This is a genomic window from uncultured Helicobacter sp., from assembly GCF_937893305.1.
GTDB lineage: Bacteria > Campylobacterota > Campylobacteria > Campylobacterales > Helicobacteraceae > Helicobacter_D.
In genome coordinates, this window is the sequence record NZ_CALBGN010000012.1 from 57,672 (window position 1) to 115,342 (window position 57,671).

Here is a 57,671-nt window from a genome sequence, read left to right on the forward strand (position 1 = left end):
ACATATTATCTAGGATTTCTCCGCCTTTGCGGAATCCTAAAGCGCAAGCTTCATAGGCATAAAAGACATTGGGTTGATAAAATACGCCATTATGGCTATTTTGTAGGGTAAATTCTTGATAGATTTCTGGATAGTTTCCATAATCGCCACTTTGTGTGTGAATAGGGTTACCCTGTGCATCAAGAATGCTTACGCTCTCTCCCTCTCTGCCAAAAGCGTGCTTTTTAACTTGTTTTTTGCTTAAAGGTTGATAGGAGGTCTCAAGCAATAAAGGGTGATTTGGAAATAAATCCCAAAGAATTTTTAATATTCTTTTACTTTGAAATAAAAGCGTGTAAGCAGGGTTTAGAAAAATCGTATTTTTATTTGCAATCATTGCAGTGATAAGCTGTGCTAACTCCGGTTCATCAATGGCTATGCTCTCCCAAGGGATTAATTTAAACCAAAATTCATAATTTTCATTGTTAAAGCTTAATCCATTGTGTTCATCTAAATGCGCTTCGTGTGCATAGCAAAAACCTGTGTTAAACCCCATTTCTTTTGCAATAATTTCTAGGAGTTTTACCGTGCGCTCTTCTTCAAGACTTCCTGCAATGCTTGAAAATAGAATTTTCCAACCTTCATAAATGTTGTCAAATTGTGAAATATCGTCACCTAGCGTAATCATTCTTTTAAAATTATCACCCAATGCTTCATAAAGACTATTAAACTGCATTGTGTCATTAAAACCATTTTTTTTAAGTAACGCCCATTGAATAATAGAGCTTTCATAAACCATTGTTGGTGTATCGGCATTAAATTCTAAAAGCTTAATAGGATTTCCATCTAAGCCACCTGCAAAATCAAATCTTCCATACAAATGCCAATGCACTTCTTCTTCCCAGCTTTGCTTAATTGCTTCTACAAGATTAAAAGGTATCCCTAAATCAAAAAATAAATTCTTATCAATAACATATTGACCTGCTTCTACATACATATCATAAAGTGTGTTTGCAGCATCATAGAATTTTTGCGCCTCTTGTTCGCTAATTTCTACAATTTCATTGCTAATATAGGGAGTTTCATCAGTATCTGTATGCCAAGAAAGACCTAATTCTTCTAAATCTGTATTACTTAAAGGTTGTGCGTTTAAAATTTGCATTTTTATCCTCCAAAATTACTTGTAGCACCACCTATATTGCGGTTTTGTGTGCTTGTGTTATTTGGAGAATAAAATCCACTGCGTCCCGCACTTGAACCTGTATTTTGTCGATTAAAGGAGTTTTGAGAACGCTCATAAGCTTGTGGAGATTTATATGTGGTGCGTTGTTGGCTTTGAAAGTTTTGGTTATTAAAAAGCTTACTTCCAATCCAGCTTCCAAGAATTGCTCCAGCAGCACTTGCTAAAATTGTTTCCCCCAAAGAAAGTCCGCCACCTGTTGGATTTGTAAGTTGTGAAGTGCCACTATCAATCTTTTTGGCTTCTTCTGCAATAATTTTATCAATCTCTTCTTGACTTAAAATTCTTTCACTTCCATCTTTTTGTCGCAAAATTACGCGTGTTTGTGCACTTGGAACTTCATCTAGTATTTTATAGCTTCCATCAGCTTGTTGTTCTATGGTAACTGTTGCGCCTTTTTTGGTGGCTTCTGTGATTCCACTTTGCGCTTGGTTTTGCTCATTTGAATTGCAACCTGTGATGAGCAAAATTGCTGCTAATCCTAAGCCACTTTTACTAAAAACTCCTGCAATCTTAGGATCTGAAATCTTCTTTAAATACTTTTGCATTGTGTTCTCCTATGAAAATTTAGAAAATTATACCTAAATTCTATTAGGTAATTTCTATATAAGGCGTTGCAATGGCAATTAAATCGCTTAAAAATTGTCCTTTAAACTTTAACCAATAGCTTTTATCACAAACAATAATGATCCCTTTCTTTGCGCGTGAGATAGCGACATTTAAAGCAAAAAGTGCGCTTTGATTTGTAGAATCATTAAGATGATAATGTAATATTACGGGTGAAAAGATTACATAATCAAACTCTTGACCTTGTGCGGTGTGAATTGTTAGCACGCATTCTTTGTGGCGAAGGCTTGGCATTGTTTCTAAAATCAATCGCCTTTGATTGACAAAGGGGGTTAGGATTGCAAAGTCTAGGTTTTTTGCTATAAAATCCTTTGCAAGATTACAGCAAAAAGAAGCTTCAAGGGGATTTGTGCGTTCCATTTTGGAATCTATTTTTTTAAAATTTGCAAGATTAAGGCAATATAAATGTGTGTATTTTCCACGCCCTTGCAAGTGATTTTTGTAGATATAAGAATCTAAAAGTTTTGCAAGATTATCTCCATAGCGGTAAGTTTGTGTGAGCATAAAACAATGTGAAATTTGTGGTGTATCGTTTGGGTTTTTAGCATTTAATGTATCTTTGAGTGCAAAAAAAGATTCCAAGAATAATGCAGAAAAACTCCAAAATTTAGAGAGACTCCATTGCTGATCTTTAGAATTTAAAACATTAATGGGCTGAAGTTGTTTATGATCTCCTAATAGTGTAATAGGTTTGTTAAATGCACATAAAGGCAAAACTTTAATTAAAGGTGCAAAGCCGGCTTCATCAACAAAAAAATGCTTAAAATCTATAGTTTGTAAATCTGCGCGATGCAAGAAAGCATCTAGTGTCATTGCAACAATCTGAGCTTTTTGAAGGTTTATTTTTTGAAAATGATTTTGTGTTTCTCCAAAGGTTTGTTCGCAATTTTTAGGGAAACTTTCTAAAAAACTTTGCGTGGGAGTTCCTAAACGCAAGATCCCATCCGTATTGATTTGTATGGCATTTAGACTAGTTAATAAGGTTTTTAAACATTGCTCTAAAGCATTATTAGTAGGAGCTAGGATTGCAACTTTTAGCCCCTTTTTTAAGTAAAAAGCTAAGGAGTGAAGTAGCACAACTTTTGTTTTTCCGCTGCCTGCTGGTCCCCAAATATAGCAAAAAGGTTTAGAAAAGATTCCATAAAGTGCATCTAATTGTTCAGTAGATGGCTGGGTTTTTAATTGTCTTAAAGATGTAATATCTGGGAGAAAACTTGGTGTTTTTGTTGGCAAAGCAAGATGTGGTTCTCCGGTATAAAAATTTATAACATTTTGCACTAAAAAGCGCAAATCTGAAAGAAGTGCAATAGAATTCCTGTTTTCAAAGAGTAAATGGCGCAAATTAGATTCCACATTAAGATATAAAATTTTTGCACGCTCATCATAAGCAGCAATGTTAATTTCACTAGTTTCATTATCTAAAAGATATTCTCCGCAAGATGTTCGCAACACCAATGCTTCAAGGCTTTTGAGTTTGGAATCTAATTTAAGTTGCAAGCCAAAAATATCCATTGTGATATTTTCAATCTTAATAATCTCGTGTCCTTTATCGGTTTGTGTAAGATATTGGAGATAATTTTTAGCGCAATTTGTTAAAAAGGGATACATTAAGAAGCACTAACTCCTTGATATTTATAATATGCCGCACAAGCTCCCTCGCTACTTACCATACAGCTTCCTAATGGATTTTGTGGGTTACAAGCTTTGCCAAAGAGTTTGCAATCATAAGGTTTTTTATTGCCCTTTAGGATTTCGCCACACAGGCAGTTCTTATGATCTTCTTTTGCAATTCCTCCTAAATATTCTTTAAAAATTACGCTAGCATCATAACTTGCAAATTCATCTTTAAGACGCAAAGAAGAATATGGGATTTCTCCTAAGCCACGCCAAAAAAAGTTGGAATCTAAAATAAAGTATTTTTCAATCAACTCTTGAGCCTTACGATTTCCTTCTCTTGTTACTGTGCGTGCGTATTGTGTTTCAACTTTTGGTGTGTTATTTATAACTTGTCTAAGAATGCTTAGTAAGCTTTCTGCTACATCTAAAGGCTCAAAACCACACACAACAATAGGGATTTGATATTGCTCTAAAATGGGTTCATAGATTTTAGAGCCTGTTATAACGCTCACATGTGAAGGAGCTAAAAGTGCGTTAATTTGGCAGTCTTTAGCACTTAAAATTGCGTGAAGTGGAGGTGGGACTAAAATGTGATTAATATGAAAAAAGACATTCTCTAGTTTTTGATAAATCACACGCTCTAAAAGTGCAGCAGTCATTGGCGTTGTTGTTTCAAAACCAATCGCAAAATACACAATGCGTTTATTAGGGTTCTCTTTAGCAATATTTAGCACATCTAATGGAGAATAGACAAAACGCACATCAAGTCCGCTAGCACGAGCATTTTGCAGGCTGCCATAGCTACCTGGGACTTTTATCATATCTCCTAATGTTACTAAAATTACATCTTTAACTTTTGCAATTTTGTAAGCACAATCAATGCGATCTTTTGGCATTACGCACACAGGACAACCCGGTCCATGAACAAATTCAATATTTTCTGGGAGCAAAGAAGGTAGGGCGTATTTCATAATTGTATGTGTGTGCCCGCCACAAACCTCCATAATTTTTAAAGGTTTTTTAAAAGATTTACTAAGTTTTGAAATTGCATTAAAAGTGCGTTTAATGCTTGTGCTATCTCTATAAATATTAATATAAGGATTTTCTTGCATTGTTGCCCTTTAATTAAGACTTTATTAATCTTTCACAAAAGGGAAAAGTTGCAATAGATTAGGATAACTTTGGATAAAAAATGTTAAGATTTCATCTTGTGTTACATTTCTTTGCATTAAATCCCTTTAATTTGAAAAATTAAATTCTAACAAAATTATTAAAGCAAAAAGATTAAGGATGAAAAACTTGGATAGAATTTTTGTCGCAAAAAAACCACTTTTTATAACTTCCAATCAGTATTTAGGGAAAATAAAACGCAAATACAATGTCAAAAAAGCAGGTTTTAGTGGAATCTTAGATCCTTTTGCTTGCGGTGCTTTAATAGTAGCTTTTGGACAATATACAAGACTTTTTCAATTCATAGAAAAATCTCCAAAAGTTTATAAAGCTACGCTTTGGCTGGGGCTTTGTAGTGATTCATTAGATTTAGAAAATGTGCGTAGTGTGCAACAAACTGCTCCTTTAGAGCTAGCTAGGGTTAAGGGAGTTTTGCAAAGCTTTTTAGGACAAGTGCGTTTTACTCCACCAAATTTTAGTGCGAAAAAAATTCAAGGAAAAAAGGCTTATGAACTTGCAAGAAATGGAGAATTAGAAATCTTAAAAAAGGGTTTAAAAGAGCAAACAATGCAGGTGTTTAAGATAGAATTTTTAAACTACACACATCCCTTTATTAGCTTTCAAGTTAGTGTAAGTGAAGGGGCATATATCCGCTCGCTTGGCGCATTAATCGCAAAAAAATTAGATTGCATAGGTGGGCTTAGTTATTTAGAGAGAGTAAGTGAGGGAGGGTTATGTTTTGAAAATGAAAAAGCATTAAATCCATTAGAAATTTTGCCATTTTCAAAAATAGATTTGCGCGGAGATTATGAAATGCAAGAGTTGGTTAAAAATGGTAAAAAATTCAATCCAAAATTGCTTAAAATTTCTGAAAATACAAAATATATAGTGCAATTTGAGAATTTTTTCTCTATAATTTCAAATAAAGATAAAAATATACAATATTTAGCAAATAGGATTCCTTTATGTTGATATTATCCAGAAAAGAAAATGAAAGTATTGCCATTGGCGATTCTATAAAAATTAAAGTGATTGGCATTGATAAGGGTAGCGTAAAATTAGGGTTTGAAGCACCTCCTGAAATGTTGATTTTGCGTGAAGAGTTGAAAATTGCCGTTCAAGAAGAAAATAAAAAATCCTTACAGCATAGCAAAACTGCACTCAATCAACTCTCTTTTATTAAAAAGAAAGTTTAATGCCACTAAATACTGCATTAAAAGATTCTTGTGTTGTGGCTAAGGCGTATGCGAAAATCAATATCTTTTTAAAAATTGTTGGAAAAGCACAGATTAATCACACTTTCTATCATCTTTTACAATCGCGTTTTATGCGTGTTTCTACACTTTTTGATACCTTAGAATTTTCTTTTAATGCAAAAAATTTTAATGTGATAGGGAATTTTGATTGCACTTTGGAGCAAAACACTATATATAAGGCTTTTATGACTCTTTTGCCTTATCTTAACGCTACACAAAAAGAGCAATTAAAACATACGCAAATTCGTGTGCAAAAACAGATCCCAAGTGGTGGTGGATTAGGTGGCGGAAGTTCTAATGCAGCGTGTTTTTTGCAAGTTGTTAATAAAGAGCTAGATTTAGGATTAGAATGCGAAGAGCTTATGGAGATTGGCGCGAGCGTTGGAAGTGATGTACCTTTTTTTTTGAGTGATTTAGAAATTGCAAATGTAGAGGGTAGGGGAGAGATTATAACACCTTGTGAGTTGGAATCTAAATTTGATGTAGAAATCATTTATCCTAGCTTGTATTGTAGTACAAAGGAAGTTTTTAAAAAGTATGCAACAGAATTTTATGATGAAAATATGATTTTAAAAACCAAAGCACAAGCTTGGCTTACAAAAAGTAATGCAGAGATTCTTAAAAATGACGCCTTTAGCAATAATGATTTGTTAAAACCTCTTTTGAAAATGTATCCAGAGTTGGAATCCTATTTACAAAAAGGCGTGTTTTTAAGTGGTAGTGGGAGTTGCTTTTGGTCTTGCAAAGAAACACGAGGCATAGCAAAAGGGAGTGAGCAATGAAAATCATTGCAACAAATAAAAAAGCAACTTTTGATTTTTTTATCTTAGAGAAACTAGAAGCTGGAATTGCCCTAAAAGGTAGTGAAGTTAAGGCAATCCGTGCAGGAAAGGTAAATTTAAAAGACAGCTTTGTAAAAATTGTTAATGGTGAGGCATTTTTGTTTCAAGCACATATTGCAACAATTGCGACAACAAATTTGCACTACAAACCTGATGAAAAGCGTCCCCGTAAGCTTTTATTGCACAGAAGAGAAATTGATAAACTCTTTGGAAAAAGTCAAGTTTCTGGAATGAGTATTGTTGCTTTAAAGCTTTATTTTAATGCGCGCAATAAAGCAAAGCTTGAAATTGCTCTTGCTAAAGGAAAGAATCTTCACGATAAACGCGAGAGTTTAAAAGAAAAAATCCAAAAACGCGAAATTGCACAGAGCTTAAAAGAAATGCAAAAATTAAGATAAGGAATAAAAGTGCCATTAAAAGAAATTGTTGAATACGGAGTGATTGGAGTCTTGGTGTTGATGAGTATTATTGCGCTTTGGGCTGGTATTGAAAGAATTTTGTTTTATCGCCAAATTGAACTTGAAAAATACACTAACAAAATCGAACTTGAAATTGACTTATCTAAAAATTTAACACTTATTGCCACAATTGGTTCTAATGCGCCTTATGTTGGGCTTTTAGGAACTGTGTTTGGGATTATTTTAACCTTTGTTCAGCTTGGACAATCTGGAATGGTAGATACTGCTAGTATTATGACAGGACTTGCGTTAGCCTTACAAGCAACAGCTGGTGGGCTGCTAGTAGCAATCCCTAGTATTGTTTTTTATAATCTTTTAATGCGTAAAAGTGAAGTGTTAGTTGCACAATGGGAAGTTTTAGAAGAAGATTTAAAAGGTAAAAAATGAAACGCTTTAAGCGTATGGATACTATCAATATTGTCCCTTTTATTGATATTATGCTTGTTTTATTAGTGATTGTGCTAACAAGTGCGACTTTTATCGCACAAGGTAAAATTCCCGTTGCAATCCCTCAAGCACAAGGCTCACAAGAAATTCCAAAACATCAAAAAAGTATTGAAATTTCTATTGATGAGCAAGGGCATTATTACTTTGATGGTAAAGGAATGGGATTGGATGGGATAGAAGAGGCACTTTTAAAGCTACCAAAAGATACTCCTATTCTTTTGCGTGGAGATCAAAAGAGTTATTTTGAGCAGTTTGTAAAATTAGTTGGAATCCTAAATCAAACAGGACATAGCAATGTTGATGTAGAAGTGCAACGCAGTAAATAAGGAGAAAATGTGTTAAGGGAAAGTTATGATTTAGGCACACTAATTTCAGCAGTAATTACTTTTATGGTTATTGTGCTTGCAATTCGCTTTGCATTGTATTTTGCAAACCGCAAAGGTTCACAAATCCAAAAGCCAAATTGGCTAGATGATAACAGATTTGAAACAAAAAAGAACAAGAAAAAATAAAGCATAAGGAAGGCTATGGAAAATTTGCTAATTAATGGAATCTTTACACTATTTATGCTAGCCCTTGCATTTTGGGATTATCGTAGTTATGGTAAGCAAAAGCACAGAGACTTTAAATCTATTATTATGAGTGCTGGGGTTTTAGGGACATTTGTTGGAATCTTTGTAGGATTGCAAGATTTTGATGTAAGCAATGTTGAAAACTCTGTGCCCTCACTTCTGGCGGGCTTGCAAACGGCTTTTTATACTTCTATTTTGGGAATGGCTTTGGCAATCTTGCTTTCTATCTTACAAAAAAGCAAGGCTGTTAAGAGTGATTTTGAAAATATGTTGGATTATTTTTCTTTACAAGCAGGCAAGCTAGATAAATTAGAGGTTTTAAATGAGCTTAAAAATACATTAAAAGAAATTGCAATCCAAAATAAAGAGAAGTTAGAATCACAAAACAATTATCAAAGTGCGCAAATTGAAAATCTAAAAACTTTAGAAAATTCTTTTAATACCACAAATGCCACTTTAAAAGAAGCAATGCACCATTTAGCAAAAGGAGCTAGCAAAGAGCTGATTTCGGCACTTCAAGAAGTCATTAGAGATTTTAATTTACGCATTACAGATCAGTTTGGGGATAACTTTAAGGAATTAAATAATGCTGTTACACAAATGATTGCGTGGCAAAATAGTTATAAAGATTCTATTGCTGGATTAGATAGCAGTTTAAAAAATACCTTAAAGGTTTTTGATTCTACAAAAGAATCTCTAGAGCTTGTTGCAAGTCGCAATAGTGAAGTGCTAGAAGTTTATAATGCCCTAGCAAACAGCATTGAAGCATCTCGCATTGAAAATGAAAAATTATCTAAGCTTTTAAGCGGATTTGAAGAAATGCACGCAAATGCCACATTAGCTCTTAAAGGTGTTGAAGAATTGAGTAAAAATTTAGATTCTACACACGAAAAATCTCTGCATTACACAAAAGAATCCTTGCAGGGTGTGCAAGGGTTTTTAGAGCAAAGCACGCAAGAATATCAACAAAGCGTGCAAAACTCTTTAGAAAATAGCTTAAAAGCACTTGAAGAAGACTCTAGAGAACAAAAAGCATCTTTATTAGCACTTCAAGAAGCATTTAACACCTTTAATAGTGCGTATCTCACACAAAATAAAGAGCAATTAACACATCTATTAAATGCGCTAAAAGAAGAGTTGAGTGCATTTATAGATTCTTTTGTAGAAAGTGATTCTAAATTAAAACATAAAAATTTAGAAATGATTTCACAAATTCAAAGCAGTATTGAAGAGCGATTAAAAGGTGTTGGGGAAAGTTTTGAACAAAACTTAGAAGTATTAGAAAACGCACAAAAGGAATCCTTGCTACTCATAGAAGAACAAGCCAAGCGCAGTGATGATGTGTTAATGCGTCACACGCAAGAAATGGGAAGTGTGGTTGAAAAAGCAAGCCATCACTTACAAGAACTTAGCGATAAAACACAGCAAAGCTTAAGCAAAAACTCCGACACACTAGAGCAGCATATTGCAAATGCGGTGCTAAACTTTGATACATTGCTTGGAAAAACAACAAAAACTTTAGAAGAAAATTTTGAAGATTCTAAAAATACATTAATGGAGTTAAGCAAAGAGATAGAATCACAAATGGTTGTAACAACAAAATCTCTAAATTCTCTGCTAAATGATACCGCACAAATCCTAAGCACAAGCACGCAAAATATTGAAAATTCTCTCACGCAAACAAATACAGCTATAACACAAAGTTTCAAAGAAACAACAGAGTCTATTTCACAAAATTTAGAATCCACAACAAATAATATCGGACAAAGCGTAACAAGTTTATTAGAGCAAAATCAAACTTATACGCAAAACTTAAATGGGTTATTAGAAGATAGCGTTAAAGCCTTTTCTAGTAGCTTAGAACAACTTCAAAAAGATTCTTTGCAACACACACAAGAAATACAAGGACAAATGCGTGCAAACTTTGCAGAATCTTATAAAAATGCACTAGATTCTTTAAGTGCATATCTTAAAAACACTACAAACACTTATCAAAATAGACTCCAAGACTTATCAAAACTTGGATTAGAGTCCAATCAAACACTTAGTCAAAACCTACAAACACAGCTGAATACTATTATAAAAGAATTTGAAAGCAATAGTCATAAAGTTATACAAAGTAGTGCAACTCTAGCGGAAAACTTACTAAAAACTTCTGCAAACTCCCTAGATACGCACGCGCAAAAAATAATGCAAAATTATAATGCGCTGGACAATAATGTCAAAACAACATTGCAAGAAATGGCAAAAAACTACTTAGGAATGCTAGAGCTTCTTACAAAACAAAGCCTTGAAACTCCAAAAAATGCAAGTGTAGAATTGCTTAATGCCTTTAATCTCTTGCAAAAAAATCTAGGAGATGCTCTGATGCAAACTTATCTCTCTTTAGAGAGCAATCGTAAAGAAATTGACGAAATTTTAAAAATCACGCAAACAAATATTACCACTTCATTAAGTCAAACAACAGAATTAAATAGCACGCTTTGTAAGTCTTTAGGAGAATTAGATGGCGCGCTTTCTAATATTACTTTAGGATTTCGTCAAGATTATGAATGGTTTTTGCGCAGAATCCGTGAGTTAATGGGAGCTAGGGGATAATGGCAAATTCTTATAAAGGTAATGAGTGGATTAGCATTTCTGATATGATGGCAGGAGTTATGATGATTTTCTTGCTGATTGCCGTATCTTATATGGTTGTTATTAGCAAAACAGAAAAGCAGCTGGCCTTACAAAATGCAGAGCTTAAAGAACTTAATAAACAAATGAGTGATATTGCAAAAACACACGAAGATTTAAAAATTACATTGCATAAAGATTTGCTTTTGGAATTTTCTAAAAATTTAGAATCTTGGAATGCTGAAATTGACGCTGATAATACGGTGCGCTTTAGGGAACCTGAAATTTTATTTGACTCTGGTAAAAAGGAAGTTAAAACAAGATTTCAAGAAATTTTAGATGATTTTTTTCCGCGTTATATTAAAATCCTAGCACAAGAAAAATATAAAAATGACATTGAAGAAATTAGAATAGAAGGACACACCTCCACAGAATGGCAAAATGCAAAAACGCTAGAGACACGCTATCTAGGAAATGCAGAGCTTTCACAAGCTAGAGCTTTAGAAGTGTTAAAATATTGTTTTTCTAAAATAGAAATCAAGGCGGATAAGCAGTGGCTAATCAAGGTTTTACGCGCAAATGGACTCTCTTTTGCCAAACCTTTAGAAACGCCGGAATTATCAAGGCGTGTAGAGTTTAAAGCGATCACAAAAAGCAATGAAAAAATTATGAACATTTTAGATCTCAATAAAGAAAGAGAACAAATACAAAATAAGGGAGAATAATGTTAGAAAAATTAGCTTTTACAAAACAAAATCCTAGCGTTTTTGGTGGGACGATGATTATTGCGGGAACTGCTATTGGTGCTGGAATGCTAGCTTTGCCAACAATTAGTGCTGGAATGTGGCTTTGGTATTCTTTAGGGTTAATGGTTTTGACTTGGATTTTAATGCTTTTAAGTGCGCAAGCGCTCTTAGAAGTAAATCTTTACTATGCGCCCGGTTCTAGCTTTCATACACTTGTTAGAGATAATCTAGGGAAATTTTGGAATCTTGTTAATGGTTTAAGTGTAGCATTTGTGTTATATATTTTAATTTATGCTTATGTTAGTGGTGGTGGCTCAATGGTAATGCACACTTCAATGGCTGTTTTTGGCTATGAGCCACCAAAAATATTAGCGGGGTTATTTTTTGGAATCCTACTTAGTGGATGTGTATGGTGGAGCACTTATCTTGTAGATAGACTTTCTGTTGTGTTGATTGGAGGTATGGTTTTAACTTTTATTTTTGCGATGAGTGGAATGCTAGGAGAAGTCAAACTTAATCATTTGTTAAATGTTGATAGTGATGGAAGTCCTTATGGGGTTTTTGTTTTTGTTGCTCTTTCTACTTATTTAACTTCTTTTTGTTTTCACGCAAGCGTGCCTAGCCTTGTTAAATATTTTGGCAAAGAGCCTAAACGCATCAATCAATGTTTGGTGTATGGAACACTTATCACGCTTTTTGCGTATTTAGTGTGGATTATTGCCTGTGATGGTAATATTGCGCGTGTAGATTTTAAAGAAGTGATTGCGCAAGGTGGCAATGTAAGTCATTTGATAGCTGCTGCAAGTTCAAATTTAAATGGCGCATTTTTATTGAGAATTCTTGAGGCTTTTGCATTTTTAGCAGTTGTTACTTCATTTTTGGGAGCTGGGCTTGGTCTATTTGATTATATCGCAGATTTATGCGGTTTTGATGATAGTAGGCTTGGACGCACAAAAACACTTTTAGTTGCTTTTGCGCCACCAATTTTGCTTGAAATGCTGTTTCCTGATGGTTTTTTAATTGCTATTGGTTGGGCTGGGCTTGCTGCAACAATTTGGTCTGTGATTATCCCAGCTTTATTGCTTAAAGCAAATAGAAAAAGGCTTGCAAATCTCCCGCAAGAACAAGGCGCATTTCGTGTAAAGGGTGGTAATTTTACTATTTATACCTTGCTTGTTTTTGGGAGTATTGTAGGGGTTTGCCATATTTTATATGTGTTAAATTATCTACCAATGTATAAGTAAGGTTATGAAAGAATTATTGCGCGTTTTTAATTATATTCAAAAATATCACGAAGATAATTTTGATGTGTTATATCTTGTTTTGGAGTTTTTATTTTTTATCAAAAACAAAGAACAGGGAAATGCGCTTTTAATGCAAAAAGACAAAGAAAAAGCATTAGAAGATTTTAAAATCTATTTGGAGCTTAATGGGGTGGAGTATTTTGGATTCCATATTGATTTAAACTATAAAAAGATTTTAAAGGCTTTATGGGGATTTAATATAAAAACACAGACTCTTTGGGAGTTTATTCACGCAATTACAATGCAAAAACCAATCCTTAAGCTCTATGAATATGCAACACCAGCAGAGATTAATTTTTTAGTGAGCAGGATTTTGGATATAAAAAATGGGGAGAGTGTTTATAATCCTTGCTGTGGATTAGGATCTTGGATTTTACATTTAGAGATGTATTCTAAACAATGCACATTTTATGGTTTAGATATTAGTTCTAAGTCAATCCGTATTGCCAAAGCACTTGCTATTCTTTTGGATTTTAAACAATGTTATTTAAGCGTTGGAGATCTTTTTAGTGAGCCTTTTAAGATAGAATCTAAATTTGACAAAGTCTTTTGTTGTCCGCCTTTATTAAGCCATTTAAATCTTAAAGCACCCAAGGAATCCAAGCTTGCTCCTTATAATAAAACAGCATTGGAGATTCCTTTTATAGATTATTCTTTAATGCGTTTTACTAAGAAAGCAGTCTTTATTGTGCGCACTTCACTTTTAATCAGGGGAGCAGGGGAGAGATTGTGTGAATATTTGCTTAAAAAGGGATTGCTTGAGTCTATTATTGAGTTGCCAGATAATATTTTCCCACATCAAGTAGAGTCTTATTCTCTCCTTGTTATTTCTCATACAAATAAACGCTGTCTGTTTATTAATGTTAGAAGTTTTTATGTAAAAAATGGCAAATACAATAAACTTATCAACCTTGAAGAAATTTTAGATTTATATTTTTCTAAGCAAGATACAAAATATTCTAATTTTGTAGAATATTCAAAAATAAAAAACTTAAATTTACGCATACATAAAACTAAAAGTGAAACGCAAATCCACTTAGAAAGTTTTTTAAAATGCGTTTATAGGGGAGCGCGTATCGCTGCTAGAAGCGATAGCGATTTAGTATCTTGCTATGATTTTGGCATTAAAGATTTTAAGCCTTATGGGTTTAGTAATCAATTTTGCGATTCCAGATTAAAAGCAAATAGCAAACAACTTCAAACACTGAAGATTCAACCTTTTGATCTATTGTTTTCAATGCGCGGAGTGATTCCAAAAATTGCAATCATCGGTAAAGATGCAGAAGATAAAATCGCACTTGCAAATGCGGGAATCTTAGTGTTGCGTCCCAAGAATTCCAAAATTGCTAAAGCATTATATTTTTATTTTTTAAGCAAAGATGGGCAAGAGAGATTGAGAAATTTTTATTTAAATCACAACGAACGCGTGAGTGAAAAAGAGATTAAAACATTAGAAATCTCTACAGACTTTTTAGATTCCATAGAGATTTATCAAAATGATTTTAAAAAGTTATGTGAATATGGGGAAATGATTACTAAATATGAAAACGCAATCAAAGAAACGCTGGGCTTTTAAGGTTGGAATCCTTTTAGAGATTCCAACTTATTAGTATTTAGAAACAAAATTAGAAATTCTTTGAATTCCTTCCTCAATGCTTTTTAAATCTGTGGCAAAAGAAAATCTAAAATATCCATCCATTCCAAAGCCAATTCCGGGAACCGTTGCTACACCAACTTGCTCTAACATATCTTTGCAAAATTGCATAGAATCTTTAGTGATGCTACTGCAATTAATAAAAAGATAGAATGCTCCATCGGGTTTAGTTACCTTTAAGCCCTTAATGGCATTAATTTTCTCGCACGCAAAATCACGCCTTTGTTTAAAGGCAACACACATTTGTTCAATATCTTTATCCGCACTTCCATTAAGTCCAACAATTGCTGCTTTTTGTGTGATAGAGTTAATATTTGATAGAGACTGACTTTGGAATCCATTTATGAATTTGCAGAGTTTTTGATCCTTTGTTGCAAGATAGCCCATTCTCCAACCTGTCATCGCAACAGCTTTGCTAAGTCCATTTATTGTGATGGTGCGATCTAGCATATCACTGCTTACACTTCCTGCTGAAGTAAAAGTTCCATCATACACAAGCTTTTCATAAATTTCATCACTTAGTACCCAAATGTTTGTTCCTTTTAGCACTTCTCCTATTGCTTCTAATTCTTCTCTTGAATACACCATTCCTGTTGGATTTGATGGAGTTGTTAGAATTAGCATTTTAGTTTTTGAAGTGATGGCGGACTTTAGCTGTTCAGTGGTGATTTTAAAATGATTTTCTTGTGAAGTTTCAATAAAAACATTCTTACCATTACTAAAAGTTACAAGTTCTGGGTAGGTTACCCAATAAGGATTTGGGACAATTACTTCATCATCTTTATCAATCAGAGCTTGAAAAACATTAAAAAGTGCGTGTTTTGCGCCACTTGTAACAATGATTTCTTTTGCAGAATAATTAAGATTGTTATCTCTTACAAGTTTATCGCTGATTGCACTAAGTAATTCTGGTATCCCAACTGTTGCAGTGTATTTTGTAAAACCTTCGTTAATTGCTTTAATAGCGGCATCTTTTATAACTTGTGGAGTGTCAAAATCTGGTTCTCCTGCTGAAAATGAAAGAATATCCTTTCCCTGTGCTTTTAACTCTCTTGCTAGTGTGCTAATAGCAATTGTAATAGATTCTGAAAGATTTGTAATGCGATTTGCATAATGGGCTTGCATCATAGCTCCTTAAAGCGATTCAATTTCTAAATAGAGAATATAGTTTTTTTCCTTTATAACTACTGAATTTTAGGCAAACATAGGAGCATGTTGGGTGCTAGATTTGTGGGCTTTAATATTTTAAATAAGTGAGATTACATTGAAATATTAGCACTATAAACTAATTAATATTTAGTCAATAAGGCTAAAGTATTATGAATTTTTTAACTAAAAGTATTGACAAGCCAAAAAAAAATCATTATAATTGTGCGTTTTAAAAAAATATTGATTCGGAGGTAATCCTATGAATTTTAAACCACTTGGAGAAAGAGTTTTAGTAGAAAGACTCGAAGAAAATACAACGACAGCATCTGGAATTATTATCCCTGATAATGCAAAAGAGAAGCCATTAGAAGGAATAGTAAAAGCGATTGGTTCAGAAGTTAAAGAAGTTAGTGTTAATGATAAAATCGTGTTTGGTAAATATTCTGGGACAGAAGTAAAACTTGATGGCAAAGAATATTTGATTTTAAAACTTGAAGATGTTTTAGGCGTAATTGCTTAGTAAATAAAAATAAAAGGATAAAAAATGGCAAGTAAAGAAATTAATTTTTCAGATAATGCAAGAAATCGTTTATATGAAGGCGTAAAGCAACTTAGTGATGCAGTTAAAGTAACAATGGGACCACGCGGACGCAATGTTTTGATTCAAAAAAGCTTTGGTGCGCCAAGTATTACAAAAGATGGTGTTTCTGTGGCAAAAGAAATTGAGCTTGCAGATCCTATTGCAAATATGGGCGCACAACTTGTAAAAGAAGTTGCGAGCAAGACAGCAGATGCAGCAGGTGATGGAACAACAACAGCAACTGTTCTTGCATATAGTATTTTTAAAGAAGGCTTAAGAAATATTACGGCAGGGGCAAATCCAGTGCAAGTTAAACGCGGTATGGATAAAGCAGCAGAAGCTATTACAGAAGAACTCAAAAAGATTTCAAGACCAGTAAGTGGCAAAAAAGAAATTGCGCAAGTTGCTACAATCTCTGCAAACTCTGATGCTAAGGTTGGTGAGCTTATTGCTGAAGCTATGGAAAAAGTCGGCAAAGATGGCGTAATCACAGTTGAAGAAGCAAAAGGGATCAATGATGAGTTAAGTGTTGTTGAAGGAATGCAGTTTGATAGAGGTTATTTAAGTCCTTATTTTGTAACAAATAGCGATAAAATGGAAGCAGAATTAGAGAATCCTTATATTCTTCTTACAGATAAAAAAATCACTGCAATGAAAGATATTTTGCCACTTCTTGAAGCAACAATGAAGAGTGGAAAACCTCTATTAATCATTGCTGAAGATATTGAGGGAGAGGCTTTAACGACTTTAGTTGTTAATAAGTTGCGTGGTGTGTTAAATATCGCAGCAGTCAAAGCTCCGGGATTTGGAGATAGAAGAAAAGAAATGCTAAAAGACATTGCAACACTAACAGGTGGTGAAGTGATTAGCGAAGAGCTTGGTAAGACTCTTGAAGCAGCAAGCATTGAAGACTTGGGTCAGGCAGCTAGAGTTGTAATTGATAAAGACAATACAACAATCGTAGATGGTTCAGGCAGTAAAGATGCAGTAACTGCAAGAGTAGGGCAAATCAAAACACAAATTGAAGCAACAACAAGTGATTATGATAGAGAAAAACTTCAAGAAAGGCTTGCTAAACTTAGTGGCGGTGTGGCTGTTATTAAAGTTGGCGCAGCAAGTGAAGTAGAAATGAAAGAAAAAAAAGACAGAGTAGATGACGCATTAAGCGCAACAAAAGCTGCTGTTGAAGAAGGAATTATTATTGGTGGTGGTGCAGCATTAGTGCGTGCAGCAGCTAAAGTCAATTTAAGCCTAGATGGTGATGAGAAAATCGGTTATGAAATCATTAAGCGCGCAATTTCAGCACCTCTTAAGCAAATCGCAAGTAATGCTGGGTTTGATGATGGCGTTGTGGTAAATAATGTAGAAAAAGATTCTAACGCTAACAACGGCTTTGATGCAGCAAGTGGAAACTATGTAGATATGTTTGATGCTGGAATTATTGATCCATTAAAAGTTGCAAGAATTGCGCTACAAAATGCTGTGTCTGTTTCAAGTCTACTTTTAACCACAGAAGCAACAGTGCATGAAATCAAAGAAGACAAACCTGCTATGCCTGATATGAGCGGTATGGGTGGAATGGGTGGCATGGGTGGCATGATGTAATTCTCCCCTTATAAAGTTGGAATCCTTTTTGGGATTCCATTTCTCTAAGTTCTTTTTAGCTTCTAAAATCTCTTTTCAAGCATAAAATCTTTAATTAATCCATAAGGCTTTCTAGTATTTTCAAAATATTTTTTAAGCTCCTCAGTAGATAATCAAAATTAATTGCTTTGCGAGAGAGATTCACTGCCAAACACCTTCATTTCGTGCTTTATTTTTGGCAATTAAGTCAATATTCCCCTCTCTTTCACTAAGCCAAGTCCATTCTTTTACATTAAGAGTGAACCAATCACATTCAAGTAAATTGCAATGGATAAACATTCCCAAACAACCCAAATCATACTTATCTCCCTTGCAATGATAAGTTTCTTTGTTAATTTTTATCATTCCTGATTCTTTCGCATATTCATCTATTGCTTTATACATATCTTCTAAATTATATTGATCTTCCTTTAAAATCTTTTCTTCATCCAAAACTATTCTTGTGCCTAAAAGTGGGTATGCCATTTTAACTCCTTTGTTTGTGTTGATTTTAATAAAAATACTTGATTATATATAACAAAATTTAATTCGTTAATTTAACTAATATTTATAAATAAAAATTAATCATTTATTTATTTGTTTATTTTGTAAATTTTTAAAAATCTCAACAACTAAAGGAAATGTATAAAAACCATCTTGATCCATAAAATGCCCGCCATTTTCTGTGGCAACTAGTTTTGCGTTTAATGCTTTTGCGACCTCTTTGCTTAAAGAATGCGGAACGATTTTATCGTCTTTAGAAGAAATGATAATCGCCGAATGAATATGCTTTTGCAGATTTTTATAGTCTGGTTTTGTCCTTGTAAAATCATCAAGAATTGGTAAAATTTCTAAAGGTTTATCAAAAGGAGAGACTAAGATAACTCCACCTATTTTTGAATGATTTTTGAAATGTTCTTGACTTAAAAATTGTAAAAGTGCGATTCCACCTAAAGAATGTGTAATAAAATAAGTTTCAGAATTTAGCGATGAAATCTGTTCTTTGAGATGTTTTATCCATTGCTCTAGACTTGGTTTATCAGGGGTTGGCATATTAGGGGTTTTAACCATATAACCTAAATTTTGCAATTCTTTTTTTACACTTGGAATCCAAGCATATTGACTTGTGCAATTAAAGCCATGGATAATATAGACTTCTTTTGCAAACAAAGGCAGGACAAGGATTAAACAAACCATTAGTAGCGTTTTTATCATTACAATTCTCCATAAATTTAGTGTGTCCATTATAGCTTAAATTTAAGTGTTTTTATGTAGAATCAAGTTTATTTATTTAAGGAATTTTATGGCAAACACACAAGATATATGGAATCTAAAATCACTTTTTAAAGATAAAGACTCTTTGCAAAAAGCAATGCAAAGTGCTATTCTCAAAGCACAAGACTTTGAGAATAGCTATAAGGGAAATCTTAACACGCTAAATGCGGAATCCTTTTTTCAGGGTTTAAAAGAATATGAAGCACTTTGCGAAGAATTATCACGCATAATGACTTATGCGTTTTTGTGTTTTGCGTCCAACACAAAAGAGGGTGCATTTTATGCAGAATGCGAAATGGAAGTGAATAAGGCACAAGATTTTTTATTATTTTTTGACTTGGAGTTTAACGCATTAGATGAAGCCAAAAAACAAGCATTTATAGAAAGTGCGAAAGGCTATGCGTATTATTTAGAGCTGTTAAATCAACAATCCAAATATCAACTTAGTTTAAAAGAAGAAAAAATCTTACTTAAAACACAGCCTGTGGGTGTGGATAGCTTTAAACGCTTATTTGATGAGCATTTAAGCCATTTGCGTTTCTTAATCACATTAAAAGGCGAAAATAAAGAAGTTAGCGAAGAAGAAGTGCTAAGTTTGCTCTATGATAAAGATAGAGAAGTGCGTAAAATGGCGCAAGAGTCTTTGAGTAAAACACTAGAGAAAAACCTGTCACTTTTGACTTATATTTATAATGTTGTGCGTAAAGATTTGAGAATTACAGCAGAATTGCGTAGTTATGAAAGTCTAGAAGAGTCTAGGCACATTGCAAATCAAACCACGCAAAAGAGTGTAGATGCAATGGTGGACACCATTAATAAAAATGTTGGAATTGTAGAAGAATATTACACGTTAAAAGCACAATTATTAGGCTATGATTGCTTGTATGATTATGATCGCTATGCACCGATTTTTAACGATGAGGCAGATAATTTTAGTTATATGGAATCAAAATCTATTGTGCTAGAAACTTTTGCGGATTTTTCACCAAAATTTTATGAAATCGCAAAGCGCGCTTTTGATGAAGGCTGGATTGACTCACATCCTAGGGAAAATAAGCGTGGTGGAGCTTTTAGTCATAGTGCAGTGCCCAGTGCGCATCCTTATTTAATGCTAAACCATACAAATCGTAGGCGTGATGCCTTTACAATGGCACACGAATTAGGACATACAATCCATCAATATCTTTCTTACTCTGTGGGTTATCTTAACGCTGATACACCTTTGACGACAGCAGAAACGGCATCTGTCTTTGCAGAGATGTTGCTTTTTGAAAGACTACAAAAAAACTTAAGCAATAAAGACAAAATTGCGCTTTATGCAGGCAAGCTTGAAGATGTATTTGCAACACTTTTTCGTCAAAATGTTTTTACAAACTTTGAGCGCTTAGTGCATCAAAAAGACGGAGAATTAAGCGCGGAGATGTTAAACACACTTTGGCAAGAAGAGAATCAAAAAATGTTTGGCAAAAGCGTGAAATTGACAGAAAATTACAAGTTGTGGTGGTCATATATCCCACATTTTATTCATACGCCTTTTTATTGTTATGCGTATAGTTATGGGCAACTTTTGGTTTTTGCTCTTTTTGGAGTATATCGTCATCAAAAAGAAGATTTTGTGGCAAAATATGAAAAATTTTTAAGCCTTGGTGGAAGCAAATCTCCAAAGGATTTGGTGGGGATTTTTGGTTTAGATATTGAAAACCCAGATTTTTGGGAGATTGGAATCCAAGAAGTTAGAATTTTACTAGAAGGTTTAAAAGAGATTTTAAAAGAAAGGTAGTAATGGAAGTTTTATTAAGGGATAAAAAATTTCAAACAATGCAAGAGCGACATTGTTATGAGATTTTAGAATATTTAATCCGCAAGAAAATTAGTTTTTCAATTCTTTGTAGTGTGGAGCGTGTGAAGTTTGAGCCAAGCCTTCCACAAGAGATTCGCAATGCCTTTAGTGAATTAACTTTGTTTATTTTAGCGGGTTATACTTTTGAAAGTTTGGAGCTTGATGGGAAGAATTTATATTTTGAAGCAGGTTTTGGTGAAGAAAATGTGGGTAGTTTTGTAACAGCACCATTAGATAGTATTGTGCAGATTTTACTCCCAAATGATGATGGATTACAATCGGATTTTTGCATTTATGTGAATCTTTTTGCGACTTTTTCTAAGATTGCGCCAAGTCCAGCAGAAGAAGAAGGAGTAAATAGCTCAATGCAAGCTCTTTTAGCTAATCCAAAAAACAAAAGGTTTAAAAAATAATTTGCTATACTGCACGTTTTAGTGTCTTACAAATGGAGAAAAAATGGATAAAAAAATTGATTTAGAGTTGTTTCGTTTTGATGTAAAAACAGATTATCTGCCTTATTTTGCAAAACTTACACTCAAAATTGCACCTGAAAAAACTCTGTTAGATTTGTTAAAAGTTATTCAAGATTCCATAGAAGATTATGGATATGATGCCTATGGATTTAAGATTAATGGAGTGGTGGTTTTTGACTTTGAACTCCCTATTGTGGAATTATTAAAGAAATTTGGTTCTGCGTGGAAAATAGAGCCGCTTAATGCGCATTTAGTGCTAAAAGATTTAGTGATTAATGTCGAACCATTTTTAAACAAACTTGCACCGCTTAGAGAACTCGGATTAGATGAATTGGCAAGTGATGAGGCATTAAGTATTTTTAAAAATGCTAGCAAGAAAGAAATTTGCATTGAAAGATTAGAATCTCAAACACTAAGCAACACTTTTTTGCTTTCTTTTATTCCATTTGCTTATGCAACGCCTCTTAGTGTTGAAAATCCTAATTATCTAGGAGAAGCTTATTTTTTACTTGCTGGAGCATTGTATGCAAAACACAAAACAGACAATATTTTAGAGGCAGTGTGTGATTTAGAAGATGGAATCTTAAATGCAGAATCTCTAAAAACTTATCTTTATCCACAAGATGATCGGTTTGATATTTGTATTAATGAGTTAAAAACATTAATATTTGATCGTTGTGAGAATCCAAAGATTCAAAAGTTTAAAACCAAGATTTTAAAAAGCTTATAGGGGGAAAAATGGAATCTTATATTCTTTTGCAGAACAATTTTTATCCATCTTCTAAACTTCTAACGCATCACATTAAAGCACTCTTAGAAAAACTTCATATTTCTATTGCTAACACACAATCTCTTATGCTTGATGATAAATTTTTGCCCTTTATTGCACCTGTGGATTATTATGCGCCTTTAGTTAGACTTTTGGATAATGCGTATAAGGATGAGAAAAAAGTCTTAGTGTATGATTCTCAAAGCTTATTAGTTATTACAAAACTTTTAAAGAATCTTTATGAAAATGTAGATTTTAGAGAAGAGATTTCTAAGTCTTGTGCGTGCAGTATTGATATTTTGAATCTTGAAAATAGCTTTGTCTTTGCGCCTGAAGTGCTTTTTGATAAAATCAAAAATGCAGAGATTAAACACAGGCGTTGGGAGGGTTTTAAATGTGCTTTTATAATTGACAGAGAGCTTGAAGAGCGTGTTTTGGAGCTACAACTTATTTCGCGCATTGAAAATGTAACCGGACTTAAAATTCTCCCATTTTTCAAAAATAGTTATGCGTATCTATTACAGAGCAATTTGGAGTTAGCTTATAAAATGGGTGCAATGGATTATTATGAAATGGTGGATTGTGGGGTAGATTTTATTTTAAACGCTAATCTTGGCAACTTTGAACTTATGGATCAACACACAAAGGCACTACAAAACGCTTCTGGGCGTGATACAGCAGAAGTCCCATTGTTATTTGTGCCACAAGTAGTATTGGCACTTTTTATGGATGCAAATGCGGAATCTTTAAAATTTAGCACGCATAAAATTCAACCACAAATGCTTTAATATGGTTTCTGTTTTAAAAGTCGTTATTTCACTTGGTATTGCAATGGCTTGGTATCAGTTAACTTCCAATCAAGAAACTGCAATTTTCTTTTTTGTTTTAATGCTTGGAATCTTTTTTATTCGTCCTATTGCTTATCAAAACCAAACTGAACGCCAAGAATTTATAGAAAAATACAAACGCTCAAAAGAACGCCAAAGAAACCTAGAGAGAATGCGTCAAGAAGAAAAGAAAAAGGCATTTGAAGAAAAGAAAAAAAGAATGGGTGGCGAAAAATAATGCGCTTAATGTTGCTTCAAACAACAACAACGGAATCTAATGCAAAACTATTGATTAAAACTGCATTAGAATTACGCTTATGCTCCTGCATTCAGCAAACACAAATCCAAAGTAGCTATGTGTGGAAAAAGGATTCCAACTTTTCACAAATTGTTAGCGAAGAAGAAGTTCTGCTAAATTTTAAGGTGTTTAAAAAAGATTTTAAAACATTAAAGAAAACTCTTTTAAAAAATCATGCTTATGAACTTCCAGAGATTGTTGGAATCAAACTTCACAAAGTTTCTGCAGAATATAAAAAATGGTGTAAAAACGCATTTTTAGATAATTTGGAATAATTTTTGCTTGGATTTTTATGAAACTTTAAAATAAAGGAAAAGTTATGCAAGTTAGCGACAAAAATAGCCAAATGTGGGGCTTGCTAAGTCAAGCTTATGATGAGAGCAAGTCTAACAATCTAACAGGCTTTACAAACAAAAACGATTCTAATTCTGTTTTTTCTACAAAAGAAACACAAAAAACACAAGGCATTGATGCTTTATTTGAAGCACCAAGTTCTAATATTGCCTCTAATGAAGTTCAAGATGTTTTTACACTAAGTTATGATTTCACAAAATTGCGTGATTTTGCAAAAGAATTTGGTAGTAATAATGGGAATTTGAGCGAATTAGGTAATGCAATGGCGCAAAATGGAATCTTAAATCAAGAAGAAAAAATGGGATTTGATGTGATTTATAAATTTAATCCAAATTTAGATTCCACACAAACACAAAATCTCTTACAAAACGCAAATTTAAGCAAAGAAAATATGAACTTATTGAGCAATGTTGAGAGAAAAATTAACGCAGTGCGTTATTTTGGCAATTTCTAGTGCAAAGCCTTAAAAACAGATTCCGCCAGCTTTTTAGTTAGAACTTTTTCTAGCTCTTCTAAACTTGCATTTTCAATGGCTAAAAAACTTCCAAAATAAGCTAGAAGCTTGTTTTGAACCGCTTTGCCTACACCTTTAGCGTCAAGAATTTTGGAGCGTTGCATTGTCTTTTGTTTTTGTTTTTGATGAAAAGTAATAGCAAAGCGATGTGCTTCATCGCGCAATCTTTGTAAAAATTGCAAGCGTTTATCGCTTGTTTCTAGACGATATTCTTTTAGATTTTCATCTCTTAAGATGTCTTTTGCGCCACCTTTAGCGCGATATGCCTTGCTATCAACTTTTTCTTTTGCGATTCCTATGACTTCTAAATTTACTCCGGCACTTTGTAATAATTCTTTTGCAAGATTAATTTGTCCAGCCCCTCCATCAAGCACCCATAAATCCGGTGGAGATTCTTTTTGAAAATCCTGTATGCGCCGTGTCAGCATTTCTCGCATTTGCGTATATTCATCTTTTCCTTCTAGGAGATAGTGGCGATAAGATTCTTTAAGAAATTCCTTGCCACCATATACAATCATCGCCCCAACACATTGTTTGCCTTTGTGATGAGAAGTGTCAAAAACTTCAAAACGATCAGGCGTGATTTGCAAAGAGAAAAGCATTTTTAAAGCACTTAAAACTTCATATTCATCATTTTGTTCTAAGCGTAAAATTTCTTCTCCATTTTGTATTGCAAGTTCACATAAGCGTTTTTTTTCTCCACTTTTTGGGAAGTGGATTTGGATTTTTTTGCCGATTTTTTGCTGCAAAAAGGATTCCAATTCTTGTGTATTTTCCCCTAAATCAAATGGGATAAGGATTTGTTTTGGGATTAATGGGAGAGTGTTAGAATAGTGATTAATAATTGCTTGTTTATAAATACTTAAGGCATCAAAACCTAATTCGTTTTTAAGATTTTGTGTTGTGCTTGAGATAATCTTGCCATTACGCATAAAAAACTTCACAAGAACAGCGCGTGTTTCTTCGCACACAAGCGCAAAAACATCTAAATCCACTAAATTTGCAAAATCCACAGAAGAAAGCGGACTTAGATTTTTGATTTTAATAATTCTATCTCGCAAAATTCCTGCTTCTTCAAAGCGAAGATTTTGTGAGAGTTGAAGCATTTTCTGTTCTAAGGGCGCTAGGATTTTTTTAGGGTTTTCTACGCAATCTAGGGCATTTTGAAGAATTTTTGCATATTCCTTAGTCGTAATCTTACCCTCACAGGGTGCTAAACAACGCTGAATTTGATAAAACAAACAAGCTTTTTTACTTTTTTTGCACGCTTCTTTTTGTGCAAGCGGAAAAATCTCATAAATGGAATCCAAAAGCTCTCTAGCTCCGCTTGAAAAAGGTCCAAAATAGCGCAAACCTTGCTTTTTGAAAACTTTACGCGTGAGTAAAATGCGCGGAAAATCATCTTGCAAATCCACGCATAAATAAGGGTAGGTTTTATCATCACGTAATAAGACATTGTATTTTGGCTTAAGTTGCTTAATGAGAGAATTTTCTAAGATTAGTGCATCGTTTTCATTTTTCACAACAATATAGCGTAATTGTGCAATTTGACTAACCATTTGAAAGATTCTTTGACTTAAATTTGGAGCAGGAGCTAAGTTTGGCGTGAAACGAAAATAGCTTTTAATGCGATTTTTTAGATTCTTTGCTTTACCAACATAAAGAAGTCTCCCTTGTGCGTCAAAATAATGATATACGCCACTAGTATTTGGAATCTTTTTTAAAGTGTCCAATAGAGTTTCAGAAAGCGGCTTAAGAGAAGATTTCATTGTGTATTATTCTTGGTTTTTTAAAATATTATGTCGAATTGATTCAAAGAGTGCGTGAATTTTTGAGTCTTTTGCTAGGTTTTCAAATTCACCATAGCTTAACTCACCATAGGTTAATGGAATTGCAATTTCTTGATTTCTCTCCACTTCTTTTTTGTAAAGATTATGGGTTACAAAAGTTTTTATATCGCTAATTTCTAAAAGACTATTTTTTTCTTGTTGATATTGTTTCAAAAGTTGTTTAACTAAGTGGATTTTATGATAGAATTCTTGTTTAAAACAAGGATGCTTTAATGCGATAAATAAATCTTTATCCATAGTGTAGCTAAAAGCTATCCCATTTTTAAGGCTTAAAGGTAACATTTGGATAAAAGATTCTGATTCCCTAATTTCATGGAATCTTTTATAATTAGGAGAGCTTAAAAGATGCGTCAAAACTTGCGATATATTTTTCATTTTTTGATTATAACACAGATTCTTTTGTTTGGTGCTTTAAGCACAGGCTGTGGATTTAAAGATGATCCTTTTAGAAGCACGCAAACACAACCTTAAAAAGATGAAGAAATGCTACATTTTGATGTAATTATTGTGGGTGCTGGTGTCGCTGGCTTGTATGCTTCTTTAAATTTACCTAAGCATTTAAAAGTCTTAATTTTATGCAAGGATCAACCTTGGGAGTGCAATACTTTTTATGCGCAAGGTGGAATTGCTGTTGCAAAAAATGTAGAAGATATTGCATTACACATTAAAGATACGCTTAATGCTGGAGCTGGAATGTGTGATGAAAGTGCCGTAAAGGCACTAAGTGAAGAAAGCTTATGGGTCTTAGAAGACTTAATAGAGCGTCAAACTCCTTTTGACAAAGATGTCAATGGGAATTTGCTTTTTACCAAAGAGGCAGCACATAGCACCTCACGCATTATTCACGCAGGGGGAGATTCTACAGGGCGTGCGTTGCATTCTCATTTAATGGCGCAAATCTCACACACTTTGTGGAAAAATGCAACAGTTACAGAACTTCTTATTGAAAACAACCATTGCTATGGGGTTAGCGTGCTAACTAAGCGTGGAAACTACAATCTTTATGCGAATCATATTATTTTAGCAAGCGGTGGCGTGGGAGCTCTTTTTGAATACCACACAAATGCACATACAATCTCTAGTGAGTTACACGGAATGATTCTTGAAAATGGATTAAAGCTAAAAGATATGGAGATGTTGCAATTTCATCCAACCGTTTTTGTCAAAACACATCACGCGCGTAAAATGCTACTTAGTGAAGCTTTAAGGGGAGAAGGGGCGAAAGTTGTGGATTTTTGGGGGAATCGTTTTTTGTTTGATTATGACAAGCAAGGGGAATTAGCCTCAAGAGATAAGGTTGCTAGAAGCATTTTTGATTACCAATTAAAATTACAAGAAAAATTTAAAAAACAAGAAGAATTAGAAATCTATTTAGATTTAAGTGAATTTTCTAAAGAATTTTTCTATAATCGTTTTCCTAATATTTCAAGGAATCTTAATGCTTTTGGATACGATTTACCCAAAGATAGGATTCCAATTTCTCCAGCATTTCATTATTGTATGGGCGGTATTGAAACTGATGGTGTAGGTAAGGTTGTAGGAATGGAAAATCTCTATGCGGTGGGTGAATGTGCTTGCACAGGAGTTCATGGTGCAAATCGTCTAGCTTCAAATTCCTTGCTTGAAGGCTTGGTGTTTTCAAGGCGAAGTGCCAGAGATATTCTAGGTTGCTATGGAGCAAGGGGTGAGCAAAAAATTAGGGAATTTTTATTGCATACAGAGGTTTTACAAAATACGCAAGATGAAAATCTTAAAGCGATTTTGCGTCATTTAATGTGGAGCAAAGTTGGCATTATGCGCAAAAAATCTGGTCTTAATGAAGCTTTAGGAGGTGTCGAAGTAATGTTGCAAAGTGGAGTAGGGCGATTACTTCGCTTGCGCTTGCTAACTGCAAAAAACATTATTGAATCAGCACTTAAACGCGATGCATCTGTTGGAGCGCATTATCTTACAGAATAAAGGAGAATCAATGAAAAACAAAATGAGATTACGCAACAAATTTAAAAACAAATTCTTAAAAAAACAAGAGAATGCAAAAATGGATAAGCTTAGAAAAACGCTTTTAAGAGATTTAGAAGATATACAAAAAAAGCCTAGAAAATCTAAAAATGCAGAATCCAAAAACGATTATTCTTTCTTTTAAGAAATTAGAATTAGAACTCAAAAATATTTAAAAACTTTTTGGCGCGCTCACTTTTAGGGTTTGCAAAAAACTCTTTAGGTGTTGCAATTTCTGCAATTTTTCCGTGATCAAAAAATACAATTCTATCTGCTACGAGTTTTGCAAACTTCATTTCGTGAGTTACTAGTATCATTGTCATACCATTTTCTGCAAGCTCCTTGATGACTTCTAAAACTTCTTTTACCATTTCAGGATCCAATGAAGCAGTAACTTCATCAAAAAGCATAATTTCTGGATTCATACACAATGCACGGACAATTGCTACGCGCTGTTTTTGCCCACCGCTTAATTCTTTAGGGTATGCATCTTTTTTGTGTGCTAATCCAACACGCTGTAATAACCTAAGTGCTTCTTTTTTTGCTTCATCTATACTTTTATTTTGCACTTTAATGGGGGCTAAAGTAATGTTTTCTAAAACATTTAAATGCGGAAAGAGTTCATAGTTTTGAAATACCATTCCAATTTTTTGACGCACTTTGCTCCATTTTGTTTTCACACCATCACCATTAATTTGCACACCATCTAAATAAATCTTGCCGCCTTGTATGGATTCTAATCCATTAATACAACGTAAAAAAGTGCTTTTTCCACAGCCACTAGGTCCTAAAATCGCACAAACTTCACCTTTTTTAATTTCTAAACTAACACGATCTAAAATAAGATGATCTGCATACTTTTTTATGATATTTTCTAATTTTAGTAAAACCATCACAATCCTTAAATCAGTTTTTGCTCTAAATGACGACTAAGCAAAGAGAGTGGATAGCAAAGCGCAAAATACATAATAAAGATTCCACCATATACCCAAAAACTAGCCGTAGGATAACTTATGAGATTAACTTCAATAATCTGTTGCCCCACCTTTAGCATATCGCTAACTCCTATAAGTGCTGCTAGAGAAGTTGTTTTTATCATTCTAGTAAAGAGATTAACGAGGCTTGGAAGCAAGCGTTTAAAGCTTTGCGGGAAGATTACAAACACTTGCACCTGCCATTCTTTTAACCCTAATGCTCTAGCACTCTGTTCTTGATGTTTTGGCAAGCTTGAGATTGCTCCACGCACCAAATCCCCCATTTCTGCAATCCCCCAAAGACTAAAAGCTAAAATACAAGCCCCAACACCACTTAGATTAATCACGCTTGAAAAACCAAAATAAACAATAAAAAGCCACGCTAAAATAGGGATAATACGTATAGATTCTAAATACAAACGACAAATACTTCTTAAAAACTTGGATTTTAGGGTCATTAAATATCCCAGAACAAAACCAAAACAACAAGAAAACAAAATTGCAATAAATGCAATTTGTAAAGTAACAAAAACACCCTGTAAAATTCTTAAAAGATTTTGAGGTAAGAATAAGACTTCCATATCCTATCTCAAAGTTTTCTTATAGTGTTTTTCTAACAGAGAAAATCCCACCGATAAAGGTAGCAAAACAATCAAGTAGCAAAGCACTAATAAAAGTAAGGTTTCATTTGTTTTATAATAATTCCCTATTAGGTCTTTTGTTGCAAATAACACATCTGCAAGAGCAATCGCACTAACAACAGAAGTTTCTTTGAGAAGAAAAATCACATTTGCGCCAATATAAGGGAGGCTCACCATTAAACTTTGAGGCAAAACAATAAAAAAGATAAGTTGTTTTTCGTTAAGCCCCAAACTACGTCCCGATTCTATTTGAATTATCCCTACAGATTCTAGTCCTGCACGAAAGGATTCTGCCATATAACTCCCACCTAAAAACACAACACCAATAAGTGCGCAAGTATAACTATCTAGCTTTAACCCAATTTGTGGTAAGCCATAGTATAAGAAGAATAACTGAATCAATAAGGGAGTATTGCGTGAAAGCTCAATATAACCTTGTGCTAGAGTGTTTAAAAAGCGCACCCTATAATACTGCACAAGTGCAATGAAAAATCCAAAAATAAGAGAAAAAACGATTCCAAAAAATGAAAGATGTAATGTGAGCCAAAGAGCTTTTATAAAAGTTGGAATCGCATTTTTCATAAATACTAAATCAAGACTTAAAAACAATTCTGGCAAGACATTTCCTTGTAGAAAATTCTAGGATTATACAAAAAAAATGTTTAATTTTTCTCCGCTTTAAGTCTGTTTTGCTACAATCACAACTTTGAAAATAACTTTAAAGGGAGTTGTTGTGATTTTTTATTATGTGAAAATTTTTCATATCATTTCTTTTGTCTCTTGGATGGCAATGCTCTTTTATCTACCACGCCTTTTTGTTTATCACGCCGAACATATTGAAAATAAAGGTTTTGTGGAAGTTGTAAAAATCCAAGAAGAAAAACTTTACAATTTTATCGGTTATCCTGCTTTAATTGCAACATTTGCTTCTGGGATTTGGCTACTTGTATTAGAGCCTAGTTTTTTGACAGGTGGCGGCTGGATGCACGCTAAGATTTTACTTGTTGTGCTGTTGTTAGCTTATCATTTTAGTTTATATCGCTATATGGTGGCTTTTAGAGAAAATCGTTGCAAAAAAAGTGGAAAATTTTTTCGCGCATACAATGAAGTGCCAACGCTTGCATTAATCCTTATTACAATTTTAGTGATTTTAAAACCATTTTAAAGGTGCATTATGGCAAATCAAAAACTATGGGGCGGACGATTTAGTGCAGGTGTGGCGGAGATTTTAGATAGATTTAATGCTTCTTTGCCTTTTGATAAGAAGCTTTATAAACAGGATATTTTAGGTTCTAAAACACACGCTAAAATGCTAGCAAAAAGTGGAATCTTAACGCAAGATGAAGCAGATTTGATTTGTAAGGGGTTAGAGCAGGTTGAAAATGAAATTAAAAGCGGTGCTTTTCAGTTTGTCTTAAGCGATGAAGATATTCATATGGCAGTAGAGAAGCGTTTAACTGAAATTATTGGCGAAACAGGTAAAAAACTTCACACTGCAAGAAGTCGCAATGATCAAGTGGCACTTGATTTTAGACTTTTTGTTTTGGATTCCAATAAACATTTGCGCAACTTAGTGCTAAATCTCATCTCTACACTTTTAAAGCTTGCAAAAGAACATACACAAACAATGCTCCCGGGAATGACGCATTTACAGCACGCACAGCCTGTTAATTTCGGTTTTTTACTTTGTGCTTATGCGTGTATGTTTATGCGTGACTTTGAAAGGTTGGAATCCTCTTTTAAGCGCAACAATTATTGCCCACTTGGTGCTGCTGCACTTGCTGGCACGCCTTATAGCGCAGATAGGCATTTTGTGGCAAAAGAATTAGGTTTTATTGCTCCAACACTTAATGCAACAGATTCTGTAAGCGATAGAGATTTTGCACTTGATTTTTTATATGATACAAGTGTGCTTGCTATGCATATTTCACGTCTTGCAGAAGAACTTGTGCTGTGGAGCAGTTATGAGTTTAGATTTATCACGCTAAGTGATGCATATTCTACGGGAAGTTCTATTATGCCACAAAAGAAAAACCCAGATGTGCCAGAGCTTTTACGCGGTAAAAGTGGGCGCGTGTATGGGAATTTAATAAGTCTTTTAGTTGTAATGAAAGGCTTACCATTAGCATACAACAAGGACACACAAGAGGATAAAGAAGGGGTTTTTGATAGTTTTGAAACACTTGAGATTTCTTTAAAAATCTTAGACGATTTGTTAAAGACTATGACAATCCATAAAGATTCTATGTTAAAAGCTTGTAGAGTAGGGCATTTAAGTGCAACAGATTTAGCAGATTTTCTTGTTAAAAATTGTGGAATCCCTTTTAGAGAAGCTCATCACATTACCGGAAAAGCCGTTGCAAGTGCAGAGTCTTTACAGAAAGACTTAAGTGAGTTAAGCGTAGAAGAACTTTGTGCAGTGGATTCTAAAATCCCAAAAGAAGCACATAATAGCTTGGATTTAAATGCTTCAATGAATAGTCGTAACTCTTATGGCGGAACTTCTACACAATCTACACTTACACAAATTGAAAGTCTAAATGCGTGGTTAGAGATTGCAAAAGCAAGCATAAAGGACACATGATGTCAAAGCAACAAGAAATTATTGCAATGTTTGATGATATTGCAGGAAGTTACGATTTGACAAATCGCGTAATGAGCTGTGGGATAGATATCGCTTGGCGCAAAATTGCGTGCAAACAAGCTTTTAAAAATCTCTCAAAAAATCAAGGCTTAGAAATCGCTGATATTGCCTGTGGCACAGGGGATATGATAAGCCATTGGCAAAAAAATGCGCAAAAAGAAAGCATAGAGATTCAAAGCATTGTTGGACTTGATCCAAGTGAGGGAATGCTAAGTGTTGCACGCAAAAAAATGCCAGAGATTTGCTTTATGCAATGCGAGGCAACAAAGCTACCATTAGAGAGTGAGAGCAAAGATATTTTAAGTATTGCTTATGGAATTCGTAATGTAGTGGAGCGCGAGAAAGCATTAAACGAATTTGCAAGAGTGCTTAAAAAAGATGGAATCTTAGTGATTTTAGAATTTACAAAATGTGAAAATCCAAGTTTTGCAGAACGCTTAATGGGGTTTTATACAAAAAATATTTTACCCTTTGTTGGTGGAATCTTATCAAGAAATTATCGTGCATATCGTTATTTGCCGGACTCTATTGAAGAGTTTTTAACCACAGATAAATTGAGTTTTGAACTTAGCAAAGCTGGTTTTAAAACTCTTTATACGAAAGCATTTTCTGCAGGTGTTTGCACGTTATTCATTGCAAAAAATTGCAGCTATATCAATAAAACTTGATTTATTGATATAGCTTTGCTATACTTCTTTCAAAATAAAAATTGCTAGGAGTATGTATGCAGATCCCGCAAGTTTTTGTAGATAAATTACTTACAACAGCGTGGATATTTTCTCTCTATTTTATAGAGCTCTCTTTGTTATTTTTGACAATCAGCTGCTGCGTAGCATTATTGCAGCAAAGATTCCAAACTCTACTTCAAAAAACGCTGAAAAATAATATTTTTGGTTATATCAAAGCTATTTTACTTGGTGCATTAACGCCTTTTTGCTCCTGCTCTACAATCCCATTATTCTATGGCTTATTACAAGCAAAGATTCCATTAAGCATTGCTTGTGCATATTTGCTCACTTCACCACTTTTAAATCCTGTGCTTTTAGTGATGATTGTATTTACATTTGGAGGAAAATTAGCAAGTGTGTATGCTTTATTTATTATCTTATTTGTATTTTTTGTCGCTTTGAATCTTACCAAAATCCCCACTCATCTTTTGCTGAAAGACAATGCCATTTTTTCGCCAAAGCCAACACCCCTACTTCTGCAAAAGCCTCAAATGCAAAAACCTTTAATCTTTGTTCAAAAACCCAAAAAAATTTCCATAAAAAAAGCATTTAATGAAGCATTGTTTCAGTATAAAAAAGTTTTTGTGTATTTGGTTGTTGGAATGCTTATTGGTGCAGTGCTAAAGGGATTTGCCCCACAAGATTCTCTGTATTTTATCGCAGAATTTAAAAGCACTGGAATCATACTTGCCGCATTACTTGGGATTTTTCTCTATGTGCGTGTAGAAGCCATAATCCCCATTGGAGTTGCATTGCTTGATGTAGGTGTGCCACTGGAAATTGTGATGAGCTTTTTAATTGCTGGTGGGGGTTGCTCTTTGCCTGAATTGATCTTGCTAAAATCTAAAATGCGTTTTTTATTTTTGGTTATTTTTGTTGGCATTGTATTGAGCAGTGCGATTATATTTGGCTATTTTACGCTATTTTTAACTTATTAAAGGAGATACAATGGAAGATTTTTTACGAGTTATGCAGGCTTTAAATGATAAAAGTCGCCTTGAAATTCTTATGTTCTTAAAAGCGCAAGAAGATATGCTTTGTGTGTGTGATTTGCAACATTCTTTAAATATGATTCAATCAAGGCTTTCAAGGCATTTGAAAATTCTCAAAGATGCAGGATTTTTAGAATTTGTGCGTAAAGGCACTTGGGCATATTATGGAATCAAAAAAGACTTAAGTCCATTATGTGCGATTTTATTACAAGAATTAGAGCATTTGAAAATAACGCTTCCACCATTGGTGCGTGTTTCTTGTAAAATTTCTCAATAAGGCTGAAGGTATGGGTTTTATCATTTTTATACTCACTTTGCTTTGCATTTATATCCGTCCTTTTAATTTGCCTTTGTGGGTGTATAGCTCTCTTGGGGCAGCTCTTTGCTTGGGATTTGGCTTTGTGAGTTTAAGCGATGTGGGATTTGTGTGGGGTATGGTGTGGGATAGCACCTTTAGCCTTGTTGGGCTTATCATTTTTGCATTATCTTTAGAAAAGCTTGGATTTTTTGAAGTTTTAGCCCACTACACGCTAAGGCTTTCTACGCATAAGCAAACTTTACATTTACAAACTTGGAAATTTTTTGTCTTTATAGGTGTGCTTGCAAGTGTGTTGGCGACATTTTTTTCTAATGATGGGGCGATTTTAATCCTAACGCCTCTAATCATCGCGCTTTTAACCCATATCAAAAATGTCAAATTCTCACGCTCTCCGCTTATTGTCTTTTTACTATTTGTGGGGTTTATGAGTGATTTTGCTTCAAATACATTTATCTTTTCAAATCTCACAAACATCATCACCGCAGATTTTTTTACAATCACATTTATAGATTTTGCCTTGGCTATGGCATTGCCGCAGCTTTTTGTGATCCTTGCTACTCTTATGTTATTTTGGATTCTCTTTACACGCAAGCTCCCAAAAACACTAGAATTTAAAGTGCATACACAAGCTTTGCCAAAGCCTAGCATTACGCTATTTTGTTTTGGTTTAACCTTACTTTTGCTCTTTGGTATTATTGGCGGGGAGAAATTTAACATTGCTCTTTGTGTTTTCACACTAGGCGTGGCATTTTTAGGCACGCTGTGTGGAATCCTAACGCACAAAATTGTGCTTAAAGAAATGCTCAAACTTGCCCCTTTAGGCATTGTAACTTTTAGCTTGGGGCTGTTTATCGTGGTATTTGGGCTAAACAATATGGGGCTTGTTGGGCTACTAGCTGAAGGGCTTAGGCATTTTGATACCCTGCCATTATTTGCACAAATCTTTAGCGTAGGTATATCTTCAAGTCTTGGCTCTAGCGTGATAAATAATTTACCTATGGTTATGCTAGGGGATTTAGCACTAAAGGATTCTAGCAACGCACTTATTTTTGCGCATTTGCTAGGCTGCAATGTCGGGGCAAAGCTCACGCCCATTGGCTCACTTGCTACTTTGCTTTGGCTTTTTAGTCTTAAACGCTATGGGATTAGCATTAGCTTTTTGCAATATATGCTAGTAGCTTTGCTTATCGTGCCTTTTGTGCTTTTTTTCGGGCTTTTGGGACTTTGGGTTTATATGATGATATAAGGAGAGATGATGAGTGCTTATTTTGCTCTTGCTTGGCTCAATTTTTTTATCGCTGATGTCAATGATGGGCTTGGTCCTTATCTTGGCGTATTTTTAAAAGAGCATCAATTCACAGAATCACAAATTGGGCTAATTACCACAAGTGCATCATTGTGTGCTTTGATTTTTGGGATTTTTCTTGGAGTTTTGATTGACAAAACGCATTTTAAACGAGGGATTATCGCCTTATGTATCGTGGGGATTGTCTTAGCAACAGGGGCGAATTATTTTTATCCGCATTTTACTTTTACGCTTGCAGCTCAAATTGCCATCGCCTTATGTGCGGTGTGTCTTGCCCCTGCTTTTAGTGCTATTACGCTTGGGATTGTAGGGCAAAAAGGATTTAGCAAACAAATTAGTCTCAATGAAGCCTACAAGCACGCAGGCACAGCCTTTAGCGCAGGGCTTAGTTTTGTATTTGCGCTTGATTATGGCATTGGAGCGATTTTTATCATCACAGCTCTTATGGGAGTGTGTGCTTTAGTGTTTTTAGCTTTGCTTAAAAGCTCACAAATCAATCACGCAGTAGCTTGTGGCAAGGAAGAAGGAGTGGAGATCCCACTGCGTAAGGCACTAGGCGATGTGAGAGTGCTATTTTTAGGCGTGGTGATGTTTTGCTTTCATCTAAGCAATGCCTATATGCTTCCCTTGCTTAGTCAAAGAGCGCATACTCTTGGCATAGATTCTAGCGGTGCGTATGCGGCAGCGACTATTCTTATCGCACAATGCACGATGATAGGAATCTCTTTATTGTGTATGAGATTATTGCAGACAAAAGAGAATCCGCATTTTTCACATATTTATGTGTATCTTATGGGGGTTGCACTTTTTGGGCTTATCGTGCGTGGGGGTGTGGCGGCACATTTTGATGGGATACTAGCTATGATAATCGTGCAGATTTTAGATGGTGTTGGGGCTGGGATTGTCGGTGTGATTTTACCGCTTTTGGTGGCTATGCTTATGCGTGGAAGTGGGCATATCAATGCTGCTTTTGCTTGTGTGATGACTTTTGGTGGGGTTGGGGCGGCTTTGAGCGGGAGCTTGGGAGGATATATCGCACAATATTTTGGATATTTTTATGCGTATTTGACATTAGCTTTTGTAGCGGCTTTTGGACTTTTGATTTGGGTGTTTTCTTATACAATTTTTCATAGGTAAGGCAAATTTTATATTTATTTTTGCATAATGTTACCTTTTAAATCTAAATGGAAGGAAAATTATGAAGGGTAAAGTTCTAGCTTTAGGCTTAATTAGTGGTGAAGATGGAAATCGTTATACTTTTGAAGTTAATGATATAGTTAATTTAGAAGACAGAAATCCTCAGAATCTCACGGGCTGTGAAGTGGATTTTGAAGTGAGTGAAAAGGCGGCAAAAAATATTTTCATCATAGGTGCGAGTATTAATATAGCAAACATCAAAGGGCAATTAATGTCAAATGATACACAAAGTATTCGCTTTAAGTTCTTGCTTGCTATGGGGCTTTATTTTGGAGCTGGTTTTATTTCATTAATCCCATTTTTAGGTTGGGTGCTTGGACCTATTTTATTGATTTCTGGATTTGTGGTGTATGTATTGACTGTGTTTGGGGCAAGACACGCGAGTGAAAGCAAGACTTTATTAAAAAATTTCATTCTCTCTATGGTGATTTTTGCTGTGGCATTTATTCTGGCTATGATTTTTGGCGGTAGCGCACTAGTTGGTTTTATTTCTGGATATGATTCAGCTGGAGGATTTGGATTTACTATGGCAATGATATTGCTTATCATTGGTGGTATTGCAACATTTGTTTATCAGCTTTTATTCTTTAGAGAATTAGCTTTTATTACTGAACAGAAATTCTTGCTTTGGGGATTTTATGTAAATGTTCTTGGTAGTTTGACAACATTAATTATGATAGGTTGGCTATTGATGTTTGCTGCTTTTGTGTTGTGGGTCATTGGCTTCTATCAAATGAAAAATATCCGCAAACGCACAGATGCTGATATAATGCCTTGGTTTTAAGGTTTAGCAGGGCTTATATAAGCCCTGTTTATTTGAAAATTAAGAATTGCTAACTTCTCTCTAAACTTCATTTTGTTACAATTTGCAAATAATTTTTTATTTACAAAGGTGTCTATATGCTACATTCTCTGCCTACGCATAATGTTGAAATTTTGGTTTTAGATTTTGGTTCACAATATACACAATTAATTGCTAGAAGACTTCGTGAATATGGCGTTTATACGGAGATTGTTCCTTATTTTGAAAAAATAGATTCCATAAAAGTAAAAAATCCTAAAGGAATAATTCTTAGTGGTGGACCTGCAAGCGTGTATGAAGATGGGGCATATAAGCCAGATAATGCTGTGTTTGAGCTTAATATCCCTGTGCTTGGGATTTGCTATGGTATGCAATATATTGCTCATTTTTTTGGCGGAAGCGTGGTGAGAGCAGAAGCGCAAGAGTTTGGTAAAGCAGTGCTTGAGATCTTAAATTTAGAAGAGAGCTTGACCTTTAGTGAGTTTAACCATAAAACAATGCCATTAGAAGCATTGGTAGATTTATGGGAGGATTCCATAAGAGGTAGCCACGAATTTTTAAAAGAAAATGATATTGCCACGCTTAAATCTGAAGTTAGTGAGCTTTTGAGAATATCAGAAAGCACGCTTGTTGCCACAGATGATGAGACTTTTTTAGGATTTCTGGGTATGGAGCATAATCGTATTGAAATGCTTTTTGTGCATCCAAAGTTTTTTAAGCGTGGAGTAGGGACTGCGCTTTTGCATGAAGCGTTTGTGCGTTCATTAAAGCAGTATGATAGTATTGTTGTGGATTGTAATGCAGAAAATACTAGAGGGCTTAAGTTTTATGCGCAATTTGGTTTTAGAGAAATAAGTAGAAGTCAAAAAGACTCTAAGGGTAGGGACTTTCCAATAGTGCATTTAAAAGTAGATAGCAAAAAGTTGGAATCCAAATTACAATCACATAATCTTTTATTTCACAATGTCAAGCAAGATTCTATTGTGTGGATGAGCCACGCAGATAAGGTGGAAGCCTTGCCTAGTGGATTTGTGGAGTTAGCCAAAAGTGGGAATACGCATTATTGTGCGATAGCGGATTTTAAAAGGCAAATTTATGCGTTGCAGTTTCACCCTGAAGTGGTGCATAGTGAGTGCGGCGGGGAGATTTTGAAAAACTTTGCCGTGGGGATTTGCGGGGCAGATACAAGCTGGAATATGCGGAATTTTGCGGAAAGCGAGATTGAGAGATTGAGAGAAAAGGTGCTTGGGAAAACTGATAAAAAGAGAGCAGATTTTATATCTATCTTAGAAACACCCAGAACTTATTTGCGACAATACCATCTTGATGACTTAGATAATTTGCAAAAGATTTTAGATGAGAAAACGATGTATGCGTGGGGACACGGCTTTAGTGAGCAAGAATGTAAAGATTGGATAGAGCAGCAACTGCAACGCTATGAAAAATATGGCTTTGGACTTTGGGCTGTGATAGATAAGGAAAGTGGCGAGATCATCGGTAATGCAGGACTAAACTATGAGAATATCGCACTTGTAAGTGATGAAGCTCAACACAAAGCAGATTCTACTATGGAATCTCGGTGCGAAATTTTAGAACTTGGCTATATCCTTAATCATCGTTTTTGGGGGCAGGGTCTGGGACTTGAAGTGGCAAGTGCGTGTGCAGAATATGCTTTTAATAAACTTGGCACAAAGGAGCTTTACTGTTTAGTTAAAGAAGACAATATGCCCTCACTAAAACTTGCCAAAAAGCTTGGAATGCGTGTCGTGGGGAAAAATATGAAGCATTATAAGGGGCAGGAATTGGCGCATTGTGTAATGAAAACCGATGAGCTAGTGCTATGTGAGAATGCTAATAATTTTAATGCAAAATGTAAGACAAATTTATCATCAAAAGCTGAATGTTCTAAAGTGCTGTGTGCGGTGAGTGGGGGGGTAGATTCTAGTGTTGTAGCCACGCTTCTTTACCGTGCCATAGGGGAGAATCTTATCCCTGTTTTTGTGGATACGGGGCTTTTAAGAAAGGGCGAGAGAGAAGCCGTTGAAGCGATGTTTAGAGAAAATCTTAAAGTGCCTTTGATTGTAAGCGATGCTAGTGAGCTATTTTTAGGACGACTAAAAGGCGTAACAGAGCCTGAGCAAAAGCGTAAAATCATCGGTGAAACTTTCATAGAAGTCTTTGAAAAAGAAGCCAAAAAGCACAACACAAAAGGCGAGATAAAGTTTTTAGCACAAGGCACACTCTATCCTGATGTCATAGAATCTGTAAGCGTAAAAGGACCAAGCAAGACAATAAAAAGCCATCATAATGTCGGCGGACTGCCTGAGTGGATGAAATTTGAGCTAATCGAGCCTTTAAGAGAGCTTTTTAAAGATGAGGTAAGAGCGTTAGGCAGGGAGCTTGGAATGCCTGAATCTATGCTTATGCGACACCCTTTCCCCGGACCCGGACTTGCCATACGCATTATGGGCGAGGTAAATAGCTCGGATTTGGAGCTTTTAAAGGAAGCGGATTCTATTTTCATAGAAGAGCTCCATAAATGGGGCTTGTATGATAGCGTGTGGCAGGCATTTTGCGTGCTTTTAAATGTGCGAAGTGTGGGCGTAATGGGCGATAACCGCACTTATGATAATACCATTTGTGTGAGAGCAGTGGAAGCGATGGATGGAATGACAGCGAGTTTCTCACACTTGCCACACGCATTTTTAGAGGGCGTCTCAAACCGCATAATTAACGAAGTAGCAGGGATTAATCGCGTAGTGTATGACATTACTTCAAAACCACCCGGAACCATTGAGTGGGAGTAGAATTTATATTGTGCATAATTTTTATAATCAAAAAAGGAGACAAAATTGAAAGCGGAAGCCATTAAATTTTTAGATTTTATTGCAAAAGCGCAAGATACGCAGTTTGTGATACCCGTATATCAAAGGATATATAGCTGGGATATAAAGCAATGTTTGCAATTGTGGGAGGATATTCTAAAAATTGGGCAAAGCGGAAAGATAGAGGGGCATTTTATAGGTTCTATTGTATTTGTAGCAAATGATATTTATCAAGTAGGGCATAATGAATTGCTTGTGATTGATGGGCAACAAAGACTTACTACAATTACACTTCTTCTTATTGCATTAAGAAATATATTGCAAGATAAACAAGAAATTTTAGGTAAGTTTTCTGCAATTAAAATAGATAATCGCTACCTCATTAACCGAGATGAAGAAAATGAGAGAAAATATAAACTCATACTTTCTGAAAATGATAAAGATACTCTACTTGCCCTCATTGATAAAGATAGAAGAGAGCCAAATAAGCCATCAAGCAGAATAACAGATAACTTTATATTCTTCGAAAAAGTTGTTTTAGAAAATAAAGATAAATTAGAACAAATCTGCATAGGACTTGAAAAACTTATGATTGTCTCTATTTCATTAGAGAGAGGTAAGGATAATCCGCAATTAATATTTGAAAGTATGAACTCCACAGGAAAAAATCTCACACAAACAAATTTAATTAGAAACTACATTTTAATGGGATTAGAATCTAAAGAACAAAACAGACTATATGAGAAATATTGGCGTGCTATGGAATTAGCGTTTCCACAAGATAAGTTAGAGACATATTTTAACGCTTTTGTACGACATTATCTCACATTAAAGACGCAAGATATTCCAAACATTTCAAGAGTTTATGAAGCGTTTAAAATCTATCAACAAGAAAGCGGAATAGACATAGAAACTTTGTTGCAGGATTTGCAAAAATATTGTGATTATTTTTGTTGTATTGCTTTTCAAAAAGAACAAGACAATAGTTTAAGTAAAGCATTCGGAAGTTTTTTATCTCTAAAAACAGACACAGCATATCCTATGCTTTTAGAGCTTTACAATGATTATGCGGATAATATATTATCTAAACAAGATTTTATTTGTATTTTATCGCTTATAGAAAGTTATATTTTTAGAAGGGCGGTTTGTGGTATTGGCACTAATGGCTTAAATAAAACATTCTCTGCTTTTTTGAAAAATGTTAAAAAGGCAAAATATCTTGAAAGTGTGCAAGCACAATTTTTACTTTTTCAGCACACAAGAATATTTCCAAACGACAATTTATTTAGAGAATCTTTTATAAGAAAAGATTTTTATGGCTTTGCATTAAGAAGTTATGCCTTTTTGAAATTGGAAAACTTTGAAAGAAAAGAGAAAGTTAATATAGATGAATACACCATAGAACATATAATGCCACAAAATGAAAATCTATCATTGGCATGGCAAAAAGATTTAGGTGAAAATTATAAAGATATACATGAGAAATATCTGCATACAATAGGTAATCTTACACTAACAGGGTATAACTCCGAATATGGAGATAAATCCTTTAAAGAAAAGAGAGATATGAAAGGTGGCTTTAAAGAAAGCCCCTTGAGATTAAATGAAAACCTAAGAAATTTAGAAAATTGGAATGAAAGTGAGATTTTAAAAAGAGCAAATGCCTTAGCAGATTTATCTCTAAAAATATGGATTATCCCATCATTAGATGAAACAACATATAATACGTATAAACCAAAAATTAAACAGCAATATGATTTAAGCAACTATCACTTTAGTAAAGATACAAGGGAAATATTTGATATCTTGAGAAAAGGGATTTTAGCATTTGATGAAAACATAACAGAAAATTTTACAAAACAGTATATCGCCTATAAACTTAACACAAATTTTGTAGATGTAGTTGTATTAAAAAGTGAATTAAAACTTTATTTGAATATTGATATATTTACATTGCAAGATGAGAAAAAAATAGCACGAGATGTAACAAATGTTGGCACTTGGGGCAATGGTGATGTTGAGATAAAACTTTCTTCTAAAAGTGAGATTCCATATTGTTTGGGCTTGATACGACAAGCTCTAGAAAGACAATTGGATTAAAAATATACCAAAAAAAGAGTTTGATAGATTGGAATAAACTGGACTAATTGATGTTAAGGCGTATTATTGCGATGTCATCAAATGAAGGTTCTAGAGTTATGGATTGTTTCTTTGGTGGGGGTGGATTTTGCAAGAAGCACTAAATTTAGGGAGAAAGTTTATCGGCATTGATGAGAGTATTGAAGCAATAAAGCTTAATCAAAAATGGATACAAGAAAGAGAAAATGATTCATTTAGTCCCAATGTTGCTTTGATGATATAAATTTAAAATAGATTCCATATTAAAAGGCTCTAGCTAGCTGTTGAAGTTAAGTTTTAATATGAATATAAACTACAAATTTTTATAATTTTAAAAATTATTTTTATATTCAAGGACTTCAAAATGACAATAAACTCTTTAAAGGACAATGAGCAGGGTGTTATTTTGTGTATTGAAGCAGATTTGAAAATGCGTGAGAGATTATTTAGTTTTGGAATTGTTAAATCCAAGCAAATCAAGCGCATTAAAAGCTCCCTTGGAGGTTCCACAATTTTAGTGGAAGTTGATAGAAGTTGTGTTGCATTGCGTGCTGAAGAGGCGGAATCTATTTTGGTAAAAAAGGAAGAATAAATGCAAAAAATCATTAAAATTGCGCTTATTGGACAGCCAAATGTAGGAAAAAGCCTTCTTATTAATGCTTTATGCCACACAAATATGAAGGTGGGTAATTTCACAGGAGTAACGATTGAAAAAGCGCAAGCACAAACAGAGTATCAAGACTACACATTTCAAATCATTGATCTTCCGGGGACTTATTCTCTCTATGGTTATTCTAAAGAAGAGCAAATCACCAAAGAGTTTATAGAAAGTGGCGAATATGATGTGATTGTAAATGTTGTGGATTCTACAAATTTAGAGCGGAATCTTCAACTTAGCACACAGTTGCTTGATACACAAAAAAAGATACTTCTTGCCTTAAATATGAGTGATGAAGCACGCAAAGAAGGGATTTATATCAATGAGCAAATATTAAAAGAACTTCTTGGAATCCCTTGTGTGCAAATTTCTGCACACACAAAAGAGAATTTTACTGCGCTTCTTCAAAATATCATAGAACTCTACAAGAAAGAACAAAGAAATAATAAGCGCATTTATAGTGATGCGATTGAAAATGAAATTCTACATCTTGAAGGGTTTTTGAAGGCAAAAAAAGATAAAAGCGTGAAATCTCTAGGATTAAGCACGCGTCAAATCGCAATTCTACTTCTTAAACAAGATGAAGAAACTTTTAAAATTCTAAGCAAAAAGCCAATTTGGATGGAGCTTTCTAAAGTTTTACAAAATTCATTAAATACATTGTATGCGACATTTGATTCACAAAGCATTCAAGAAATCTTTTTAGATGATTTACGCGCCTTTGTTAGCGGTTTAATTACAGAATCGGTGCGTTATGAAAATATTTCTAAACGCAACCGCACAAGCAGTATTGATGGAATCTTAATTCACAAATATGCTGGGATTCCTATTTTTTTGTTTTTTATGTGGTTGCTTTTTCAGCTAACTTTCACGCTTGGTGCATTACCTATGGATTTAATTGAAAGTTTTTTTGGATGGCTAGGAGAGAGTATTAAAGAAAATATCAACAATACCGACATTGCCTCCTTACTTGCTGATGGAATCATAGGTGGCGTTGGGGCAGTTGTGTTGTTTTTGCCAAACATTGTGATTTTATTCTTTGGAATCGCATTGCTTGAAACAACAGGCTATATGGCGCGCGTTGCATTCTTGTTGGATGGTTTTTTTCATAAATTTGGGCTACACGGAAAAAGCTTTATCCCATTGGTTACAGGTTTTGGTTGTTCTGTCCCTGCATTTATGGCAACACGCACACTAAAGAGTCAAAAAGATAGACTTTTAACACTCTTTATTGTTAATTTTATGAGCTGTGGGGCAAGATTGCCTGTATATGTGCTATTTGTCGGTGCATTTTTCCCAGCAAGTGAAGCAGGAAATTGGCTATTTGGAATCTATATTTTAGGTGCAATGATTGGACTTGTAATGGCAAAAATTTTGCGCTTAACTGCTTTTAAAGGACCTGATGAACCCTTTGTGATGGAAATGCCAAAATATCGTATGCCAAATTGGAATCTTGTATGGTTTTCTATCATCGCAAAGGCAAAAATGTATCTCAAAAAAGCAGGAACCTTTATTCTAGCTGCATCAGTTTTGGTTTGGTTTGCAAGCACTTACCCTAAACAAGAATCTTTTGAAGAATCTTTTCATCAAAAGATTGAAACAGCAATCACAGAAAAAAATAAAGACAATCTTCAGCTAGCACTAGAAGAACAACGGATTGAAAATAGCTACTTAGGAATTGCCGGAAAGGCAATAGAACCTATTTTTGCCCCACTTGGATTTGATTGGAAAATGAGTGTATCTTTACTTAGCGGACTTGCAGCAAAGGAAGTAGTTATCTCTACAATGGGCGTATTATACACGCTTGGTAGTGATGTCGATGAAACAAGCGAAAATCTTATGGAAGCAATTCAAAATGCAATCCCTTTACAAAATGCAGTGGCTTTTATTCTTTTTATAATGATTTATAATCCTTGCCTTGCAGCAACTGTTGTTTTTGGAAAAGAAGCCGGTGGATTTAAATATATTATATATCTATTCTTATTTACTTGCATTGTGGCATATATTGTGGCGTGGATTGGAAGTGTGTCGCTGGGTTTAATTGATGATTTCTGTAGCCTTTTTTAGCTTTTGCTTATCAAAATGCATATAAATGCGCGAAGTATCCAAGCTTGCGTGCCCCAAAGCTTCTTGCACAAGCACCAAATCTTGGCTTTTTTGATAGAGTAGGGTAGCAAAACTATGACGTAACATATGTGCGCCATTTTTTTCTTTTCTAATACCATTTGCCAATAAAACTTGCTCTACAATTCGGCTAATATAAGCTTGAGTTAGCTTTTTACCTTTGTGATTGCAAAATAGTAGATCATCTTCAACTTGCATTGTTTCACGAGTGCTTTTCCAAAGTTCTAAATCCATATCTATATTTTTAGATTTTAGCATTACAACGCGCGGTTTATTACCTTTACCACGCACCTGTATGAGATAAAATTCTTTATCTTGCATAATATCTTTTAGTTTTAATCCCAAAGCTTCACCAACACGGATCCCAGTATAAATAATAATCTTTAAAATTAATCGGTTTCTAGCACCCAAATCCTGATGCTTAAACGCAAAGTTATTAATACCAAAAATAAAGCGATGCACTTCATCTTCATTCATGAAAGATGGGAGCTTTTGCCCACTTTTACCGCGCAAACCACCCCAGTTTTTAAGTGTAATGCGAAAATTATAAGAAGTGCCTTGTGCATCTTCATTTTGTTTATCAATAAAGCTAAAGAAATTCAATAAAGCCATACGATAATTCTTTTTTGTTGCATCAGATAATGCGCTTGTGTGAATTGTCAAAAACTCTTTTAGCAATTCTTCATCTACATTTTTTAAACTCTCTAAACCAATTTGGGTAAGATATTCATATAATTTACTAAGTGGCATAATATAAGTATTAATTCCAATTAAACCAATATTGCGACATTCTTTACATGTATTTTGTAGGGATTCTATAGTATCAAAACCTTTGCGAAACTTTGCAAGATTCTTTAAAATCTCATCTTTATTTTTCACTTGATGATTTGATAGGCTATTAATTTTGCTGTAAATAAAGCGTTCTAACCAAAATAAAAGATTTTTATTGAAATCATCATAATGATCAATTTCATAACGCATTAGATCTCCTTAGATTTACTTGTCGTGTGAGTTTGCACCTATAATATAGGCTTTGATTATATCTAAAAAGTCATTAAATCAAAAAAATAAGTCTTAGATTCTAAATAGAGTAGCTTTTTGTTCCATTTAAAGTCTCCAAAAATGGAAACAAAAAAAGTTTGAAAATTATAGTTTTCAATATAAAAATAATTCAAATATTTTTGTCTTACAAATATATCAAGTACAATTGTAACTGCTGAAATCACTTCTGTTGAGATAATAATCCACAATTTCAGCCTTTACAAAATCCTTAGTTGTAAGTTCATTTTTTAATTTCTCTTTTAACTCTTCTTTAATAACAGGTGCATTTAGGTTTTACAATCTATATTAATGAGAATCTAAAAGAGAAATTGCGTGTTTAGAAGATTCTTCAATATCTTCAAAAGTTTCAATAATAGATTCCACATTTTCTTTAGTTAATGTATGACTTAATTTCTCAAGTGCAGAATTTGTGTCTTTAAGTAATGCAATTTTTGTTTGATTTAACCCTTCAATATCAAGATTCCCAATTTTTAAAAGCATTTTTTCATCGTCTAAGTATTTGGAGATAGGATTAATTGCGTTAAAGTTGCAAGTTTCCTTTCTTAAATTAAAACTCAAATATAAATTAGATTTATACACAATGTGTTCAAGCTTTGAAATGCTATGTAATAAACGCGAAGAAAGCTTATTAAAGACTTCTTGAAGTGTTGCAGTAGTTTGCTCCATTTTTCCAAAAACTTCATTAAAATTTGTAATGTTGCTATGTGTCGAGTTTGCATAATCTGAAATTTGCGCAAAATTATCTTGGATTTCAGCAATTTCTTGTTGCATATTTTGCACAACCATTGAGATTCCATTTGTTGCTTTATGTGTTTTTTCTGCAAGCTGACGCACTTCATCAGCCACAACAGCAAATCCTCTTCCATGCTCCCCTGCTCTAGCAGCTTCAATACTAGCGTTTAATGCTAGCAAGTTTGTTTGATTTGCGATATCAGAAATAATATCTACAACAGAACTAATATCTTTTGATTTTTGTGTGAAGCTATCTACAGTAGCTAGATTATCATTGATAATTGCCATTAATGCATCAATGGATTCCGTGATACCTTCTACATCTTTTTGAGAATCTTTTGCACTTTTTGTGATATTTGTAACATTATCATTTACAATATCAAGTTGTTGTATATCTCCATCTAAATCTGATGAAATTTTTGTTAAATTATCATTTTGACTTCCCAAACTCATATCAAGCAATGATTTTGCAAGCGCATTTTGAATATTTGCCTTTGCATTTTCTTCTATTTTCAATAAAGCTTTATTGATATTATTAATGTTTTGAATAAATGCTCCCTTTAAGCCCTGTGCATATGCCAAACGATAATATTCACCTTTTTGTGAGCTGTGAATTGCTGTGCTAATCTCGCGCATAAAAGCTTCTAAATTATCTGCCACTGTATTTAAGTTATTCGCCATTTCGTATAAATCTGCATCACCTTCAATAATATGCAATACGCGTTGTTCAAATCGTCCTTTTTGATATTCTCTAGTAACCTTTAGCATATTCTGAATAGCACTCTCACGCTTTGTGAATTTTACGATTCCATATCCAAGGATGATAGCAACTAGCACATAAAACACTAAATAAACTTCAATCCCTTGAGCAAACATCTCTGTTGCAAAGCCAATTACACAAAAGAAAATCCCAATCATCAACAAATTTTTCATCGATAACCCCCTACTTCAGCCTGTTTTTGAAGATTGATAATAAATTCATTCCAACTGATTTTATTTTGCTCCAAGTAATCCAGAACAAATTGCACGCTAGCTTCTAAACCCTTTTCTTTTTCTAATAAAAGTAATTGTTTGTAGATTTCTATAATTGTTTCAATTCCAGTTTTGCTGGGTCTTCTACGCACAGAGTAATAGCCAATAACTTTTCCGTTTTCATCATAAGAAGGAGTTACATTAGTAAAAACCCAGTAAGTTTGACGGTTTTTAGAGAGATTGCAAACAAAAGCAAAAAATTCCTGTTTTGCTGTTACTGCATCCCATAAAAGCTTAAAAGCAGCACGCGGCATAAAGAGATGACGCACAAGATTATGTGGCTTCCCTAAAAATTCCTTTTCACTATAAGCACCATATTTAATAAAATCAAGATTTCCATAAATAATCTTGCCCTTTAAATCAGTTTTAGAAGTGATTAGAGTATCATCGTTTAATAAAACTTCGTTCTCTAAGAGTTTTAATGTGGATTCCATTTATCTCCTTGATACAACAAAATATTAAGAATTTAAATAAGGCAATTATTATTTAAATTTTATAAAAAATACATAAAATCAAATGCTTGCCTTTTATTGTTTTACGAAATAATGCAAATTATAAACATTTTTTGTATAATTTTGATCTTTTAAAATAAAAAGCTTTTAAGGTTATCAATGCAGAACTATAATTATTCGGATTTTTTAGATCCAAAAAATGCGTTACAACTCTACTCTTTAGATCTTTTTAGGCTTGGAGAAATCGCTGATTCTTTACGACAAAAATATTTTGACAAAAAAGTCTTTTTTAACTCTAATCGCCACATCAACCCCACTAATCAATGTGCAGATATTTGCAAATTTTGTGGATTTTCCGCACACAGAAAAAATCCTAATGCTTACACGATGAATAAAGAACAAGTTCTAAAAATCACTAGAGATTCCATAAAGGCAGGAGCATTGGAGTTACATATTGTAGGCGCACACAATCCAAAACTTAACCTAGAATGGTATTTGGATCTTTTTAGAACACTTAAAGAAGAATTTCCGCAGGTGCATATCAAAGCATTAACTGCCGCAGAAGTGCATTATCTAAGCACGATTTCAAACAAAAGTCACAAGGAAGTATTGGATTTAATGGCGCAAAATGGCGTAGATTCTATGCCAGGTGGAGGCGCAGAGATTTTTGATGAAAAAGTGCGTGATTATATTTGCAAAGGCAAAGTGGATTCTAAAACTTGGTTAGAAATTCACGAAATCTGGCACTCTTTAGGCAAAAAATCTAACGCAACAATGCTTTTTGGACACATAGAATCACGCGAACATCGCATTGATCATTTATTGCGTCTTTATCATCAACAAGAAAAAAGTGGAGGCTTTAATGCTTTTATCCCTCTAGTCTATCAAAAAGAAAATAATTTTCTAAAAGTCAAAGAATTTCCTAGTGGTCAAGAAATCTTAAAAACCATCGCAATTTCTAGGATTTTATTGCCAAATATTCCACACATTAAAGCATATTGGGCAACTTTGGGATTGAATTTGGCTCTTGTTGCACAAGAATTTGGAGCAGATGATATTGATGGTACAATCCAAAGAGAAGCAATTCAAAGCGCAAGCGGAAGTAAAAGTGCATATGGAATTGCAAAAGATACATTGATTGCTGAAATTAAAGATGCAGGATTTATCCCAGTTGAGAGAGACAGTCTTTATAATATTATTAAAACTTATTAACAAAAGGAGAAGCAATGCAATATTATAGTTATGAAATGTTTAAAGAAGATATGAGACTTCTTGTTAATCAAATTGATTTTAATCCTGATGCGATTGTTGCAATTTCACGTGGAGGGCTGACAATGGCTCATTTTTTAGGGATTGCGTTGGATCTTAGACGCATTTTTACAATTAACGCTTCTTCATTTTTCAATAAAGTGCAACAGGAAATTCAAATCTCAAACATCCCAGAACTTAACGGAAATCAACGCATTTTAATTGTTGATGAAATTGTTGATAGTGGCACAAGCATGGAAAAAGTGCATACAATTTTAAGCACAATTTATTCAAATATGGACTTTAAAACTGCGTGTATTTTTCACAAGCCGACAGCAAGCTTTAAACCAGATTTTGTTCTGCGTGAAGCTAAAGATTGGGTAGAGTTTTTTTGGGAAGTTGATATTGTTAAATCAATGCGTGAAAAACAATAGATAAAAATTAGATTTCATAATTGGAATCTAATTTTTATTTTCTTCGCTTAAGCATTCTTTGCAGACAATATAAAGCATCATATCATGTCCCACAAGTCTTCCTTTATAGGAGTTTGCTACATCAACTTGTAATTTTTCAATTTCATCATTACAAAATTCTTCAATTTTTCCACACTCTACACAAATAATATGATCGTGGTGCAAACCACTTGCGATCTCATAACGCTTGCCACTCTTATCTACTTCAATAGAACTTACAAACCCTTCCTTTTCTAAAAAAGATAAAATTCTATAAATTGATGAAATACTCGTATTTTTACAGGTTTTTCTAATGATTGTAAAAATATCTTCAGGGCTTAGATGCCCTCCATCTTCATAGATAACTTTTAAAATTAACTCTCTTTGTTTGGAATTTTTTAAACTATTTTTTTTGATAGATAAATGCAATCTATCTAAAATTGTCTTTAGGGATTCTTTGTATTTCTTCATTTATAAAATCCTTTCTAAATATGGATTCAATCTTAAAATCTGCTATTGTATCAAAAAGTATACAATAAATCAAAATTAAAATAAGAATTATTTTTATTTTTTATTAAGTTGATATTAATTATTATTTTGTGGTTTTATAAACTTAATACAAGGAGAGAAAATGTCTGTTTTGGTTATCGGTGGAGATGAAATTACACCTATAAAAGCCGTTCTTAAAAATCTTGGTTGTGAAAAAATCACACATTGGAATGGCAGAAAAGAAAGCGTTAATCATAAAGATTTACCACAAAATATTGCGTGCTTAGTGATACTTACAAACTTTTTAAACCATAATACAATGAGAAAATTCCGCAATGCTGCTAAGAGAAAAGAGATTCCAGTCATTTGCACTAAGCGTAGCGTAAGTTGCCTATATTGTGAATTTATAAAAATTTTTGGTTGCGATAAAGCTTGTTTCTGCAAATAAGTCTTAAAGCTTAATTATTTTTTTAATTTTTATAGCATACAATCTAGCTCTAAATCAAAAGTCATAAATTAGGAAATTACAATGACACCAGAATTATTAGAGCCATTAAGCACACTAACTTTACTCATCGTTGAAGACGATCCTATTGCATTAGATTTACTTAGGATTCCACTTGAACGCCGTTGCAAGAAAGTCATTGCAGTAAAAAAAGGCGAAATTGCTCTAAAGCATTTCAAAGACGAAATGATTGATATTGTAATTACAGATGTAAAACTTGGTGGGAAATTAGATGGAATTGCAATGGTGAAAAGTATGCGAAAAATTAATCCCAATATCCCTGTAATCTTTATGACAGCCTATAGTGATGAAGAAAAAGTTGCAGAAATGGTTAAACTTAATGCGACATCACTCATAAAAAAAGCAGTAGATTTAGAAGAGCTTTTTGTGCTTTTATTAAACATTAATAAGAATCTTAATAAAGAAAACATTATTGATCTTGGAGAAGGCGTTGCATATCGTCGCCGCGATAAATCTATTTTAAAGGGATTTGCAGTTTTTGAGCTCACAGATAGAGAGTGCAAAATTCTAGACTTATTGCTAGAAAATAATGGCTATCCTGTTACCTATGAAGAATTTAATCAAAAAGTGTGGAATGGGCAAAAAATGACAATGGATTCTCTACGCATGCACATCAATGGGATTAGGCGCAAAACCTATTATGATTTAATCCGCAATCAATCACGACTTGGCTATAAACTTCAACTCAATAAAAAAGAAGTATAAAAAGTTTAAAAACTTAGCTGCCATTGCGTATGCCCTAATACTCCACCACTGGAGTTTGCATAGCCTTTAAAAGAACACGCGTTGAATATAAAGATTACGCAAATTAATAAAATAAAAGTCTTTACCACTACTCTAACTTCTAGTATTTTTCAAAAATAATTACTTCATAAGAGCTTTGCTTTTTTACCACAGATTTGCTAGGTTGGTTTACTTTTAGCTTCTCTAAATTTAAACGCAATTCTTCAATTTCTCTATCTTGTTCATCTAATTTATCTTTGAGGCGCATAATAATATCTACACCCGCTAAATTTACACCTAAATCTCTAGTTAAACGCAAAATTGTTTTAATCTTATCAATATCTTTTTGAGAGTATAGACGCATTTTACCATCTGTTCTCCCAGGCTCCACAAGCCCTTCACGCTCGTATTGACGTAAGGTTTGTGGATGAATAGATAAAATTTTTGCTACAACACTAATTAAATAAACAGGCTCATCATAACTATACACTTGTTCTCCTTATAAATATTTCTCTAACGCTTCTTTTAACTCTTCTGGAAGTGTTTCGCTATTTGGCAAAACAACATTTGCCTCTAAATACAAATCTCCATAAGTTTTACTTTTGCGATTATACCCCCCAAGCTCTTTAACGCGAAATCTCTGTGCATTTTTAGTATTTTTTGGAACTTTTAAGGTAAGTGTTTTACGCAATGTTTCAATCTCCATTTTGCCTCCAAATAAAGCCATTTTTAATGGCACATCAAAAGACATTGTTAAATCATCCCCATTTTGTGTATATTTCGGATGTGAAGCAACACTAACCTTTAAAAGCAAATCTCCACTCTGTCCTCCTAAATTATTCCCCTTTCCTTTTAATCGGATTGTTTCTCCACTTTTAACGCCTGCTGGGATTTTAATATCATAGCTGTTATTTTGGATATGAACATTATGCACACCCCCTAAAAGTGCTGTTGTAAATGGAATCGTAATTTGCGCATTAACATCAAGATTGGGAGCATTTCTGAAGCCTCCAAAATCCCCAAACCCTGCACCACCAAAACCACCTTGTGCAAAGCCACCAGCAAAAATTTGGCTTAAAATATCATCAAGATTCATTCCACTATGAGATCGGCTAAAATCGTGAAAATTTTGCCCACCAAACATAGAATCTCCAAATTGATCATATTGCTTGCGCTTATCCGCATCACTTAAAATTTCATAAGCGGCATTAATTTCTTTAAACTTATCCTCTGCTCCAGGTTCTTTATTAATATCAGGGTGATATTTGCGTGCAAGGCGACGATAGGATTTTTTAATCTCATCTGCACTTGCATTTTGTGTAACTTCTAGCGTTTCATAAAGACTTTTTGACATTGATTTTCCTTAAAAATTCATAACTTTTAGTATATTATATTATAAAACTTTAGTTTATGTCAATCAACTTTATTTTAACTTTTTAAAATGTTATAATTTATGTTTTTTGGAGAAAACTATGGAATATCCACTATTATCATTAAGCGCAAGTGCAGGCAGTGGAAAAACTTATCAACTTACAAGGCGTTATTTGAAGCTTTTACTGCTGGGCGCAAAACCTTCAAGCATTCTAACCTTAACCTTTACCAAAAAAGCCGCAAAAGAAATGGAAGAACGCATTACACATTGCCTTGAAGAGCTTTATTATAATAAAACTAATAAAGAATATATAAAAAGATTTGAGCTTATCCCTATAAATGATGAAACAAATCCGCAAGAGTGGAAAGCCATAGAGGATAAAATCCAAAGCATCTATCAAGCATTTTTAAGCCAAGATTTAAAGATTACCACTATTGATGCGTTTTTTCAAAAAATTTTAAAAAACTTTTGCTGGTATGTGGGTGTGGAATATGATTTTGAACTTGAAGATGATGATTTAGATTGCATTTGTGAGATTTTTTTAAAAAACTTAAACGATTCTACATTTCAAAATCTCCTAAATCTTTGTTTCAAAGAGCATCAAAATTTAGATTCTATTTTAGAGCTTTGTGTATTTTTAGATGCCTTTAAAGAGAATTTAGAAAACACGCATTTTTTAAAAACAATCCCACAAAATCCTAACCTTGATTATGAAAAAGAATCTTTAAAATATACACAAAAATTACAAGAAGCTTATTATAATTTTTTCGGAAAAATATCAGAATCTCTAAATGTTAATAGCTTTAAAGACTTGCTAGAAAAAGGCAGAACTTGGCTAACAAAAGAAACTTTACAAGAATATAAAGGATTTTCTAAAGTGCCTTTTAATTCTAATGATTTTCAGCAGTTAAAACAATGTGTCACCTATGCCTTACAACAAAGAGAAGCACAATATCTAAGTGCAATTTATGCAATCTTTATAGGTTTTTTAAATGCTAAAGAGCAGTTTTATAGAGAGAATAATACATTAAGTTTTAATGCGATAGCTTCAAAAGTGCATAAACTTTTAAAAGAAAATTCTATTGATAAGGACTTTTTGTATTTTAGGCTTGATAGCACACTTAGTCATATTTTAATTGATGAATTTCAAGATACAAGCATTTTGCAATACAGCATTTTAGAACCCTTAATTGATGAGATAAAAGCAGGAGTTGGGCAAAAAAACTTTACACGCAGTTTTTTTTATGTAGGGGATATTAAGCAGTCTATTTATCGTTTTCGTGGTGGCAATCCAGAACTTTTTAATCTGGCAAGCAAGGGAATGCAAAAAATAAACTTGAAGGATAATTATCGTAGTGCAATTCATATCGTAGAATTTGTCAATCGCACTTTTAAAAAGACGATAAAAAACTTTATTCCACAAACTCCAAAATCTACAAATAAAGGATTTGTTAGAGTAAAAAGTTATGAAAAAGATGCACTTTATCAAGGTGCATTAGACACCATACAAGAACTTAAAAACTTGAATTTTAAAGAAGATTCCATTGCAATTTTAGTGTTTGATAATAAAGCAGTTGTAGAGCTGGCACAATTTTTGGAAGAGCAGGATTATAAGGTTGTCATTGATACAAGTGTAAAACTTGTTAATCACAATGAAGTGCGTGCAATCTTGGAACTTCTAAAACACATTACCACGCAAAACGCTTTATACAAGGAAGCCTTTTTTATGCTTTTAGGCTTAGAAATGGATTCCACATTTGAGATCTTTTTACAAGATATACAACGCTTAAAAACTCCAGCAAAACTGATTTTAAAAATTATGGAGCGATATAATATCGCAAGTCTAAGCGCGAAGAAATTTTTAGAATCCACTCTAGAATATTCCAACATTACAGAACTTTTAGAAAATATTGAGAAAAAATCTTTGGACATTGTTTCTAGTGATTTTTGTGGAATTCGTATTATGACAATTCATAAATCTAAAGGGCTAGAGTTTGAAAATGTAATCATTATAGATAAATCAAATCGTAGCGGCACACAACATTCTAAAGTATTTTTTGAATTTGATAAAGATGGAATCGCAATTCAAAATATTTTTCAATACAGTAAGCCTGTACGTCAAAGTTTGGATTCTAACTATTCTAACGCTCTTGCAAAAGAAAAAGCACAAGAAGCAAAAGATTTACAACATCAGCTCTATGTCGCCTTAACACGCGCCAAAGAAACAATGCACATTATAAAATCAAAGGATAAAGGAGCTTTTGTGGATTTAGAGGATTCCACCTATGGAGTCTTACAAGATAAAAATACTCAAAATCCTTTAACAAAACCGGATACAAGTTTCAATCAAATCTTACAAAAAAAACTTAGCATAGAAGATCAAGGACGCCAAAGAGATATTCAAACTTCTAACTCTACAATAAACTTCACACAAAAAAATCTAAAAAAAATTTATTATGGAATCGCTCTACACTTTGCAATGGAACAAAAATTAAAACTTAATTTAAAAGATACTTTGCTTTTAGAAATTTTAAAGAATAAATTTGGATTTTACTTAGATTTTACAGAATTAGAGACAATTATTTTGCGTAGTAATTTAATCTTAAAAAATCAAAATTTTATTGAAATAATAGCTAAAGGCAAGGTAAAATGCGAAATTCCTTTTTTGTCAAATGGCAGAGAAAAACGCCTTGATCTTTTTGTCGAAGGGGAAGATTCCGTTTGGATTGTGGATTATAAAAGTGGTAAGCAAGATGAATCCCATAAAATACAGGTGCGTGAATATATGGAATCTGTGGGTAAAATGTTGGGTAAAAACACCTATGGTTATGTCTTTTACACACAAGAAGAACAAGAAGGAAAACTTATCGAAATCACATAAAGGAAAAGTATGGAAGCAGAAAATAAAAGCAGTTTTTTAGAAGCACTCAGCAAGCTTACACAAAGTGAATCTTTTGCTGGGATTTTGTTGCTTTGTTGTGCGGTTTTGGCAATGATTGTTGCAAACTCTCCATTAAGCGAAGCGTATGCGGCACTTTGGAAAACACAATTTGGTTTTAGCATTAATGGAACATTTATTGGAATGAGCTTAGAACATTGGATTAATGATGTTTTAATGGCGTTTTTCTTTTTGGTTGTAGGCTTAGAGATTAAACGCGAAGTGCTTTTTGGGGAACTTGCAGGATTTAAAAGAGCAGCACTTCCTATTATTGCGGCACTTGGGGGAATGGTAGGACCGGGCTTGATTTACTTTGCTTTAAATGGCGGAACACCTTCTGAACACGGATTTGGGATTCCAATGGCAACAGATATTGCCTTTGCGCTCGGAGTTTTAGCTACTCTTGGTAAACGTGTTTCGGTTTCCGTTAAGGTCTTTTTGGTTTCTTTAGCAGTTGCAGATGACTTAGGTGCGATTATTGTGATTGCTCTTTTTTATTCCAGTGGAATCTCTTTTGCTTGGCTTGGCGTATCTGCTGGGATTGTAGTTTTACTTGTTGCATTAAATAAACTTGGGGTTAAAGCACTCACTCCTTATATGATTTTAGGAGTGTTTTTATGGATTGCTGTGCATAGTTGTGGCGTGCATGCAACAATTGCTGCTGTTGTGCTTGCCTTTACAATCCCTGTTGCACCAAAGATTGATACAATGCGTTTTATGGAGAAAATTACAAAAATTGTAGATCACTTTAAACAAGCTGAAAAAGAAAAATATGGAATCCTTTTACAAAATGAACAAATCCACGCATTAGGTGAAATTAGCAATCAGAAAAAAGCAGTGCAAAATCCTCTTTTGCGCTTAGAACACGCTCTTGCTCCTTATAGTAGTTTTTTAATTATGCCAATTTTTGCATTTGCTAATGCAGGAGTTACGATTGGATCAAACATTGATTTTAGCGTAGATCATGTCTTTCTTGGAATCTTTTTAGGACTTGTTGTTGGCAAGCCTGTAGGAATTTTCTTATTTACATTTTTAGCAGAAAAACTTGGAATCGCAACTCGCCCAAATGGAGTAACTTGGGTAGAAATTTTTGGTGCTGGCGCATTAGGTGGAATCGGTTTTACAATGTCAATGTTTGTAACAAACCTAGCTTTTTCTGGCGAACACGCATTAATTGCTACCGATGTTGCAAAAATCTCTATCTTAATTGCTTCACTCACTGCTGGAATCTTAGGAAGT

Annotated in this window: 60 protein-coding genes and 1 pseudogene (2 of these 61 cut by a window edge); 42 read left to right on the forward strand and 19 right to left on the reverse strand. The window is 33.9% G+C overall.

The features are described 5' to 3' along the window. The 4 genes in view from Q0358_RS02290 to hypD are tightly spaced (at most 43 nt apart) and all read right to left on the reverse strand, a layout consistent with a single transcriptional unit that may run on beyond the window. Positions 1-1,141, reverse strand: partial view of a glutathionylspermidine synthase family protein gene (locus Q0358_RS02290; protein ID WP_299546599.1) — the 5' portion only. Its footprint begins 29 nt before the window's first position; only the first 1,141 of its 1,170 coding nucleotides appear in the window; the start codon lies at positions 1,139-1,141; the stop codon falls past the left edge of the window. A 2-nt stretch (positions 1,142-1,143) separates the two neighbouring features. Continuing rightward, complete coding sequence (locus Q0358_RS02295) at positions 1,144-1,767, reverse strand: UPF0323 family lipoprotein (RefSeq protein WP_299546601.1); 624 nt, start codon at positions 1,765-1,767, stop codon at positions 1,144-1,146. A gap of 43 nt (positions 1,768-1,810) precedes the next feature. Further along, on the reverse strand, positions 1,811-3,454 hold the full coding sequence (locus Q0358_RS02300) for an AAA domain-containing protein (protein WP_299546603.1): 1,644 nt from the start codon (positions 3,452-3,454) through the stop codon (positions 1,811-1,813). Beyond that, positions 3,454-4,575: a hydrogenase formation protein HypD gene (gene hypD, locus Q0358_RS02305; protein ID WP_299546605.1), complete on the reverse strand. Its 1,122-nt coding sequence runs from the start codon at positions 4,573-4,575 to the stop codon at positions 3,454-3,456. Before hypD ends, Q0358_RS02300 begins: the two co-directional genes overlap by 1 nt. Positions 4,576-4,753: 178 nt before the next feature. Here hypD and truB point away from each other — a divergent pair, with 178 nt between their 5' ends. The 11 genes from truB to Q0358_RS02360 are packed head-to-tail and all read left to right on the forward strand — an operon-like array spanning position 4,754 to position 14,450. Beyond that, complete coding sequence (gene truB, locus Q0358_RS02310; RefSeq protein ID WP_299546607.1) at positions 4,754-5,605, forward strand: tRNA pseudouridine(55) synthase TruB; 852 nt, start codon at positions 4,754-4,756, stop codon at positions 5,603-5,605. Further along, positions 5,599-5,829, forward strand: coding sequence for a carbon storage regulator CsrA (csrA, locus tag Q0358_RS02315; protein ID WP_299546609.1), 231 nt, complete (start codon positions 5,599-5,601; stop codon positions 5,827-5,829). Before truB ends, csrA begins: the two co-directional genes overlap by 7 nt. Further along, entirely contained in the window at positions 5,829-6,671 is an 843-nt protein-coding gene (locus Q0358_RS02320) for a 4-(cytidine 5'-diphospho)-2-C-methyl-D-erythritol kinase (RefSeq protein WP_299546611.1), read from the forward strand. Before csrA ends, Q0358_RS02320 begins: the two co-directional genes overlap by 1 nt. Next, entirely contained in the window at positions 6,668-7,129 is a 462-nt protein-coding gene (gene smpB, locus Q0358_RS02325; protein ID WP_299546613.1) for an SsrA-binding protein SmpB, read from the forward strand. Before Q0358_RS02320 ends, smpB begins: the two co-directional genes overlap by 4 nt. Before the next feature lie 9 nt (positions 7,130-7,138). After that, positions 7,139-7,576, forward strand: a complete 438-nt coding sequence (gene exbB, locus Q0358_RS02330) for a TonB-system energizer ExbB (RefSeq protein WP_299546616.1) — start codon at positions 7,139-7,141, stop codon at positions 7,574-7,576. Beyond that, the gene (locus tag Q0358_RS02335) at positions 7,573-7,962 is read left to right on the forward strand and encodes a biopolymer transporter ExbD (protein WP_299546618.1); all 390 of its coding nucleotides are present in this window, start codon (positions 7,573-7,575) and stop codon (positions 7,960-7,962) included. The genes exbB and Q0358_RS02335 overlap by 4 nt, the downstream gene beginning before the upstream one ends. Positions 7,963-7,971: 9 nt before the next feature. Continuing rightward, positions 7,972-8,148, forward strand: a complete 177-nt coding sequence (locus tag Q0358_RS02340) for a hypothetical protein (protein ID WP_299546620.1) — start codon at positions 7,972-7,974, stop codon at positions 8,146-8,148. A gap of 15 nt (positions 8,149-8,163) precedes the next feature. After that, positions 8,164-10,806, forward strand: a complete 2,643-nt coding sequence (locus tag Q0358_RS02345; protein WP_299546622.1) for a hypothetical protein — start codon at positions 8,164-8,166, stop codon at positions 10,804-10,806. Then, positions 10,806-11,549, forward strand: coding sequence for an OmpA family protein (locus Q0358_RS02350; protein WP_299546624.1), 744 nt, complete (start codon positions 10,806-10,808; stop codon positions 11,547-11,549). The genes Q0358_RS02345 and Q0358_RS02350 overlap by 1 nt, the downstream gene beginning before the upstream one ends. Next, positions 11,549-12,814, forward strand: a complete 1,266-nt coding sequence (locus Q0358_RS02355) for an aromatic amino acid transporter (RefSeq protein ID WP_299546627.1) — start codon at positions 11,549-11,551, stop codon at positions 12,812-12,814. The genes Q0358_RS02350 and Q0358_RS02355 overlap by 1 nt, the downstream gene beginning before the upstream one ends. 4 nt (positions 12,815-12,818) lie before the next feature. Beyond that, complete coding sequence (locus Q0358_RS02360; RefSeq protein WP_299546629.1) at positions 12,819-14,450, forward strand: N-6 DNA methylase; 1,632 nt, start codon at positions 12,819-12,821, stop codon at positions 14,448-14,450. A gap of 30 nt (positions 14,451-14,480) precedes the next feature. Here Q0358_RS02360 and Q0358_RS02365 read toward each other — a convergent pair whose 3' ends face one another. Further along, positions 14,481-15,653 (reverse strand): pyridoxal phosphate-dependent aminotransferase, encoded by a 1,173-nt coding sequence (locus Q0358_RS02365; protein ID WP_299547034.1) that lies wholly within the window; start codon positions 15,651-15,653, stop codon positions 14,481-14,483. Between the two features lie 283 nt (positions 15,654-15,936). On the opposite strand from Q0358_RS02365, the gene groES reads away from it, so the two are divergent. Then, positions 15,937-16,197, forward strand: a complete 261-nt coding sequence (groES, locus tag Q0358_RS02370) for a co-chaperone GroES (protein ID WP_299546631.1) — start codon at positions 15,937-15,939, stop codon at positions 16,195-16,197. 24 nt (positions 16,198-16,221) lie between these two features. Then, positions 16,222-17,862: a chaperonin GroEL gene (gene groL, locus Q0358_RS02375; RefSeq protein WP_299546633.1), complete on the forward strand. Its 1,641-nt coding sequence runs from the start codon at positions 16,222-16,224 to the stop codon at positions 17,860-17,862. A 74-nt stretch (positions 17,863-17,936) separates the two neighbouring features. On the opposite strand, the pseudogene Q0358_RS02380 reads toward groL, so the two are convergent. The 3 genes and pseudogenes from Q0358_RS02380 to Q0358_RS02390 form a co-directional block, all read right to left on the reverse strand. After that, positions 17,937-18,046 (reverse strand): annotated as a pseudogene (locus tag Q0358_RS02380) (vapd); the annotation flags it as partial. After that, a complete protein-coding gene (locus tag Q0358_RS02385) occupies positions 18,043-18,366 on the reverse strand; it encodes a hypothetical protein (RefSeq protein WP_299546635.1) in 324 nt (107 codons plus the stop codon). The pseudogene Q0358_RS02380 and the gene Q0358_RS02385, both read right to left, overlap by 4 nt. A 99-nt stretch (positions 18,367-18,465) precedes the next feature. Continuing rightward, on the reverse strand, positions 18,466-19,095 hold the full coding sequence (locus Q0358_RS02390) for an alpha/beta hydrolase (protein WP_299546637.1): 630 nt from the start codon (positions 19,093-19,095) through the stop codon (positions 18,466-18,468). A gap of 88 nt (positions 19,096-19,183) precedes the next feature. Here Q0358_RS02390 and Q0358_RS02395 point away from each other — a divergent pair, with 88 nt between their 5' ends. From Q0358_RS02395 to Q0358_RS02425, 7 genes are read left to right on the forward strand one after another with little or no spacing between them, the layout of a single operon-like run. Next, positions 19,184-20,935: a M3 family oligoendopeptidase gene (locus tag Q0358_RS02395; RefSeq protein ID WP_299546639.1), complete on the forward strand. Its 1,752-nt coding sequence runs from the start codon at positions 19,184-19,186 to the stop codon at positions 20,933-20,935. A gap of 2 nt (positions 20,936-20,937) precedes the next feature. Next, positions 20,938-21,408 carry a hypothetical protein gene (locus tag Q0358_RS02400; protein WP_299546641.1) on the forward strand — a complete coding sequence of 157 codons (471 nt, stop codon included), beginning with the start codon at positions 20,938-20,940 and terminating at the stop codon, positions 21,406-21,408. A gap of 43 nt (positions 21,409-21,451) precedes the next feature. Beyond that, positions 21,452-22,198, forward strand: a complete 747-nt coding sequence (locus tag Q0358_RS02405) for a DUF5644 domain-containing protein (protein ID WP_299546643.1) — start codon at positions 21,452-21,454, stop codon at positions 22,196-22,198. Between the two features lie 8 nt (positions 22,199-22,206). After that, positions 22,207-23,025 carry a hypothetical protein gene (locus Q0358_RS02410; RefSeq protein ID WP_299546645.1) on the forward strand — a complete coding sequence of 273 codons (819 nt, stop codon included), beginning with the start codon at positions 22,207-22,209 and terminating at the stop codon, positions 23,023-23,025. Position 23,026: 1 nt separating this feature from the next. Then, entirely contained in the window at positions 23,027-23,302 is a 276-nt protein-coding gene (locus Q0358_RS02415; RefSeq protein WP_299546647.1) for a hypothetical protein, read from the forward strand. Next, on the forward strand, positions 23,302-23,637 hold the full coding sequence (gene cutA / locus Q0358_RS02420) for a divalent cation tolerance protein CutA (RefSeq protein WP_299546649.1): 336 nt from the start codon (positions 23,302-23,304) through the stop codon (positions 23,635-23,637). The genes Q0358_RS02415 and cutA overlap by 1 nt, the downstream gene beginning before the upstream one ends. A gap of 44 nt (positions 23,638-23,681) precedes the next feature. Next, entirely contained in the window at positions 23,682-24,170 is a 489-nt protein-coding gene (locus Q0358_RS02425) for a hypothetical protein (protein WP_299546651.1), read from the forward strand. Here the strand turns inward: Q0358_RS02425 and uvrC are convergent. Both uvrC and Q0358_RS02435 read right to left on the reverse strand, forming a co-directional pair. Next, a complete protein-coding gene (uvrC, locus tag Q0358_RS02430; protein WP_299546653.1) occupies positions 24,167-25,999 on the reverse strand; it encodes an excinuclease ABC subunit UvrC in 1,833 nt (610 codons plus the stop codon). The two genes, Q0358_RS02425 and uvrC, sit on opposite strands and share 4 nt — an antisense overlap. 6 nt (positions 26,000-26,005) lie before the next feature. Beyond that, on the reverse strand, positions 26,006-26,317 hold the full coding sequence (locus Q0358_RS02435) for a hypothetical protein (protein ID WP_299546655.1): 312 nt from the start codon (positions 26,315-26,317) through the stop codon (positions 26,006-26,008). Positions 26,318-26,425: 108 nt separating this feature from the next. On the opposite strand from Q0358_RS02435, the gene Q0358_RS02440 reads away from it, so the two are divergent. The 3 genes from Q0358_RS02440 to Q0358_RS02450 are packed head-to-tail and all read left to right on the forward strand — an operon-like array spanning position 26,426 to position 28,223. Continuing rightward, on the forward strand, positions 26,426-26,551 hold the full coding sequence (locus tag Q0358_RS02440; RefSeq protein ID WP_299546657.1) for a hypothetical protein: 126 nt from the start codon (positions 26,426-26,428) through the stop codon (positions 26,549-26,551). Positions 26,552-26,563: 12 nt separating this feature from the next. Continuing rightward, positions 26,564-28,039: an FAD-binding protein gene (locus tag Q0358_RS02445; RefSeq protein ID WP_299546660.1), complete on the forward strand. Its 1,476-nt coding sequence runs from the start codon at positions 26,564-26,566 to the stop codon at positions 28,037-28,039. A 10-nt stretch (positions 28,040-28,049) separates the two neighbouring features. Continuing rightward, positions 28,050-28,223, forward strand: a complete 174-nt coding sequence (locus Q0358_RS02450) for a hypothetical protein (protein ID WP_299546662.1) — start codon at positions 28,050-28,052, stop codon at positions 28,221-28,223. 10 nt (positions 28,224-28,233) lie between these two features. Here the strand turns inward: Q0358_RS02450 and Q0358_RS02455 are convergent, their stop codons facing one another. Genes Q0358_RS02455 through Q0358_RS02465 form a run of 3 tightly spaced genes read right to left on the reverse strand, consistent with a single transcriptional unit; the run spans position 28,234 to position 30,275 of the window. Continuing rightward, positions 28,234-28,974, reverse strand: a complete 741-nt coding sequence (locus tag Q0358_RS02455) for an amino acid ABC transporter ATP-binding protein (RefSeq protein WP_299546664.1) — start codon at positions 28,972-28,974, stop codon at positions 28,234-28,236. Positions 28,975-28,979: 5 nt separating this feature from the next. After that, a complete protein-coding gene (locus Q0358_RS02460; RefSeq protein WP_299546666.1) occupies positions 28,980-29,633 on the reverse strand; it encodes an amino acid ABC transporter permease in 654 nt (217 codons plus the stop codon). Positions 29,634-29,636: 3 nt separating this feature from the next. Next, positions 29,637-30,275 (reverse strand): amino acid ABC transporter permease, encoded by a 639-nt coding sequence (locus Q0358_RS02465; protein ID WP_299547037.1) that lies wholly within the window; start codon positions 30,273-30,275, stop codon positions 29,637-29,639. Between the two features lie 151 nt (positions 30,276-30,426). Between Q0358_RS02465 and hemJ the strand changes: the two genes are divergently transcribed. From hemJ to feoB, 13 genes are all read left to right on the forward strand, one after another. Next, entirely contained in the window at positions 30,427-30,858 is a 432-nt protein-coding gene (gene hemJ / locus Q0358_RS02470) for a protoporphyrinogen oxidase HemJ (protein WP_299546668.1), read from the forward strand. Positions 30,859-30,867: 9 nt separating this feature from the next. Further along, the gene (gene argH, locus Q0358_RS02475; protein WP_299546670.1) at positions 30,868-32,277 is read left to right on the forward strand and encodes an argininosuccinate lyase; all 1,410 of its coding nucleotides are present in this window, start codon (positions 30,868-30,870) and stop codon (positions 32,275-32,277) included. After that, positions 32,277-33,005, forward strand: a complete 729-nt coding sequence (ubiE, locus tag Q0358_RS02480) for a bifunctional demethylmenaquinone methyltransferase/2-methoxy-6-polyprenyl-1,4-benzoquinol methylase UbiE (protein ID WP_299546672.1) — start codon at positions 32,277-32,279, stop codon at positions 33,003-33,005. The genes argH and ubiE overlap by 1 nt, the downstream gene beginning before the upstream one ends. 56 nt (positions 33,006-33,061) lie before the next feature. Then, positions 33,062-34,003 carry a permease gene (locus tag Q0358_RS02485; RefSeq protein WP_299546674.1) on the forward strand — a complete coding sequence of 314 codons (942 nt, stop codon included), beginning with the start codon at positions 33,062-33,064 and terminating at the stop codon, positions 34,001-34,003. Between the two features lie 10 nt (positions 34,004-34,013). Next, positions 34,014-34,334 carry a metalloregulator ArsR/SmtB family transcription factor gene (locus tag Q0358_RS02490; RefSeq protein ID WP_299546676.1) on the forward strand — a complete coding sequence of 107 codons (321 nt, stop codon included), beginning with the start codon at positions 34,014-34,016 and terminating at the stop codon, positions 34,332-34,334. A 10-nt stretch (positions 34,335-34,344) separates the two neighbouring features. Then, positions 34,345-35,622, forward strand: coding sequence for an arsenic transporter (locus tag Q0358_RS02495; RefSeq protein ID WP_299546678.1), 1,278 nt, complete (start codon positions 34,345-34,347; stop codon positions 35,620-35,622). A 9-nt stretch (positions 35,623-35,631) separates the two neighbouring features. Next, positions 35,632-36,819: an MFS transporter gene (locus Q0358_RS02500; protein WP_299546680.1), complete on the forward strand. Its 1,188-nt coding sequence runs from the start codon at positions 35,632-35,634 to the stop codon at positions 36,817-36,819. A gap of 61 nt (positions 36,820-36,880) precedes the next feature. After that, on the forward strand, positions 36,881-37,663 hold the full coding sequence (locus tag Q0358_RS02505) for a 2-amino-4-hydroxy-6-hydroxymethyldihydropteridine pyrophosphokinase (protein ID WP_299546682.1): 783 nt from the start codon (positions 36,881-36,883) through the stop codon (positions 37,661-37,663). Positions 37,664-37,779: 116 nt separating this feature from the next. After that, positions 37,780-40,488, forward strand: coding sequence for a glutamine-hydrolyzing GMP synthase (gene guaA / locus Q0358_RS02510; RefSeq protein ID WP_299546684.1), 2,709 nt, complete (start codon positions 37,780-37,782; stop codon positions 40,486-40,488). 45 nt (positions 40,489-40,533) lie between these two features. Beyond that, positions 40,534-42,606 (forward strand): DUF262 and DUF1524 domain-containing protein, encoded by a 2,073-nt coding sequence (locus tag Q0358_RS02515; protein WP_299546686.1) that lies wholly within the window; start codon positions 40,534-40,536, stop codon positions 42,604-42,606. Between the two features lie 127 nt (positions 42,607-42,733). Then, entirely contained in the window at positions 42,734-42,868 is a 135-nt protein-coding gene (locus Q0358_RS02520; RefSeq protein ID WP_299546688.1) for a hypothetical protein, read from the forward strand. Between the two features lie 120 nt (positions 42,869-42,988). Further along, positions 42,989-43,216, forward strand: coding sequence for a FeoA domain-containing protein (locus Q0358_RS02525; RefSeq protein WP_299546690.1), 228 nt, complete (start codon positions 42,989-42,991; stop codon positions 43,214-43,216). After that, entirely contained in the window at positions 43,217-45,349 is a 2,133-nt protein-coding gene (gene feoB, locus Q0358_RS02530; protein ID WP_299546692.1) for a ferrous iron transport protein B, read from the forward strand. Here feoB and Q0358_RS02535 read toward each other — a convergent pair. The 3 genes from Q0358_RS02535 to Q0358_RS02545 form a co-directional block, all read right to left on the reverse strand. Next, the gene (locus tag Q0358_RS02535) at positions 45,320-46,387 is read right to left on the reverse strand and encodes a tyrosine-type recombinase/integrase (protein ID WP_299546695.1); all 1,068 of its coding nucleotides are present in this window, start codon (positions 46,385-46,387) and stop codon (positions 45,320-45,322) included. The genes feoB and Q0358_RS02535 overlap by 30 nt on opposite strands. A 366-nt stretch (positions 46,388-46,753) precedes the next feature. Beyond that, on the reverse strand, positions 46,754-48,133 hold the full coding sequence (locus Q0358_RS02540; RefSeq protein WP_299546697.1) for a methyl-accepting chemotaxis protein: 1,380 nt from the start codon (positions 48,131-48,133) through the stop codon (positions 46,754-46,756). Beyond that, positions 48,130-48,666 carry a PAS domain-containing protein gene (locus Q0358_RS02545; protein ID WP_299546699.1) on the reverse strand — a complete coding sequence of 179 codons (537 nt, stop codon included), beginning with the start codon at positions 48,664-48,666 and terminating at the stop codon, positions 48,130-48,132. The genes Q0358_RS02540 and Q0358_RS02545 overlap by 4 nt, the downstream gene beginning before the upstream one ends. Before the next feature lie 177 nt (positions 48,667-48,843). Here Q0358_RS02545 and mqnE point away from each other — a divergent pair, with 177 nt between their 5' ends. Both mqnE and Q0358_RS02555 read left to right on the forward strand, forming a co-directional pair. Then, a complete protein-coding gene (gene mqnE, locus Q0358_RS02550; protein WP_299546701.1) occupies positions 48,844-49,896 on the forward strand; it encodes an aminofutalosine synthase MqnE in 1,053 nt (350 codons plus the stop codon). 14 nt (positions 49,897-49,910) lie between these two features. Then, the gene (locus Q0358_RS02555) at positions 49,911-50,366 is read left to right on the forward strand and encodes a phosphoribosyltransferase family protein (RefSeq protein WP_299546703.1); all 456 of its coding nucleotides are present in this window, start codon (positions 49,911-49,913) and stop codon (positions 50,364-50,366) included. A gap of 27 nt (positions 50,367-50,393) precedes the next feature. Here Q0358_RS02555 and Q0358_RS02560 read toward each other — a convergent pair whose 3' ends face one another. Then, complete coding sequence (locus Q0358_RS02560) at positions 50,394-50,855, reverse strand: Fur family transcriptional regulator (RefSeq protein WP_299546705.1); 462 nt, start codon at positions 50,853-50,855, stop codon at positions 50,394-50,396. Between the two features lie 160 nt (positions 50,856-51,015). On the opposite strand from Q0358_RS02560, the gene Q0358_RS02565 reads away from it, so the two are divergent. Together Q0358_RS02565 and Q0358_RS02570 are read left to right on the forward strand one after the other, a co-directional pair. Beyond that, positions 51,016-51,321 (forward strand): DUF2325 domain-containing protein, encoded by a 306-nt coding sequence (locus Q0358_RS02565; protein WP_299546707.1) that lies wholly within the window; start codon positions 51,016-51,018, stop codon positions 51,319-51,321. 81 nt (positions 51,322-51,402) lie between these two features. Continuing rightward, complete coding sequence (locus Q0358_RS02570; protein WP_299546709.1) at positions 51,403-52,104, forward strand: response regulator; 702 nt, start codon at positions 51,403-51,405, stop codon at positions 52,102-52,104. A gap of 139 nt (positions 52,105-52,243) precedes the next feature. On the opposite strand, the gene Q0358_RS02575 is transcribed toward Q0358_RS02570, so the two are convergent. Both Q0358_RS02575 and Q0358_RS02580 read right to left on the reverse strand, forming a co-directional pair. Continuing rightward, entirely contained in the window at positions 52,244-52,612 is a 369-nt protein-coding gene (locus Q0358_RS02575) for a helix-turn-helix transcriptional regulator (protein WP_299546711.1), read from the reverse strand. Positions 52,613-52,621: 9 nt separating this feature from the next. Then, positions 52,622-53,476 (reverse strand): DnaJ C-terminal domain-containing protein, encoded by an 855-nt coding sequence (locus Q0358_RS02580; RefSeq protein ID WP_299546713.1) that lies wholly within the window; start codon positions 53,474-53,476, stop codon positions 52,622-52,624. Between the two features lie 118 nt (positions 53,477-53,594). On the opposite strand from Q0358_RS02580, the gene Q0358_RS02585 reads away from it, so the two are divergent. Then, positions 53,595-56,375, forward strand: coding sequence for a RecB-like helicase (locus tag Q0358_RS02585; protein WP_299546715.1), 2,781 nt, complete (start codon positions 53,595-53,597; stop codon positions 56,373-56,375). A 9-nt stretch (positions 56,376-56,384) separates the two neighbouring features. After that, a protein-coding gene (nhaA, locus tag Q0358_RS02590; RefSeq protein WP_299546717.1) for a sodium/proton antiporter NhaA crosses the window boundary here: on the forward strand, positions 56,385-57,671 show its 5' portion. 39 nt of this gene lie beyond the right edge of the window; only the first 1,287 of its 1,326 coding nucleotides appear in the window; the start codon lies at positions 56,385-56,387; its stop codon lies off the right edge, out of view.

Excerpts from the sequence above, each read along its gene's own strand:
- Q0358_RS02485 (WP_299546674.1), top strand. The coding sequence starts at position 33,062 with ATGCAGATCCCGCAAGTTTTTGTAGATAAATTACTTACAACAGCGTGG.
- Q0358_RS02490 (WP_299546676.1), top strand. The coding sequence starts at position 34,014 with ATGGAAGATTTTTTACGAGTTATGCAGGCTTTAAATGATAAAAGTCGC.
- Q0358_RS02440 (WP_299546657.1), top strand. The coding sequence starts at position 26,426 with ATGCGTCAAAACTTGCGATATATTTTTCATTTTTTGATTATAACACAG.
- Q0358_RS02360 (WP_299546629.1), top strand. The coding sequence starts at position 12,819 with ATGAAAGAATTATTGCGCGTTTTTAATTATATTCAAAAATATCACGAA.
- Q0358_RS02410 (WP_299546645.1), top strand. The coding sequence starts at position 22,207 with ATGGAATCTTATATTCTTTTGCAGAACAATTTTTATCCATCTTCTAAA.
- Q0358_RS02535 (WP_299546695.1), bottom strand. The coding sequence starts at position 46,387 with ATGCGTTATGAAATTGATCATTATGATGATTTCAATAAAAATCTTTTA.
- Q0358_RS02545 (WP_299546699.1), bottom strand. The coding sequence starts at position 48,666 with ATGGAATCCACATTAAAACTCTTAGAGAACGAAGTTTTATTAAACGAT.
- Q0358_RS02505 (WP_299546682.1), top strand. The coding sequence starts at position 36,881 with ATGAAGGGTAAAGTTCTAGCTTTAGGCTTAATTAGTGGTGAAGATGGA.
- argH (WP_299546670.1), top strand. The coding sequence starts at position 30,868 with ATGGCAAATCAAAAACTATGGGGCGGACGATTTAGTGCAGGTGTGGCG.
- Q0358_RS02425 (WP_299546651.1), top strand. The coding sequence starts at position 23,682 with ATGCAAGTTAGCGACAAAAATAGCCAAATGTGGGGCTTGCTAAGTCAA.
- Q0358_RS02400 (WP_299546641.1), top strand. The coding sequence starts at position 20,938 with ATGGAAGTTTTATTAAGGGATAAAAAATTTCAAACAATGCAAGAGCGA.
- truB (WP_299546607.1), top strand. The coding sequence starts at position 4,754 with ATGAAAAACTTGGATAGAATTTTTGTCGCAAAAAAACCACTTTTTATA.
- groL (WP_299546633.1), top strand. The coding sequence starts at position 16,222 with ATGGCAAGTAAAGAAATTAATTTTTCAGATAATGCAAGAAATCGTTTA.
- mqnE (WP_299546701.1), top strand. The coding sequence starts at position 48,844 with ATGCAGAACTATAATTATTCGGATTTTTTAGATCCAAAAAATGCGTTA.
- Q0358_RS02335 (WP_299546618.1), top strand. The coding sequence starts at position 7,573 with ATGAAACGCTTTAAGCGTATGGATACTATCAATATTGTCCCTTTTATT.
- Q0358_RS02445 (WP_299546660.1), top strand. The coding sequence starts at position 26,564 with ATGCTACATTTTGATGTAATTATTGTGGGTGCTGGTGTCGCTGGCTTG.
- Q0358_RS02320 (WP_299546611.1), top strand. The coding sequence starts at position 5,829 with ATGCCACTAAATACTGCATTAAAAGATTCTTGTGTTGTGGCTAAGGCG.
- Q0358_RS02560 (WP_299546705.1), bottom strand. The coding sequence starts at position 50,855 with ATGAAGAAATACAAAGAATCCCTAAAGACAATTTTAGATAGATTGCAT.
- smpB (WP_299546613.1), top strand. The coding sequence starts at position 6,668 with ATGAAAATCATTGCAACAAATAAAAAAGCAACTTTTGATTTTTTTATC.
- Q0358_RS02365 (WP_299547034.1), bottom strand. The coding sequence starts at position 15,653 with ATGCAAGCCCATTATGCAAATCGCATTACAAATCTTTCAGAATCTATT.
- Q0358_RS02405 (WP_299546643.1), top strand. The coding sequence starts at position 21,452 with ATGGATAAAAAAATTGATTTAGAGTTGTTTCGTTTTGATGTAAAAACA.
- guaA (WP_299546684.1), top strand. The coding sequence starts at position 37,780 with ATGCTACATTCTCTGCCTACGCATAATGTTGAAATTTTGGTTTTAGAT.
- feoB (WP_299546692.1), top strand. The coding sequence starts at position 43,217 with ATGCAAAAAATCATTAAAATTGCGCTTATTGGACAGCCAAATGTAGGA.
- hypD (WP_299546605.1), bottom strand. The coding sequence starts at position 4,575 with ATGCAAGAAAATCCTTATATTAATATTTATAGAGATAGCACAAGCATT.
- Q0358_RS02495 (WP_299546678.1), top strand. The coding sequence starts at position 34,345 with ATGGGTTTTATCATTTTTATACTCACTTTGCTTTGCATTTATATCCGT.
- Q0358_RS02565 (WP_299546707.1), top strand. The coding sequence starts at position 51,016 with ATGTCTGTTTTGGTTATCGGTGGAGATGAAATTACACCTATAAAAGCC.
- ubiE (WP_299546672.1), top strand. The coding sequence starts at position 32,277 with ATGTCAAAGCAACAAGAAATTATTGCAATGTTTGATGATATTGCAGGA.
- Q0358_RS02540 (WP_299546697.1), bottom strand. The coding sequence starts at position 48,133 with ATGAAAAATTTGTTGATGATTGGGATTTTCTTTTGTGTAATTGGCTTT.
- Q0358_RS02355 (WP_299546627.1), top strand. The coding sequence starts at position 11,549 with ATGTTAGAAAAATTAGCTTTTACAAAACAAAATCCTAGCGTTTTTGGT.
- Q0358_RS02500 (WP_299546680.1), top strand. The coding sequence starts at position 35,632 with ATGAGTGCTTATTTTGCTCTTGCTTGGCTCAATTTTTTTATCGCTGAT.
- Q0358_RS02465 (WP_299547037.1), bottom strand. The coding sequence starts at position 30,275 with ATGAAAAATGCGATTCCAACTTTTATAAAAGCTCTTTGGCTCACATTA.
- cutA (WP_299546649.1), top strand. The coding sequence starts at position 23,302 with ATGCGCTTAATGTTGCTTCAAACAACAACAACGGAATCTAATGCAAAA.
- Q0358_RS02525 (WP_299546690.1), top strand. The coding sequence starts at position 42,989 with ATGACAATAAACTCTTTAAAGGACAATGAGCAGGGTGTTATTTTGTGT.
- Q0358_RS02450 (WP_299546662.1), top strand. The coding sequence starts at position 28,050 with ATGAAAAACAAAATGAGATTACGCAACAAATTTAAAAACAAATTCTTA.
- Q0358_RS02555 (WP_299546703.1), top strand. The coding sequence starts at position 49,911 with ATGCAATATTATAGTTATGAAATGTTTAAAGAAGATATGAGACTTCTT.
- csrA (WP_299546609.1), top strand. The coding sequence starts at position 5,599 with ATGTTGATATTATCCAGAAAAGAAAATGAAAGTATTGCCATTGGCGAT.
- Q0358_RS02570 (WP_299546709.1), top strand. The coding sequence starts at position 51,403 with ATGACACCAGAATTATTAGAGCCATTAAGCACACTAACTTTACTCATC.
- Q0358_RS02345 (WP_299546622.1), top strand. The coding sequence starts at position 8,164 with ATGGAAAATTTGCTAATTAATGGAATCTTTACACTATTTATGCTAGCC.
- Q0358_RS02300 (WP_299546603.1), bottom strand. The coding sequence starts at position 3,454 with ATGTATCCCTTTTTAACAAATTGCGCTAAAAATTATCTCCAATATCTT.
- Q0358_RS02460 (WP_299546666.1), bottom strand. The coding sequence starts at position 29,633 with ATGGAAGTCTTATTCTTACCTCAAAATCTTTTAAGAATTTTACAGGGT.
- Q0358_RS02395 (WP_299546639.1), top strand. The coding sequence starts at position 19,184 with ATGGCAAACACACAAGATATATGGAATCTAAAATCACTTTTTAAAGAT.
- Q0358_RS02385 (WP_299546635.1), bottom strand. The coding sequence starts at position 18,366 with ATGGCATACCCACTTTTAGGCACAAGAATAGTTTTGGATGAAGAAAAG.
- uvrC (WP_299546653.1), bottom strand. The coding sequence starts at position 25,999 with ATGAAATCTTCTCTTAAGCCGCTTTCTGAAACTCTATTGGACACTTTA.
- groES (WP_299546631.1), top strand. The coding sequence starts at position 15,937 with ATGAATTTTAAACCACTTGGAGAAAGAGTTTTAGTAGAAAGACTCGAA.
- Q0358_RS02435 (WP_299546655.1), bottom strand. The coding sequence starts at position 26,317 with ATGGATAAAGATTTATTTATCGCATTAAAGCATCCTTGTTTTAAACAA.
- Q0358_RS02580 (WP_299546713.1), bottom strand. The coding sequence starts at position 53,476 with ATGTCAAAAAGTCTTTATGAAACGCTAGAAGTTACACAAAATGCAAGT.
- Q0358_RS02415 (WP_299546647.1), top strand. The coding sequence starts at position 23,027 with ATGGTTTCTGTTTTAAAAGTCGTTATTTCACTTGGTATTGCAATGGCT.
- Q0358_RS02350 (WP_299546624.1), top strand. The coding sequence starts at position 10,806 with ATGGCAAATTCTTATAAAGGTAATGAGTGGATTAGCATTTCTGATATG.
- Q0358_RS02295 (WP_299546601.1), bottom strand. The coding sequence starts at position 1,767 with ATGCAAAAGTATTTAAAGAAGATTTCAGATCCTAAGATTGCAGGAGTT.
- Q0358_RS02585 (WP_299546715.1), top strand. The coding sequence starts at position 53,595 with ATGGAATATCCACTATTATCATTAAGCGCAAGTGCAGGCAGTGGAAAA.
- Q0358_RS02390 (WP_299546637.1), bottom strand. The coding sequence starts at position 19,095 with ATGATAAAAACGCTACTAATGGTTTGTTTAATCCTTGTCCTGCCTTTG.